The 57,671-nt window shown below is 60.4% G+C and carries 52 protein-coding genes and 1 pseudogene (1 of these 53 running past the window's edge); 16 read left to right on the forward strand and 37 right to left on the reverse strand.

Features of this window, described 5'->3' with window-relative positions; translation table 11 throughout:
• Nucleotides 1–92: 92 nt before the first annotated feature.
• The 4 genes and pseudogenes from ACSSV4_RS15110 to ACSSV4_RS15125 all read left to right on the forward strand — a co-directional run.
• Nucleotides 93–2,195 (forward strand): annotated as a pseudogene (locus ACSSV4_RS15110) (strawberry notch C-terminal domain-containing protein); the annotation flags it as partial.
• Nucleotides 2,196–2,198: 3 nt separating this feature from the next.
• Entirely contained in the window at nt 2,199–3,230 is a 1,032-nt protein-coding gene (locus ACSSV4_RS15115; RefSeq protein ID WP_038069164.1) for a DUF7146 domain-containing protein, read from the forward strand.
• Between the two features lie 364 nt (nt 3,231–3,594).
• Nucleotides 3,595–4,527: a DUF2493 domain-containing protein gene (locus ACSSV4_RS15120; protein ID WP_454275967.1), complete on the forward strand. Its 933-nt coding sequence runs from the start codon at nt 3,595–3,597 to the stop codon at nt 4,525–4,527.
• Between the two features lie 84 nt (nt 4,528–4,611).
• Nucleotides 4,612–4,884, forward strand: a complete 273-nt coding sequence (locus ACSSV4_RS15125) for a WGR domain-containing protein (protein WP_454275968.1) — start codon at nt 4,612–4,614, stop codon at nt 4,882–4,884.
• Nucleotides 4,885–4,893: 9 nt separating this feature from the next.
• Here ACSSV4_RS15125 and ACSSV4_RS15130 read toward each other — a convergent pair whose 3' ends face one another.
• Nucleotides 4,894–6,585 (reverse strand): hypothetical protein, encoded by a 1,692-nt coding sequence (locus ACSSV4_RS15130; RefSeq protein ID WP_454275969.1) that lies wholly within the window; start codon nt 6,583–6,585, stop codon nt 4,894–4,896.
• Between the two features lie 234 nt (nt 6,586–6,819).
• Between ACSSV4_RS15130 and ACSSV4_RS15135 the strand changes: the two genes are divergently transcribed.
• Complete coding sequence (locus ACSSV4_RS15135) at nt 6,820–8,076, forward strand: IS110 family transposase (RefSeq protein ID WP_454275970.1); 1,257 nt, start codon at nt 6,820–6,822, stop codon at nt 8,074–8,076.
• A 206-nt stretch (nt 8,077–8,282) separates the two neighbouring features.
• Here ACSSV4_RS15135 and ACSSV4_RS15140 read toward each other — a convergent pair whose 3' ends face one another.
• The 6 genes from ACSSV4_RS15140 to ACSSV4_RS15165 form a co-directional block, all read right to left on the reverse strand.
• Nucleotides 8,283–8,525, reverse strand: coding sequence for a hypothetical protein (locus ACSSV4_RS15140; protein ID WP_454275971.1), 243 nt, complete (start codon nt 8,523–8,525; stop codon nt 8,283–8,285).
• On the reverse strand, nt 8,522–12,607 hold the full coding sequence (locus ACSSV4_RS15145) for an Eco57I restriction-modification methylase domain-containing protein (RefSeq protein ID WP_454275972.1): 4,086 nt from the start codon (nt 12,605–12,607) through the stop codon (nt 8,522–8,524). Before ACSSV4_RS15145 ends, ACSSV4_RS15140 begins: the two co-directional genes overlap by 4 nt.
• Nucleotides 12,608–12,727: 120 nt before the next feature.
• Entirely contained in the window at nt 12,728–13,849 is a 1,122-nt protein-coding gene (locus ACSSV4_RS15150; protein WP_454275973.1) for a DUF4172 domain-containing protein, read from the reverse strand.
• A 120-nt stretch (nt 13,850–13,969) separates the two neighbouring features.
• Nucleotides 13,970–14,209: a hypothetical protein gene (locus ACSSV4_RS15155; protein ID WP_454275974.1), complete on the reverse strand. Its 240-nt coding sequence runs from the start codon at nt 14,207–14,209 to the stop codon at nt 13,970–13,972.
• 160 nt (nt 14,210–14,369) lie between these two features.
• The gene (locus ACSSV4_RS15160) at nt 14,370–15,011 is read right to left on the reverse strand and encodes a hypothetical protein (protein WP_454275975.1); all 642 of its coding nucleotides are present in this window, start codon (nt 15,009–15,011) and stop codon (nt 14,370–14,372) included.
• Between the two features lie 10 nt (nt 15,012–15,021).
• Nucleotides 15,022–15,741, reverse strand: coding sequence for a nucleotide-binding protein (locus tag ACSSV4_RS15165; protein WP_096807329.1), 720 nt, complete (start codon nt 15,739–15,741; stop codon nt 15,022–15,024).
• Between the two features lie 552 nt (nt 15,742–16,293).
• Between ACSSV4_RS15165 and mobC the strand changes: the two genes are divergently transcribed.
• From mobC to ACSSV4_RS15200, 7 genes are all read left to right on the forward strand, one after another.
• Complete coding sequence (gene mobC / locus ACSSV4_RS15170) at nt 16,294–16,881, forward strand: plasmid mobilization relaxosome protein MobC (RefSeq protein ID WP_454275976.1); 588 nt, start codon at nt 16,294–16,296, stop codon at nt 16,879–16,881.
• Between the two features lie 88 nt (nt 16,882–16,969).
• Nucleotides 16,970–19,216 carry a relaxase/mobilization nuclease domain-containing protein gene (locus ACSSV4_RS15175; RefSeq protein ID WP_454275977.1) on the forward strand — a complete coding sequence of 749 codons (2,247 nt, stop codon included), beginning with the start codon at nt 16,970–16,972 and terminating at the stop codon, nt 19,214–19,216.
• The gene (locus tag ACSSV4_RS15180; RefSeq protein WP_454275978.1) at nt 19,209–21,191 is read left to right on the forward strand and encodes a type IV secretory system conjugative DNA transfer family protein; all 1,983 of its coding nucleotides are present in this window, start codon (nt 19,209–19,211) and stop codon (nt 21,189–21,191) included. Before ACSSV4_RS15175 ends, ACSSV4_RS15180 begins: the two co-directional genes overlap by 8 nt.
• 364 nt (nt 21,192–21,555) lie before the next feature.
• Nucleotides 21,556–22,719, forward strand: a complete 1,164-nt coding sequence (locus ACSSV4_RS15185) for a helix-turn-helix domain-containing protein (protein WP_454275979.1) — start codon at nt 21,556–21,558, stop codon at nt 22,717–22,719.
• Between the two features lie 431 nt (nt 22,720–23,150).
• Complete coding sequence (locus ACSSV4_RS15190) at nt 23,151–23,648, forward strand: hypothetical protein (protein ID WP_127109579.1); 498 nt, start codon at nt 23,151–23,153, stop codon at nt 23,646–23,648.
• A gap of 240 nt (nt 23,649–23,888) precedes the next feature.
• Nucleotides 23,889–26,612: an AAA family ATPase gene (locus ACSSV4_RS15195; protein ID WP_454275980.1), complete on the forward strand. Its 2,724-nt coding sequence runs from the start codon at nt 23,889–23,891 to the stop codon at nt 26,610–26,612.
• A complete protein-coding gene (locus tag ACSSV4_RS15200; RefSeq protein WP_454275981.1) occupies nt 26,609–28,624 on the forward strand; it encodes a DUF7017 domain-containing protein in 2,016 nt (671 codons plus the stop codon). Before ACSSV4_RS15195 ends, ACSSV4_RS15200 begins: the two co-directional genes overlap by 4 nt.
• 39 nt (nt 28,625–28,663) lie before the next feature.
• Here ACSSV4_RS15200 and ACSSV4_RS15205 read toward each other — a convergent pair whose 3' ends face one another.
• Genes ACSSV4_RS15205 through ACSSV4_RS15270 form a run of 14 tightly spaced genes read right to left on the reverse strand, consistent with a single transcriptional unit; the run spans nt 28,664 to nt 39,958 of the window.
• Complete coding sequence (locus ACSSV4_RS15205; protein ID WP_454275982.1) at nt 28,664–29,689, reverse strand: type IV secretion system protein; 1,026 nt, start codon at nt 29,687–29,689, stop codon at nt 28,664–28,666.
• Nucleotides 29,689–30,108, reverse strand: a complete 420-nt coding sequence (locus ACSSV4_RS15210; protein ID WP_090062948.1) for a hypothetical protein — start codon at nt 30,106–30,108, stop codon at nt 29,689–29,691. The genes ACSSV4_RS15205 and ACSSV4_RS15210 overlap by 1 nt, the downstream gene beginning before the upstream one ends.
• 15 nt (nt 30,109–30,123) lie before the next feature.
• On the reverse strand, nt 30,124–31,158 hold the full coding sequence (locus ACSSV4_RS15215) for an ATPase, T2SS/T4P/T4SS family (RefSeq protein ID WP_454275983.1): 1,035 nt from the start codon (nt 31,156–31,158) through the stop codon (nt 30,124–30,126).
• Nucleotide 31,159: 1 nt separating this feature from the next.
• Nucleotides 31,160–32,485, reverse strand: coding sequence for a TrbI/VirB10 family protein (locus tag ACSSV4_RS15220; RefSeq protein WP_454275984.1), 1,326 nt, complete (start codon nt 32,483–32,485; stop codon nt 31,160–31,162).
• Entirely contained in the window at nt 32,482–33,183 is a 702-nt protein-coding gene (locus ACSSV4_RS15225) for a TrbG/VirB9 family P-type conjugative transfer protein (RefSeq protein ID WP_454275985.1), read from the reverse strand. The genes ACSSV4_RS15220 and ACSSV4_RS15225 overlap by 4 nt, the downstream gene beginning before the upstream one ends.
• Nucleotides 33,180–33,827: a virB8 family protein gene (locus ACSSV4_RS15230; RefSeq protein ID WP_454275986.1), complete on the reverse strand. Its 648-nt coding sequence runs from the start codon at nt 33,825–33,827 to the stop codon at nt 33,180–33,182. Before ACSSV4_RS15230 ends, ACSSV4_RS15225 begins: the two co-directional genes overlap by 4 nt.
• A 14-nt stretch (nt 33,828–33,841) precedes the next feature.
• Nucleotides 33,842–34,639: a type IV secretion system protein gene (locus ACSSV4_RS15235; protein WP_437161048.1), complete on the reverse strand. Its 798-nt coding sequence runs from the start codon at nt 34,637–34,639 to the stop codon at nt 33,842–33,844.
• Nucleotides 34,636–35,802: a lytic transglycosylase domain-containing protein gene (locus tag ACSSV4_RS15240; RefSeq protein ID WP_454275987.1), complete on the reverse strand. Its 1,167-nt coding sequence runs from the start codon at nt 35,800–35,802 to the stop codon at nt 34,636–34,638. Before ACSSV4_RS15240 ends, ACSSV4_RS15235 begins: the two co-directional genes overlap by 4 nt.
• A 4-nt stretch (nt 35,803–35,806) precedes the next feature.
• Complete coding sequence (locus ACSSV4_RS15245; RefSeq protein ID WP_437161050.1) at nt 35,807–36,022, reverse strand: hypothetical protein; 216 nt, start codon at nt 36,020–36,022, stop codon at nt 35,807–35,809.
• Nucleotides 36,019–38,403: a VirB4 family type IV secretion/conjugal transfer ATPase gene (locus ACSSV4_RS15250; protein WP_454275988.1), complete on the reverse strand. Its 2,385-nt coding sequence runs from the start codon at nt 38,401–38,403 to the stop codon at nt 36,019–36,021. Before ACSSV4_RS15250 ends, ACSSV4_RS15245 begins: the two co-directional genes overlap by 4 nt.
• Nucleotides 38,393–38,671, reverse strand: a complete 279-nt coding sequence (locus tag ACSSV4_RS15255) for a type IV secretion system protein VirB3 (protein WP_009574151.1) — start codon at nt 38,669–38,671, stop codon at nt 38,393–38,395. The genes ACSSV4_RS15250 and ACSSV4_RS15255 overlap by 11 nt, the downstream gene beginning before the upstream one ends.
• Nucleotides 38,672–38,680: 9 nt before the next feature.
• Entirely contained in the window at nt 38,681–38,995 is a 315-nt protein-coding gene (locus tag ACSSV4_RS15260) for a TrbC/VirB2 family protein (RefSeq protein ID WP_009574150.1), read from the reverse strand.
• A complete protein-coding gene (locus ACSSV4_RS15265; protein ID WP_043872336.1) occupies nt 38,992–39,675 on the reverse strand; it encodes a lytic transglycosylase domain-containing protein in 684 nt (227 codons plus the stop codon). The genes ACSSV4_RS15260 and ACSSV4_RS15265 overlap by 4 nt, the downstream gene beginning before the upstream one ends.
• Nucleotides 39,632–39,958 carry a hypothetical protein gene (locus tag ACSSV4_RS15270; protein WP_010138156.1) on the reverse strand — a complete coding sequence of 109 codons (327 nt, stop codon included), beginning with the start codon at nt 39,956–39,958 and terminating at the stop codon, nt 39,632–39,634. Before ACSSV4_RS15270 ends, ACSSV4_RS15265 begins: the two co-directional genes overlap by 44 nt.
• Nucleotides 39,959–40,203: 245 nt before the next feature.
• On the opposite strand from ACSSV4_RS15270, the gene ACSSV4_RS15275 reads away from it, so the two are divergent.
• Nucleotides 40,204–40,431, forward strand: coding sequence for a hypothetical protein (locus ACSSV4_RS15275; protein ID WP_057821041.1), 228 nt, complete (start codon nt 40,204–40,206; stop codon nt 40,429–40,431).
• Between the two features lie 14 nt (nt 40,432–40,445).
• Here ACSSV4_RS15275 and ACSSV4_RS15280 read toward each other — a convergent pair whose 3' ends face one another.
• Both ACSSV4_RS15280 and ACSSV4_RS15285 read right to left on the reverse strand, forming a co-directional pair.
• Complete coding sequence (locus ACSSV4_RS15280; RefSeq protein ID WP_017468227.1) at nt 40,446–40,766, reverse strand: type II toxin-antitoxin system RelE/ParE family toxin; 321 nt, start codon at nt 40,764–40,766, stop codon at nt 40,446–40,448.
• Nucleotides 40,767–40,771: 5 nt separating this feature from the next.
• Nucleotides 40,772–41,014 (reverse strand): type II toxin-antitoxin system ParD family antitoxin, encoded by a 243-nt coding sequence (locus ACSSV4_RS15285; protein ID WP_008336111.1) that lies wholly within the window; start codon nt 41,012–41,014, stop codon nt 40,772–40,774.
• A 473-nt stretch (nt 41,015–41,487) separates the two neighbouring features.
• Between ACSSV4_RS15285 and ACSSV4_RS15290 the strand changes: the two genes are divergently transcribed.
• Together ACSSV4_RS15290 and ACSSV4_RS15295 are read left to right on the forward strand one after the other, a co-directional pair.
• On the forward strand, nt 41,488–42,141 hold the full coding sequence (locus ACSSV4_RS15290; RefSeq protein ID WP_074940749.1) for a hypothetical protein: 654 nt from the start codon (nt 41,488–41,490) through the stop codon (nt 42,139–42,141).
• A gap of 236 nt (nt 42,142–42,377) precedes the next feature.
• Complete coding sequence (locus ACSSV4_RS15295; protein ID WP_007803482.1) at nt 42,378–43,220, forward strand: hypothetical protein; 843 nt, start codon at nt 42,378–42,380, stop codon at nt 43,218–43,220.
• 135 nt (nt 43,221–43,355) lie between these two features.
• Here ACSSV4_RS15295 and ACSSV4_RS15300 read toward each other — a convergent pair whose 3' ends face one another.
• Entirely contained in the window at nt 43,356–44,717 is a 1,362-nt protein-coding gene (locus tag ACSSV4_RS15300; RefSeq protein ID WP_454275989.1) for an ISNCY family transposase, read from the reverse strand.
• 208 nt (nt 44,718–44,925) lie between these two features.
• The gene (locus ACSSV4_RS15305; RefSeq protein ID WP_271690383.1) at nt 44,926–45,123 is read right to left on the reverse strand and encodes a hypothetical protein; all 198 of its coding nucleotides are present in this window, start codon (nt 45,121–45,123) and stop codon (nt 44,926–44,928) included.
• A gap of 112 nt (nt 45,124–45,235) precedes the next feature.
• Here ACSSV4_RS15305 and ACSSV4_RS15310 point away from each other — a divergent pair, with 112 nt between their 5' ends.
• On the forward strand, nt 45,236–45,556 hold the full coding sequence (locus ACSSV4_RS15310) for an ion channel (RefSeq protein ID WP_454275990.1): 321 nt from the start codon (nt 45,236–45,238) through the stop codon (nt 45,554–45,556).
• A 26-nt stretch (nt 45,557–45,582) separates the two neighbouring features.
• Here the strand turns inward: ACSSV4_RS15310 and nhaA are convergent, their stop codons facing one another.
• The 12 genes from nhaA to ACSSV4_RS15370 form a co-directional block, all read right to left on the reverse strand.
• A complete protein-coding gene (gene nhaA / locus ACSSV4_RS15315) occupies nt 45,583–46,725 on the reverse strand; it encodes a Na+/H+ antiporter NhaA (RefSeq protein ID WP_454275992.1) in 1,143 nt (380 codons plus the stop codon).
• Entirely contained in the window at nt 46,722–48,056 is a 1,335-nt protein-coding gene (locus ACSSV4_RS15320) for an APC family permease (RefSeq protein WP_454275993.1), read from the reverse strand. The genes nhaA and ACSSV4_RS15320 overlap by 4 nt, the downstream gene beginning before the upstream one ends.
• Before the next feature lie 24 nt (nt 48,057–48,080).
• Nucleotides 48,081–49,133 carry an NAD-dependent epimerase/dehydratase family protein gene (locus tag ACSSV4_RS15325; protein WP_380718140.1) on the reverse strand — a complete coding sequence of 351 codons (1,053 nt, stop codon included), beginning with the start codon at nt 49,131–49,133 and terminating at the stop codon, nt 48,081–48,083.
• Nucleotides 49,134–49,313: 180 nt separating this feature from the next.
• Nucleotides 49,314–49,961: a methyltransferase family protein gene (locus ACSSV4_RS15330; protein ID WP_454275994.1), complete on the reverse strand. Its 648-nt coding sequence runs from the start codon at nt 49,959–49,961 to the stop codon at nt 49,314–49,316.
• Nucleotides 49,958–50,227, reverse strand: a complete 270-nt coding sequence (locus ACSSV4_RS15335; protein ID WP_454275995.1) for a DUF2933 domain-containing protein — start codon at nt 50,225–50,227, stop codon at nt 49,958–49,960. Before ACSSV4_RS15335 ends, ACSSV4_RS15330 begins: the two co-directional genes overlap by 4 nt.
• A 107-nt stretch (nt 50,228–50,334) precedes the next feature.
• Nucleotides 50,335–52,815 (reverse strand): phosphoketolase family protein, encoded by a 2,481-nt coding sequence (locus ACSSV4_RS15340; RefSeq protein WP_454275996.1) that lies wholly within the window; start codon nt 52,813–52,815, stop codon nt 50,335–50,337.
• A gap of 18 nt (nt 52,816–52,833) precedes the next feature.
• Entirely contained in the window at nt 52,834–53,736 is a 903-nt protein-coding gene (locus ACSSV4_RS15345; RefSeq protein WP_454275997.1) for a ribose-phosphate diphosphokinase, read from the reverse strand.
• A complete protein-coding gene (locus ACSSV4_RS15350) occupies nt 53,733–55,241 on the reverse strand; it encodes a thymidine phosphorylase family protein (protein ID WP_043847457.1) in 1,509 nt (502 codons plus the stop codon). The genes ACSSV4_RS15345 and ACSSV4_RS15350 overlap by 4 nt, the downstream gene beginning before the upstream one ends.
• Nucleotides 55,238–56,620: an MBL fold metallo-hydrolase gene (locus ACSSV4_RS15355; RefSeq protein ID WP_043847458.1), complete on the reverse strand. Its 1,383-nt coding sequence runs from the start codon at nt 56,618–56,620 to the stop codon at nt 55,238–55,240. The genes ACSSV4_RS15350 and ACSSV4_RS15355 overlap by 4 nt, the downstream gene beginning before the upstream one ends.
• A 2-nt stretch (nt 56,621–56,622) precedes the next feature.
• Nucleotides 56,623–56,982: a DUF5676 family membrane protein gene (locus ACSSV4_RS15360; protein ID WP_043847459.1), complete on the reverse strand. Its 360-nt coding sequence runs from the start codon at nt 56,980–56,982 to the stop codon at nt 56,623–56,625.
• Between the two features lie 109 nt (nt 56,983–57,091).
• Complete coding sequence (locus ACSSV4_RS15365; protein WP_157835932.1) at nt 57,092–57,256, reverse strand: hypothetical protein; 165 nt, start codon at nt 57,254–57,256, stop codon at nt 57,092–57,094.
• Nucleotides 57,257–57,439: 183 nt separating this feature from the next.
• On the reverse strand, nt 57,440–57,671 hold the 3' portion of the coding sequence (locus ACSSV4_RS15370; RefSeq protein ID WP_223228152.1) for a phospholipase D-like domain-containing protein. It continues 965 nt past the right edge of the window; 232 of the gene's 1,197 nt are visible here — the last part of the coding sequence; its start codon lies beyond the right edge, outside the window — the gene reads right to left on this strand; it ends in the stop codon at nt 57,440–57,442.

Below are 57,671 nucleotides of genomic sequence, written 5' to 3' on the forward strand. Positions count from 1 at the left end.
TAATGCGCAGCAAAGGCCGCGCGGACATCCAGAAACCAAGGAAAACAAAGATGAACCTCGGATACCTTCGCATTATCGCGTCCTCGCGATTAGCCATCATTCACAACAACCTGACCGCGGCGTTGGATGCGGCGAACATTTCTGGCGAGAGCGGCACGTTGAACCGTCAGGCGAAATCCGCCGCGCGGTCCGCCTTCGAGTCCGCCAAGCAGCGATTCTTCGGCCATTTGCTCACCTCGATGAAGACCCCCACGCTAATAGCATCCATCGATACAGATCTGGCTGCGGGTCACGCGGCAGTCATCCAGATCGTCTCGACGGGTGAGGCGCTGATGGAACGCCGCCTGTCGGAGATCCCAACCGACGAATGGAATGATATCCGTTGTGACATCACACCCAGGGAATATGTTCTGGACTACCTCGCCCATTCCTTCCCGGTGCAGCTCTACGAGCCTTTCACCGACAGCGAGGGCAACCTCTCGTCGCGCCCCGTCATGCGCGACGGCCAACCGGTGGAGTGCCGCGAAGCCGTCCGGCGTCGTGGCGCGCTGATCGAGAAACTGGCTTCGCTTCCGCCCGTGCCGGGTGCACTCGACCAGATCGTCCAGCGCTTCGGCACCGATCTCGTGGCCGAAGTCACAGGGCGCTCGCGGCGCATCGTGCGGAAGGGCGGAGGGCATTCGGCACGGCTCGTGGTGGAGAACCGGGCTGGAGCCGCGAACCTCGCGGAAACCCAAGCCTTCATGGATGACGAAAAGCGTATCCTGATCTTCTCGGATGCCGGCGGCACCGGGCGCAGCTATCACGCCGATCTCGGGGCGAAGAACCAGCGCCTGCGGGTCCACTACCTCTTGGAACCCGGCTGGAAGGCAGACGCGGCGATTCAGGGCCTCGGACGCACCAACCGGACCAACCAGGCGCAGCCGCCGCTGTTCCGGCCGGTGGCCACCGATGTCAAAGCGGAGAAGCGGTTCCTGTCGACCATTGCGCGACGTCTCGACACGCTTGGCGCTATAACGCGCGGCCAGCGCCAGACCGGCGGGCAGGGGCTGTTCCGACCCGAGGACAACCTCGAAAGCCCATACGCCCGTGATGCTTTGCGCCAACTCTACCGTCGTATCTATCGCGGCGATGTCGCGGGCTGCTCGCTCGGCGCTTTCGAGGATGCCACCGGTCTCAGCCTTACCGATGACAATGGTCTGAAGGACGAGTTGCCGCCGATCACGACCTTCCTCAATCGTCTGCTCGCGTTGACGATCAACATGCAGGCCGTGCTCTTCTCGGCTTTCGAGGAATTGCTCGATCAACGGATCGAGGGGGCCATCGCCGCCGGGGTCTATGACCTCGGCCTCGAGACGCTGCGCGCCGAGAGCTTCCGCGTAACCGATGCAAGGGTCATCTACACCCATCCCGGTTCTGGCGCAGAAACCCAGCTTTTGACCATCGCGGAAAAGCGGCGCAATGCTCCGACGTCCCTCGCAGATGCGCTCGACTGGCTCGATGACCCGAAGGCGCGGCTTCTGGTCAACAGCCGCTCGGGCCGGGCCGCGGTGCAGGTGCCCGCCACCAGCCTAATGCTGGATGATGGCACCATCGAGCCACGCCTCAGGCTGATCCGGCCGACCGAGGCCAGCACTGTCCCGGCCAAGCTGATGGAGGACACCCATTGGCTCGAGGCCGACCGCGCGGCCTTCACCGCCGCATGGAATTCCGAACTGGCTGAAGTGCCCGAGTTCTCGGAATCCACGCTGCACATCGTGGCGGGCCTGCTGCTGCCGATCTGGAAGCAGCTCCCCCAGGACGAAACCCGCGTCTACCGGCTGCAGACCGATGACGGTCAGCGCATCATCGGCCGCCGTGTCTCGCCCGCCTGGGTCGCGATCACGCTTGCGAGTGACGCGCCGACTCTGTCGGCGGCGCAGGTCCATGCCCTCGTTCTGGAGGGCAAGACCGTGGTGCGGCTGGCCGAGGGGATGGAGCTCCATCGGTCCCGCGTTATGGGCGTGAACCGGATCGAGCTCTCCGGGTTCACCGAGGCCGCCAAGGACCGGCTCAAGGCCGATGGCTTCTTCTCGGAGATTATTAGTTGGAAGCTTCGGCTGTTTTGCCCGACCGACGCCGATGGCGTCGCGATACTGGATCGTCTGCTTGCACGTTGTCCTGTCGCAAGGCTACATGATCGCGGAGGTTGTTGACCCATGTATTCCAAGACCGAAGACCTCGTGCGCGATCTGGCAGAAAATGCCGAAGGCGTCTGTCGTGCCTACCTTCCCGCCGGACGGCGGGAAGGATCCTACTGGATCGTCGGCGATCTGCAGAACAACCCCGGCCGGTCGCTCTTCGTGCGGTTGACGGGTCCTGCGTCGGGACCAGGGGCAGCGGGCAAGTTTACGGATGGGGCCACAGGCGAGCATGGCGATCTCCTGGACATCATCCGCGCCCGGACGGGGATCACGCGCTTCCCCGACCTTCTCGCCGAGGCCCGAGCGCATCTTGGCCGTCCGCAGCCGGTCGTCCCGGATAAGCAAGAGCCGAGGAAGGCCAAGGCGCCCGGTGACACTCCCGCGGCAGCGGCGCGATTGTTTGCTGCCTCGAACCCGATCACAGGCACGCTTGCTGAGACCTACCTCCGTTCCCGAGGCATCACCCAATTCGGGGCGAACGGCGCCTTACGCTTCCACCCGAAGTGCTGGCATCGGGAAGAGGGGCAGACCCGGAGCATCCCCAGACCGGCGATGATCGCCGCGGTTACCGATGGGGCAGGGGCCGTGCAGGGCGTGCATCGCACCTGGCTGGCGCCTGACGGACAGGGGAAGGCGGCAGTGAATCCAGAGCGTCGGGCTATGGGTCACCTCCTCGGCAATGCTGTCAGGCTCACCCCGCAGGATGACATCCTCGTCGTCGGCGAGGGCATCGAGACCATGCTGTCCCTGTCCGAGGCGGCCCCGAGCCTTCCCGTCTGGGCGGCGCTCTCGTCGGGACACCTCGGGGCGGTCCTGCTGCCGGAGGGGCTCCAGCGCCTCTACATCGCCATCGACCGCGATCCGGCCGGGCAACGTGCGGCAGGGAGGTTGAGCGCCAGAGCCTCCGAGGTCGGGGTGCGTGTGCGGGTGCTGGAACCGCGGCTCGGGGATTTCAACGATGATCTTCGGGCGAACGGCAAGGACGCGCTGCGCCAGCATCTGGCAGGTCAGATCGGGCCAGAGGATCGGCATCGCCTGCCCAGCTGAGCTACATCGCGCAGGGGGGGCTGGGAGTGCGGGGCAGGGGGCTGTATCCCAGTCGTGGCTCTGGATCGTCGTCCTCACCCCATCCCGGGCCTTGCGCATCCACCCGTCAGCCCTGCGCGGCCTTCAAGAGATGGGCAGGCCGTCAATGCGGTTGCCCCTGCAAGGTCGGCAGGGAACCTATTTCCGCCGGCGGCAAAGCCGCCTTTGCATCGCGAGACAAATAGCTTCCCTGCCGACCTCCTCCACGCTGTTCCGGCCCCGGTGAAGCCGGGGTGAAGGGGCAACCGCCCCGCCGGCTCGGGTCTGCCCATGAAGGCCGCGCGGGATGACGTGCGGACGAGACAGGCCCGGAGGCAAGAAACCGATGACGATCCATACCCACGACGACGCGTATGAACCCGCCCATAGCGCATCCCAGACCGCCCATGCGCTCGACGAGCTCCAGCTCTATGGCTACCGCCCCTTTGACGAGCCCGATCCGCGCCCGATGCCCGATGGGCAGCGCCTCGCCGTCGCCGTCGCCGACATCTTCGACGCCCTCGTCGCGACCCTGGAAGACACCCGAATGGAACCCGACCTCGAAGAGGTGCTCTGGGGCCAGGTCAACCTCTTCCACCGCGCCACGGCCCGGATCGAGCGGACGCTCGATGAGAACGAGCAGGCGCAGCGCCGCCTCCAGCGTGAGCAGGACGGCTCCGAAGTGAAGTCCGTCGAACTCGAGCGCCTGACGGCCGAAGGCCTGACTCTCGTTGAACGGCGCAACTGCATGGACATGATGCGCGATCACGCCGCCACCGAGTTCGTCCATCACACGGGATCGACCTGGCGCCCCCGCACCGGCTCGATGGTGAACCGCCAGCACATGACCGCCGCCCTGATCGACAGCCGCGACTTCCTGGCCGCCAAGCGCCGCGCCGAGACCGAGGTAATGCTTCCCGCAGGCCCCAAGGTCGCCCTCACCGGCGGGACCGATTTCAACGATCACCGCCTGATCTGGGGCAAGCTCGACCAGGTCCGGGCCAAGTATCCCGACATGGTCCTCCTGCACGGTGGCAGCCCGAAGGGCGCAGAGCTCATCGCCGCCAAATGGGCCGAAGCCCGGGGCGTGACGCAGGTGGCCTTCAAGCCCGACTGGACCAAACACGCCAAGGCCGCGCCCTTCAAGCGCAACGACGCGATGCTGGATGTGCTCCCGGTCGGGGTCCTTGTCTTCCCCGGAACCGGTATCCAGGAAAACCTCGCCGACAAGGCCAAGAAGCTTGGCATCCCGGTCATGAAGTTCGAGAAGGGGGCGTGAGCCCCCGACTTCAATCCGGGACAGAACATTGTGGAAACGTCGAAGAGCGCTTGATATTGTGGTCTGGAGAGAGGCGCCAACAACATGTTCGACATATCGCAGCAAATGGAAGTGTTCCCGACAGCGGTCGATCTCAAGCGGATCGACCCGTCTCTCAACATGCGGCGCTTCTATCGAATGAGCGTTCAGCCGGACCTGTTTGGCGGCGCATGCCTTGTGCGGGAATGGGGCCGTATCGGGTTTCGAGGGCAGATGCTAGTCGAACAGCACCCGGACGAGGGTAGAGCGGTCACGGCGCTCATGAAGCTAACGGCGACGAAGAAGCGCCGCGGATACGAGGCGCGGTCAAACGGCTAGATCTGCCATTCAATCGATACCCAGTTTGTGGAAAAACACGCGGTTCCGCATCTCGGCATCCCGCAGGACTTTGTCCCAACTCAAAACCTCCATGTAGAGATTGTTGTTGCCGAACCATTTGAACCATCCCCCGCCGTCCGGCATGGGAGTGAAGTCTTTCTCCATTTTTAGCCATTCTTTGACCTTCTCTGTGATTTCACACATAACGTAGCCATAAAATGGGGTGTTTTCAGCGACTTGAATTGGGCGTCCTTTCGGAGTCTTGAACTTCCCTTTCTTAATGCTGTTCACGTATCGAACGATCTGCTGGACCGGGTCTTCTTTCGACGACGGGTTCGCGAAATCATCGCGCCCAGGCTTTTTGAACTCGAAAACGGTGATCGGATTGCTCGCCTCATTATCGCCCCGGAACAATACCGGCTTGTCGAATACGAGGATGTCAGGACGCTCAGACGTTCCTCCGTCCAAGGGTTTGTCTGAGTGCACAAAAAACGTGAAATTAAGGCGCTCATCTATGATCCAGAGGTTGTGATCATCGTAGGCCGTGGCCGCGGAATCGCCTTTTCGAGGGAAGATGATGTCATGGACGGTGCCTTCGGACGGGTACTTTAGGTCATCCGTGAGCTCAAAGCTTTTTCCGAAGAGAGTGAGCACATGCTTTCGTAGTGCAATATAGTGGATCAGGTCGTTTCGGCTGGTCCTTGATATCTGATCCAGTATCTTGGGCAGGCCATCTTTAAGTCCAGCTGCGTCCGTTTCACTGAGCATCTTATCAACTTGCTGCCTGATGGCGACTTCCTGAGAGAACTTCTCCCTCTGGAATACTGTCTCAATCTGTTCAGGCGTGGGATTGTAGGGCATGGACGACAGGTCGATGTCTTCCGCGATTGTCCGGTGCCAAGGCGCAGAATCTTCGACGTAGCTGCGCACCTGTGTGCGTTTCTTCTCCTGTCTCGCGGTGATTGTATCACCAAGGGCGTCGCGTGCGATGTACGCTGCTGCCTGCTCGATTTCGGCTTGTGAGATAGGATGAAGCAGGTCTTCGCCCTTTGGGAAATCGAAACCACCACGCTCGAGCGATACGTTGGCATCGAGATATGGGCCGAAGACATACGCCTTGACGATGTAGTTGCGATCCCGTTCTTCGCCTTCGGATGACCCCTCTTCAAAAAATTCGTCAACGAATTCTGGCACGAAGCTATGGATTGCCGTGTCTGTGACCTCTCGGCGGTCTGCAACCAAGCTGATCTTGCTCTTCTGATTTCGCGGTGAGTAGAGCTTGAATACTCGAACTTGGAATGTCTGCTCTTTGTCCCCAGATCCCAGAACGATTCTACCATCTTGAAGCGGGATCTCCTTGATCATCGCAGCCAGCTGGTTGCTGACAAAATCGTTAAGGATGATCCGACCTGTTCCGTCTTCCTCGGAAATCCCGATCTCTGGACACTGATAGTCGGCGTCGATGAAGTACGGCAGAAGCCGCTCCACCAGTGTGCGAGCTATCGTCTTGACCTTCTTGTCCGGAAACGCTCGCTTGACCTTGCGCATGGTGACACGCGACCCGATGTCGCCGTCAGGACATTCTTCAATGCTTTCATTGACGATGATGTCGGTTTGCTTGCCCATTTTGAAGGCGCGCTTTTTCCGTCCCTCTTCGTATTGGAAAACACTCTCGATAAGCAAGTCGTCGAAGTATTTCAAACAGGTGAAGCGCCCAAATCCCTTCCCGCCCTGGGCAATCTTGTGGTCGGAGTACAGGGTGTCGAATGAATCCCTGTTCTCGTCATTGAAGCCGATACCGTAGCACGTTGGGAATCAGCGCTGTTTTAAGGTTATGGCCACGCGCGCAGCCCCTAAATAGCGCAGCGTGTGGCCATAACCGGTCTCAGGTCTCAACAGTGGTTTTGCATAACCACACTGCTGAGGAGACCGGCTATGACCGCCACCGATACTAACGCTTCGACCTTGCTGGTCGCTATCGATATTTCCAAGCATCGCCATGAGGTGCTGATCAGCGTCCCCGGCAAAAAGCGCCGTCGCCGATTGACAATCCTGAACACGCTTGCCGACTTCCAGCGTCTGTCTGCATCCCTTGCCAGCTACGACCTGCCGGTACGGATTGGGTTCGAAGCGACCGGCAACTACCACCGCACGTTGGCGCACCATCTCGGGCAGGCCGGGTTCGAGCTGAAGCTCGTCTCTTCCGTCGGCTTGGCTCGGACACGGGAGGCCCTGCATAACAGTTGGGACAAGAATGACCCGAAAGACGCTCAGGTCATTTTGCACATGCTGGAGATCGGCGCCGTGCAATTCTTTCATGATCCGATGGTGGTCGGGACCTCCGATATCCAGGAGCTGTCAAAAACGCACGAGATCGTCTCTCGATCGAAGACCGAGCTGTGGCACCGCATTCTCACCCACTACCTGCCCCTGTATTTTCCCGAGGCCGAACGATTTCATCGAAGCTCACGGACGGATTGGTTCCTGGCATTCCTTGAGAAGTACCCATCGCCACATATGATCTCGGCCATAAGCCGAGAGGCCTTCATCGCTGATGCTTGGGATGTCGTTGGCCGCAAGGTGTCCAAAGAGCAATTACTTTCAGATATTTACGCTACTGCCGTCGACTCTGTCGGATTGCCAGTTCATGCGGATTCTGACGCTGTGCGCATGTTCCGCCTCGTTCTTGCAGAGGGGCGCAGCCTGGTCCGGCAGCGCGATATTATCGAGGCACGGGCCGTCGAGCTGTTGTCGGACCTGCCAGACTATCAGCTGCTGACCACCATTCCCGGCATCGGCCCAATCAACGCCATGACAATCCTCGCGGAGGCCGGCGACCTTCGCCGTTTCCGCCATCACCGCCAGTTCCTGAAGTTCTGTGGCATGGACCTCGCCACCATCCAGTCCGGCATGTTCCGCGGTCAGAGCCGGATCTCGAAATATGGCAATGCCCGGTTGCGCCGCACGCTTTGGATGGCGGGTCAAACCGCGGTGCTGAAGCGGACAAACAGCTTCCGCGACAAGTTCGAGCGCTACATTTCCAAGGATCGACACAATGCCCATCTGCGCCGCAAGGCCTACACCGCGATCGCGGCCAAGATGGCGCGCACCGTACATGCCGTGGTCAATCACGGCGAACCCTATCGCCCCTTCTTCGAGGGGGTGAGCCCAGGCGGAAGGACCTCTCTCTGACATGAGCCGTGGAGGCAGACATCTGACCTCGTAGATAATGTTCGGGCCTTCTGCTTGGGATTTGGGATCTCGTATTAAGGACGGTGAGGGCCGCCGAAGCGCGTACCCTGTGTTTGCTATGGAAGAGATCATTTCTTGACGGCAGAGCCCGTCTGGGCAACTTTAACAGGGCATCCGGGACACCAGATGCCCAACGACCTGCTGACCTAAGCGGCCAGATTTTCCCGACATAGGACGTTGTCGATGACTGTGAAACTCTCAACGGGCGGCTGGCCGCCTTCAAGTTCCTGTTGGTTCGACCGTCTCACGAGGATATCGATGCGGCCTTTCTCGATGGATGCGGCTTCGATGGCCTGGATCGCGTTCACGATGGTTTCGACTAGCGGGGTGTAGACGTTTGTTCCGGATCGGATGTTCTCGACGGCGCGTTTGACGTTGACGTTGCTCATAGCCTGATCTCCGCGTCGGGGTTTCCGGCGGCGAGCGCGTTCATCCAGGCAAGGCAAAGCTCGCGGCTTCGAAACTCACCGAAGGCGTCTTCCTCTTGTCGTTCAACGATTGGGAAGGTCGAGAAGACATAGCGGACATCGTCACGATCGGTGAGGCCGTATAGAATGAAGAACAGCGCGTCGAGCTTGGCGCGCAGCATTGCACGTCTGTTTTCATCCCAAACAAACGGGGGGCGGACTGCCCCTGCGTCATCGATGTAACCCAGATCGCGCGCAAACGGTGCCATGTCGTGGGAGGTGTAGGTCAGCTCCAATACGGTTTCGCACACGATCTGCGACGCGGACTTGCTGCCAAATCGTGTCGATTGAAACTCTGCGGGTGGGATCATCGGAAGCTGTTCCAGAATGTACCAGCTTGCGTGGTTGCTCAGGATCTTGGTCCTGGCAACGAAGTCGACCATGGTGCTGTTGAGCGATGCGGCCAGTATGGCTTGGGCTTCTGCACGTTTTTTTGCGTCTTCGATTTCGATCCGCAAGATTGGAAGGGTGTGTCCGGCACCGAACGGCGGGATGATGCAGGAAATCAGGGACCGGGCATTCGTCGTGGATGTGACATCCTTGATCGCCAACTCAACGCGCAGATCGCCGGGATCGAGTACAAAGTAGCGCGGTGCAATAACATGGTTCGGATCATGCCTTTGCTCGTCTGTGGTTGCGGCTCCCTGACCGCTGCGGTGGAGATTTGCATCAACGGTCGTAATACCGGACGCGCGATGATCGAACGCTTGGACCATCTTGCCTTCATAGAGCGGCACCCACGTTCCCTGCGAGCTGCCCCAGACCCCGCCGCTTTCTGGCCAAGCGCCTTCCTTTTCGTGCAACTCCTTGGCAGTCCGAAACTGGTCCGAAGAGTTGGCCATGTGATAGAGAGTGGCGTACTGGACTGGCCAGGCTTTGACTTCATCGCCCGACGAGCGATCTACGAGCACGGGAAACCTGTCATAGATCTCAGTCGAGATTTCCCGGTCTCGGGTAGCTCGATAAACCGGTGCGGTCTTCGAGTTCGGATTGACGTGTTTGAAGTGATCGACACCCATGCTGAACACTTTGCGGGAGTCCTTCAGTTCGGCAATATCCCGAACAAAAGTGGCAAAGCGGCATTGGTCGAAAGTCTTGTCCCCTCCTGAGAAGACAAGGACGCTGAACTTGAAACGGTAGTAGACGTCTGGGAAGAAGAGGGGTCCGGCGGCCCGCTTGTTGAAGAAGTCGAAATAGCAAGACGCGGCATGACCTTCGATCAGCTGCGAAAAGAACTCCTGCGAGCTGGTTTCAGTGGCGATACCAGATGGGATCAGCAGCCCGACGATGCCGCCAGGGGCGACTATCTTTCGCGCCCTTTCAACAAACAGTGAGTTGAAATTCGTGTCGCCACCAGAAAGTAGAGGGTAATCTCCTCCCCTTCTCGCCATCCGGCTGGTCGTTTCTGCGCGGGCATTCGCTTTTTCGAACTCCGCTGCGAGCGGGTCGCCAGCCTTCTGCAGATCGGCGATCAGATCTTTCCGGTCCGAGGCACGTTGAACCCTTGCTATCTCCGGACGGCGCGCGGCGAACCACTCGACTTGCTGAAGCTTGATCCTGTCCCAAGGCGGGTTGCCGACAATTGCGTCGAACCCACCATTCAGCAGGTCATCTTCCCAATCGGACCAGATACCAGGGAAAGCGACCTGCCAATTGAGGAAGTTTTCTTCGGCAATCAAAGTTCGTGCTTCTTCGAGTATTTCAGCAAACCGTTTGTCGGCGTCACGTTTGATCCGGGGATCGCGTTTACCCATGGCAATGGCCAAAGGATCACCAAACTGACCGTCGAAAAAGACTTTCAACGCGGCTTTTCCTGCCTTGTCTTTGACGCCGATCCATTCCAGCGCGTGGATAAATTTCAATAGAGCGTCGAGGGGCGCGGTCATCTCCTGCACCTCGGCAAACACGTCGGCCGAACGATGCGCCTCGGCGATCTCAGCGTCTGTCAGACCTTCGACAATCTGCATCTTTGAGGCTGCCCGGAGCGCTCGTCTCATGGGCTCGTGCAGAAGGAGCGGTGTGCCGTATGTCGCGGCCTTGTCGATACCGCTCTTGACCCATGATCCAAAAAGGCTGTCCCCGCACCGCAAGTGGTGATCCAGGAAAGACAGTGGTGCACCCACGGTGAAGGTGTGGAGCCACAGAGCTACCTTCGCGAGTTCGACTGCCATCGGGTTCTTATCGACGCCGTAGATGCAGCGCTTTAGGACCATCCGGCGAATGATGTGCCGATCGTCGAGTTGCTCCTCGTCGATCGTCCAGCTCCGTTCGTCAGCGTTAGCAAGGATGGTGTTGCGGATCGTATCGATCCTCTCGCCAAGCGGAGAAATATAGTCCCCCCACTCCTCGGGCGCATCGAGCTCGGCCTCTGCCATGGCTGCAATCACCTGATCGGCCATGAAGTCCACCAGACTTACGAGAAAATGGCCGGAGCCCATAGCCGGGTCACAAATTTTGAGGTCAAGAAGCGCGGTCGCGGGATCGAGGCGCTTAAGCTGCCCGATCTTGCGATGATCTGGCAGATCCCCTTGCCCTAGCTCTTCGATCTTGTCTTTGAACGCACGTTTTCGCTCTTCCACAAGCGGCTCAAGGGTCTCTGTAAGAATGAGCTGCACCAAGTCATCGGGCGTATAATAGCTGCCCGACCCCTTGCGCGCGAAGATGTTGGGCTGAACGGTGATATCTTCGCCGTCGCGCGTCACCTCGTATTCGAGGAGCCGCTCATAGATCGAACCAAGCTGCTGCACCGAGAGGTTGCGGTAGTTGATATATTTGCGCCCCACCGGCGTCAGCTCAAAGGAAAGTGCGTCGATCACACGCGCCATGACTGCATCGGGGATGCGGATATTGGTTAGGATCGCATGGCGCCCCTGGTCAAACAGACCGCCATTGTAGGGCGGCAAGCCTATCGACGCGTCGCCTTGATCGATCGCCAGGAAAAGGTCGGCCATCGCTCCCCAATAGCGCGCGGCCGTATCCGAGAAGACGTCGTCATTGTCTTTGCGTTCTTTGACATCAAGGCGCACCTTGTTGCGCAGCCCATAATCGTCATAGCGCGTATCCTTGACCGGCAAGAGGTCGCGGTCTTCGGCATAGAGGATGAACAAGAGGCGATAGAGCAGGATCAGGGCGGCTTCGCGCACCTCTTGAAGATCAGCCTCGGGCGCGGCCTTGACGATGGCGCGGACCAGATCGGGGAACACCTCCCCGAAAACCTTGTTTGAGAGGTCTTCGGCAACGCGCTCTTCGTAGAACTTGCCTTCTTCGAGGGCTTTTTCATGGAAGGTGCGCGGATCAGCCCCCGCAGGCTCGAATGCCTCGCGGCAGAACACAAGGTAGAAGACCTTCAGCCAGTGGCGGCGATCAGCCTCATTGAGCGCAAAAAGCCCCTCATTGTGCCCTGGCAAGTCCAGGATCGCGGCGATGTCGAGCTCGAAGAATTGCTCGGATACCGATCGCGCACCCGAGAAATACAGCCGCCACTTCGAGCCGTTGGTCAGAATGCCCCAACGTAGTGCGCCATTGGTGATATCGTCGATGCGGCGCAAGTAGCGGAGCATCTGGGTTGATGGGGCGGTTTCTTCCCCGCGCCGGCCGGAGCGGCGATCAAGGGGGCGTGCCCATCTCTTGGATTCGACCACGGCGCGGCCGAACTCGTATCGCTTCCACTCTTCGGGAAAGCCGTTCGCCTTGGCCTTTGTCTCGGCGCTCTCAAAAAGCAAACCATCGGGCACGTCTTCGCGCCCGCGCGGCGATAGATTTTGTTGGCGAAGGGATTGTGTCCAGCCAAGCGCTTCTAGGATTGGCCAGATCAGATCGTCTTCGGTCTGACTTTCGTTGGGTGTCTGGGAAATCGGGAAGTTTTCAAAGATCGATCGAAGAGATGTTTCGAAACGGTCGAGATCAGCATTCCCGAGGGTGTTCCACTCCGAAACGCCTTGAATGGTTTCGGTCAGAAAGTCAGATGTGAATAGGCTTCCCTGGCTTGCGATCTCACTGCTCAAATCGTAACTTCCTTATTGCTTTTTGTAGATTTAGCAGGTGCCCCAGATCCGTGCACTTGGAAAAATCCCAGACGGGCGGCCCGCCAAGGGAAGGGTGTCGTTTGATCGGACGCACTTCTGTCAATGCGATCGCCTCCGCTCATTCAGGTTCAACCAGTACCTCGTATGGCGTCGCTCACCGGTTCGGCTGAGCGCACCTTTCTCGACCAGATCCTGCAGGTCGCGGGTTGCGGTTGCGCGTGAAGTTCCGGTGATCTTGAGATAGTTGTCGGCGCTGAGGCCGCCTTTGAAACCGCCAGGGCCTTCCCGAAACATTCGAGCGATGGCCTTGGCCTGGCGTTCGTTCAACTGGTCCCTGTGACGATCGTAGAAGTGTGCCTTGCTGATGAAGAAGCCGACGCGGTCGAGTGTTGCCTGTTGGGCCTTCAAGACAACTTCTGCGAACCAGACGAGCCAATCGGTCACGTCGAGCGTTTTTTGATGCTGCTCGAGCTGGTCGTAGTAAGCCTTGCGCTCCTTCTCGATGGTGAAGGCGAGCGAGATGAGGGTCGGCTGGCCAATGTTCTGCGCCAGAGACTTTTCAGCGAGGGCGCGACCCAGGCGGCCGTTGCCGTCTTCGAATGGGTGGATGCTCTCGAAATAGAGGTGGCTTAGCCCTGCGCGCGTCAGCGCTGGAAGCGGCTCTGCTCCCCCCGGCCCGGTCTTGTTGAACCAATCCGCGTATCGCTCCATCTCAGGCATGACCCGCTCCGAGGGCGGCGCTTCGAAATGGATCGTCGGCCGGTCAAGGCGGCCGGAAACGATTTGCATCGCCTCGGCATGTTGTCGGTAGGCCCCGATGATTTCCAACCGACGGTCATGGGACAGTAGCATCCGATGCCAGCGGTACAGTGTCTCATGGGTCAGCGGCTCTGCAAAATTGGAATAGACGTCGACCATCATTTCCGCGACGCCCTGTTCGCGCGGTTTGGCAGGGTAGCTGTCCGGATCGAGGCCCAGATGGCGGCGCAGCGAAGACTGGACACTGAGCCGATCGAGGATTTCACCCTCGATGGCGCTCGTCTGCATCGCTTCCTCGCTGAGAAGTTCGATGCGGAGTTGCTCGCGCTCCGGCTGGCTGACATGATGGACCGCGCCGAGGATTTCTCCGGACGACAGCAGAAACTTCTGCTCGAACGACTCCAGAGCGGAGGCGTCATACCGGAAATCCGGCCAATCGGGCAGCGTCCAGTTCCAAGCCATGAGTTATAGACATCCTTTCTATAACTCATATCTAGATCACTTTTGAGGCATAGAAGTCAACTCTATCGCTCAAAGGACCTGCGGGATGGGATGACCCACAAACCGACGCGATGCCTTGAGCTAGGCCTTTTCAAGGTGCGTCAGGTCTTGCTGACGCGATCTGGGGGTCTTCGGATCGACAGGGTTTTGTTCCGGCGCTTGAATGAATGGTTCATAGCGAACGTCCACCATGGCGTCGTCGAACCAAGCAGGCTGCACGTCACCATTGTTCCATTGGTAAAGGTAGCCAACCAGATTTTCAGATGTCTTGCAGAGGATGCGCATGATCGGTTCGCCAGTCAGGCGGGGCTTCGTATTCATAATGCGTTCCTCCTAAATGGACCTCGCAACTCGGCACTACTGAGGTCTGAAATTCCTGTTAGCTGGTGTTAGGACTAGGTTTCTGCAACTGCAAGATGAACCGTCCCGGGTGGGCGAAAATCCACCGCCAAAATGCAAGTTATCTTTTCAGATAGGTATCTTACGGTGCGTGCGGTTCATGCGGCGATGCAGCACGAACAGCAACTTCTTCCAAGATCTTGTCGATCTCGCCCCATATGCGTGGTTCCACCTGGCCGCGGATCAGAGCCCATTTACTCAAGACGTCGAGGGGGTCGTGGTCCCGTAGGAGGACACCCAGGCTGGCCGCATCTACTGCCAGAGATGTACGGGCCTGCCACTGCGTGTTTCGAGTGCGTCGCTCCTCCGCGACTGGGGCGAAGACCGGCGACAGTTGCCAGCCTTTGACTGCACGGCGCAGGGCGGCACGCACCACATGTGCTGGCTCAACACCACAAGTCTCCAGCGCTGCTTCCTGTCGTTCGAGTGCGTTGACCCTGATGTCGATCTTCCGGGTCGGGTTCAAAGCTCGCGCCGATACGGGAGCTCTCAGGCTGGTATGCAGGGCAGAGCTTTCCGCGGTGACTTGGTGCGGCGCCACGGCACCTTCCGGCGTACGCTCTGACTCGTGCCGATCAGCGTCAACGTCAGCGGCTGGGGTGCCTGTATTTGTTGCTGTGACCTGTGCCTCATCTTCCTTCCCGGGAATCTCGCGGTCACCCTGTCGCAGGGTGGCGGCGTAGGCTGGGTCGGGCCTGGTGATGGTCGGGATCTTCTTGCGCAATCGACTGTCCTCACGCAGCAAGAATGTTGTTGAGGATGTCCGTCGCCTCCTCGAGCGCCTCGACGACATGACGTACATGTGGACGCATCAGAGGGTTTGGATCAGATTGCTTTTCCAGCGCCAAGGCGTGGAGAAGCCCCTTCTGGTCCATCTCCTTGTAAGTGTTTCGTCGCATCATGACGGTCTCAATCACCGGAAAACGGGTGAGCGCTTCTTCAATCAGGGCGGCGTCAGCACGGGTTGTTTTCGGGTCGACCATGTTGAGGACGACGTGGTGGCGCGGAAGGCTGGAGGGGTCGTCAACACGGGATTTCAGCTTCTCAAACCAATCAGCCGTCTGCGCGCCGACATCGAAATCAGACGTCGACAGCATGACGGGCGTCACAATGTGGTCCGCAAGCACCGCAATGCCGTCTGACCATTCGGCACCGACCCCTGCGGTATCGATGAAGATGAAGTCTGCTGTGCCTGCCATGTAGACCTGATCGATCTGATCCTCGACACCCGCCACGCTTTCGACGGTGGCCGAGCAGAGAAGCGGCGAACTCAACCCACCGGCTTGCGCCCGAGCATGCCAGGCCCCGAGTACTCTCGTGCTGTCCGTGTCGATCAACATCACTCTGCGTCCGGCGGCGATCGCGGCGCTGATCAAGGCGCGCGAAAGCGTCGTTTTTCCACTGCCCCCTTTCCGGGCCATCGCTGCGATCACCACAAGATTTTCGTTCGGCATTCCGATCCTCCGCAAAAATAGTGAAACGCAACGATAATACCAAAATGTCGCTAAACGCATGAGACTGAGGGGTCAAGCAGAAGTCGGGATGCGACCCGCGTTTGGCATGCAGCGGGCGGCGTTGTGCGATGACCGTGCGACGTCTGCCGTGGCGCCTTCAGCATTCGTCGCGGGGCACCACACACCCTCCAAATGTCGGGATGCGCTCGGCGATGTACAGCGGACGGAATGCAGGTGACGGATAGCGCGCTCCAGACGACGGGAGGCAGTCTCGCGTATGTCGTTCCGCGGGTGACGCGAGACGGTTGGCACGCGGCAAAACCCGTCTTGCGGGGTGCAAGAGACGGGGCGCAAAGGACGCGATGCGCGATGCGGAGACCGCATCGCGTGGTGCAATGAGCGCGAAGCGCGATCCATTTGACAAAGGACGGGAAATCGCCCTTGTAGGGCGATTTTCTACATTGAGTACAAGCCCTTATGGCCGACTCCACTTGCGTTGGGAGTCGGCGGGCTTGTACGAAGTTGGCAAGAAATAGGAACGTTAACTTCAAAATGCCCCGCCGTCGCAGACTGTCAGAGATCGAGCGATCGACCATCGCCCAGGAGCGCCGGAACGGCGTCTCCGTGGCGTTGTTGGCCGCGCGCTACGATGTCAGCCTGAAGACGATCTACAATGTGGTGAACCACTGGGGTGAGCGTCAGACAGCGAACGGCAGCCGATCGCGGGTTGTAGGGATCCGGGTCTCGGACGACGACCTGCGCCGGTTCGACGCGGCGCTGTCGCGGCGCGGGATTGCGCACCGCTCGGATGCCATGCGCCGCCTGATGCTGGCGGCCGAAGGTGTCTTCATGCCCGACGACGAGTTGTGCGACGAGCTGCGCAGCCTCGGCGCCGCGCTCAACCGGGTTGGCAACAACGTGAACCAGATCGCGCGACGTCTGAACGAGGCCAAGGTGCGGGGCGAGAGACTGTCCTACCCGGCCTCAAGTCACCGTGACGTCCGCGCCCTTGCGGGTCTGGTCTTCGATTTGGCCGACCAGGTCCAGGAGATGTCGCGTGCGCGTCGCAGCCTGCTGGACCTTGAGATCAGCTCAGCCCTGGCGGGCCTCGCCGGGAGGGATGAGAATGGCGCGGAGTGACCCGGTCCGTGGCATCGACCCGGCGCTCTTTGACCGCGGCTGGAGCCGAGTTTCGGGATCCTGGCAGGGGCTTTCCAAGGGCGCGCAGATGGTTCGGGCCGCACGCGGCTATTCGCCAGCGATCTTCAAGGCCATTTCGAAAGGGGGCTGCCACACCGGGGCGCAGCTACGGGCGCAGCTCACATATCTCACTACAAAGTCGACCCATATCCTTGACAGCCGCGGCACCCATGACGGGAAGAAGCAGCTCTCGGAAGCCGAGATCAACCGAGTGGCGCGGCGGTTCGAGAACCAGTGGAACGAGCGCTATAGCCCCAAGCTTGGCCATACGTCGCATCTGCTAATGGCATTCCCGGTTGGGACCAGGGGTGAAGAGGTGCGCGATATCACCCAGGCGGTCTGCGAGAAGTTCTTTCAAGGTGAGGGCTCGCAATTCGACTATATTGCTGCAATACACCAAGATCGCGCGCATCCACATGCGCATATCGTTCTGAACCGCCGCAGCAAGGATGGCGAAATGTTCTTTCTCGGGAAGGATCATCACTTCAACTACGACGCCTTTCGCGAGGCGATGGTCGAGGCGGCCCACGTTCATGGGATCCGCCTTGAAGCGACGCGTCGTCTGGATCGCGGCGTCACGACCTACCGCGCCGAGATCGATGAAATCTACAAGGCCCGCGACGAAGGCCGCCCCCCAGTCGAGCGCCAGAGAACCGGCGCTGACCTGGCGGCCGCTTTGGAAACTGTCCGACAGAATGCCCTGATCTATCGCGGGCTCGCGGCGGAGGCGTCACGCTCGAATTTCGAAGACGTGGCCGAAGCGCTCGAGAGGGCCAGCACCATCCTTGCCAGTGGCGGTCAGATGCAAGCTGACGGAGCCATCTACATGTCCCAAGACGAAGCAGCGCTCGACACGCTGATCACCGAGTTTTCTCAGAACATTCGCCAGATCGAGGCGGCGATCGACAGAGCGCCGGCGGCCGAGAGGCCGGTGATCGAGCGCAAGCTGACCGACGTTCTGGCCTCGGTCGCGCATTTGAACCCGCTCGGGGATCGCTCCGCCGCCCTGATCGATGCCCCGTCCCGGGACGGCATCTATGCAAGGCCGAACTTAAGTGAAGATCACCTCGCGCGTCTTGACGATGGAGAGGTGGCACCAAAGCTGGCCGAGGCGTTGCAAGGCACAGGCATCGATGCCGAGGCTGTGGCCGCGCGCCTGCGGGAAGGGGCAGGCAATGCCGCATTGGAACGCCAGTGGCTGGCACAGGACCTACAAGCGATTGCCAAAGCAAGCGACCTCGATCTGGAGAAAGCTGCGGACCGGGGAGACGCGCTCGACCGGCTGGAAGCCGTGCATGTTCGGTTGGGCGATGTTCTGACCGATGTACGCGTCCTGCGCGCGCCAACCGAGGTCGACGAGGTGGATGACGCTGAGGCAGCGCTTGGTGAGCGGTTGACGACACCTGGGAGTGATCTCGCGCAAGACGGGTCCGACATTTTTGCCCCATCGGAGCGGCAGGCGTTCAGGGCGCTGGTGGCGCAGTTCCGCCGGACGGATTTCGATCATCCGTTCTCCGACGACCCGTCGGTGCGGCGGGTAGGCGCCGTGGAGGTGGAAGAGGCCCGCGCCGCGTTCGATGCCTACGCGCAGAAATCGCCGCAACATGCCGAACTGGCGTCGATGGCCTGGGACCAGATGACTGACAGCCAAAAGCCGCCGCAATACGCGGTATCGGAACAGGACCGCACGCTTCATGCTGGCGACATGGATCTCGCGTTGCGGGATCCTTCGGATCATCTCGGTCCGATCACCGAAGAGCTCCGCACCCTCGCCCGCTATCGCACGGAGATGCCGGATGATGAATTCGGGCAGGCCGTCCAGGACGAAATCAACCACCTTCGTTCGCTCGGCGCGTCGCGTGCCTATATCAGCGAGCGCAGTTTCGAGATCGAGGACAAGGCGCGAGAAGACTACGCCGAGCGCCGCTATCTGGAAGAGACCGCGCCAACAGTCATGGCCTTTGTGCGAAACAACGACATCGAGGGCCCGCTCTCCGAGTCAGTGCAGCAGGACATCGTCCGGCAGGTCAACGAACGTCTAAGCCCCGACGCAATCGACGCGCTGCGGGCTGGCAACGCAGAAGTCTTCGACCAGTTCACCGAGGATCCGCTGCGCCAGCTGGAGCTCGCCAGGACCTATCTCCAGAGCAGCGAGGTCACTGCGCACGGCCCGGCGATGGAGCGCGTTCTCGATGCATTGGCCGAAGAGCAGATCGAGGCGCAGCGCGCGCGCCACGCCGCGGCCCATGGCGAGAAGGGGATCACCCATGGATAAAGGCAAGATCGCCCTTGGTGTGCTGAGCCTCGTGCTGGTCGGCCTCGCCATGGGCTATGTCGTGGCGACCGGGTTCGTCATGTTCCGCTATGGGCTTTCGCCCACGCGCTTCGACGTCACCCTACTTGCCCGCGAATATCGGGGTCTGTCTCAGTTTGCGCCGAAGGACTTCCTCTGGGTGAACCTCATCCTTGGCGGCTTCGGCCTGACATCGCTGATGCTGAGCGTCACGCTTCTGGGGGATGCATTGACTCGCTTCGGGACGACGCATTGGCAGACCCGTAGCGAGATCAAGAGGAACGGTTTCTTTGCCAAGCCCGGCGGCGGCTTCCTTCTGGGCAAGCTTGGCTCCCCGAAATCCAGGCGCCCGTTCCTTGTCTCAAGAACCTTCCCCCACGCGCTGATCGTGGCGCCTACAGGCCGCGGCAAGGGCGTGGGCTTCGTGATCCCGAACCTTCTGACCTATAAGGGCTCGGCTGTGGTGCTCGACGTGAAAGGTGAGAACTTCCGCGAGACCTCGCGCTTCCGCGCCAGCATGGGCGACAAGGTTTTCCGCTTCGCGCCGACGGACTGGGACCGACCGACGCATCGCTACAACCCGCTGGCGCGCATCGCCGCCATGACCAACTCCGACCGCCAGCAGATGGAGCTGAAACTCACCGCGAAGCTCTTCCTGCAAACCGACAACGAAAAGCTGAGCGGGCTTTTGGCCGGGGGTATCGACCTCTTCGTGGCGGCCGGCCTTCTGGCCTTCGAGCGCGGCGTGCCGACCATCGGCGAGATCTATCGCATCACAGCCTCGGGGGGCGACAAGCAGAAGGAATACCTGAAGCGTTCGCAGGAGGTGAAGAACAAGTCGGCCAAACTGATCTTCGAGCGTATGGCATCGACCAACAACGACACCCTCACTTCCTACCTCTCCCTCCTGATGACATCGGGTCTCGACACTTGGGACAACCGCGCGATCGACGCGGCCACCGCGACCTCTGACTTCTCATTCCGGGACATCCGCCGCCGCCCACATGCGATCTATCTTGTGGTCGAATCCGAGATGATCCGCCCGCTTGCCCCGCTGATCCGGCTCTTCTTCTCGGACCTGATTGCCTCGCTGCAGGCGCAGGAGCCGGGGGACGACGAACCTTGGCCGGTCATGATCATGCTCGACGAATTCGACCGGCTCGGGAAAATGCCGATCGTCGCCGAGAGCATCAAGACGCTGCGCTCCTTCGGCGGCAACCTCGCCATTGTGACCCAGACCATCCCCGCGCTGGACGAGATCTATGGTGAAAACACCCGCCGGTCGCTGCAGGGCGGCGCCGGCGTGAAACTCTACCTCACCCCCTCCGAGCAGAAGACCATCGAGGAGCTCAGCCAGGCTGTCGGCAAGACCACCAAACGCGTGGTGACCCGCTCCCGCGCGGTTGGGCGCAATCCGTTTGAGGGGCGCAGCGTCTCGGAGAGGACCGAGGACACCCCGCTCCTGACCGAAGATCAGGCCCGGCGCATGGATCTCGACGAGGTCATCCTTGTGATCGACGCGCAGATGCCAATCCGCGCAAAAAGGGTGAAGTATTTCGAGGACCCGGTGTTGAAGGTTCTGCACGCCGGTCAATCGGGAAGCTTCCCATATCCGGACGAGGACGGCCTTCGGCGGGACCGACAGATGTCCGAGACTCGCGAGACGGTCGAGAAGCTGAAGCAGGAGCTGCAGGAAGTGCGGGCGGCCGCAGGCGCAAATGGTTCTGGGATAGCGACCACACCGGCAACGGCGGAGATGCCCGCATCGAATACGCAGAGTTCCACGCCTTCGCGGCCAAATCGTGCGCGGGGTCGAGCAGCTCGCGCGGGAGCTAGTGGAGGTGGGCCAGTGCAGTTGTCATTTGATCCGGTGGGGCTGGGGCTCAAGGAGCCGGATAGAGCAGAACTGGCAGCTGCGGTCCAGACGACACGGGCCATCATTGCAGAATATGCGTGATGCGAGGACATTGTTCTTGCGGTTCAGGGGATAGGACGGAACACGCATTCGACAGTGTTGTTATCGCTTACGACATGGCCATCGGTGTGAAAGCGACCGAAGCCGCCACCGTATTTTGTGAGGAAGGCAAGCGGCCCGCCAAGGTACAATCTAAGCGAATGCTGACGTACATTGCTTGATTTGGTCGCGCCGACTTGAGCATTCATCCCGGCAAAAATGGCACTTATTTTGTCATATCAAAACAAACTTAGTCGAAAATGAGGGCATTCACAGCCAACTTTCCCCGATTTGTGACAGAAAATGCCAAATTTACATAGGATAAAATGGCACCTACCTTGATGTCATGGACACAAGGGAGGCATCGATGGCGTTCAAGGCAGAACTTCTCAAGAAGAAGCTGAAAGCAGAAGGGAAATCGCGCGACGAACTCGCCGCAGCGATCAAGAAGCATAAGCGCACAGTAAGTCGCTGGCTGGCGGGAACCAATCCGCCCAAGCCCAAGGATCTGGAGGCGATTGCCCGCGTTCTGAACTGCAAGCCTCAGGATTTCGATCCGTTCTTTGCCGACGTGGACTTGGGAGAAGTGTCCATCCAGGCCCATGTTTCTGCTGCGTCCCACAATGCCTACGAACTCATGCGTTGGCGTTATGGGGTCAGCCAGAAGCAGATCATGGAACTGGCACCAGTTCTCTTTTCCATTGTGGCCGGACATGCACTGAGAGTGCCGGTGCAGGACGACGAAGTAGCTCGCCTTGCCTTTGAAAACGGCCTCTCCGATCCGCGTCTACAAGGGGGGCACCTTGAGGATCAGGCCAGCAAGCTCAAAAAATGTTTCGGAATCGAGACGTCACACCCTGGCACAGAAACGTCGCGGAATCTGTTCAGCGAGGCAATCATTCGGCTGTCGGCGCAGATTTCAGACCATGTCGATACAAAGTGGTTCGTGGGGGCAGCGGCCGAAGAGGCCCCGAATGCGGCCGGATTTATATCGGACATTGAGCTCGTAGAGGCTCTCTCTGGGGGGCAACCGCAACTGGCTGAGGCCATCGCGAAAGGACGTATTCGGCTGTCCTCGGTTTTGCATCAGGCCAAGGAAGCCAAGGGCGGTGGCCTCTCGATTGAAGAGTTTGCTAAGGCCATTCGGGAAGCGCATGAGCAGGACATGGAGGATCAGCGGAAGGCAGGTCTCAAGAAGCTGAAGGCCTGGCGCGCGTTCTATGCCGAACGCCATCCGGAACTGGCCGCGGAGTACGATGCCCTCGTGGCGAAGCATTGCCATGAAGAAGGTTGGTACCCTGAGCGGTATACGGATGATGACCGTGTTCAAAGCTGGGTGAACCCGTTCCAGGAAGATCTGCATCTCAACGAAGATACGCTTTCTGAGTATCAGAGCCGCAAAGCTGCGGCTTCTGAAGGCGGCAAAATTGCCTTGGTTTTCCCGTTCGAAGATCCGATCTATCGCCGCTTTGAAGAACTCCAGCGTCACCGCTCCAAGCTTAAAAAACAGTTCGAGGGGGAGTGGGCATGATGGCTGTGTGTGCAGACGCGTCTTTCGTCCTCAGCAACCATGCGGCAACGCGTATGGCCCAACGGAGTATTCGGCAAGACAGTCTCGAACTTGTCCTTCTGCATGGGACACGGGTCAAGGCGCGGCATGATTGCGAGGAGTACATCTTGTCAGGACGGACCGTCCGGCACCTCACAGCCGCGGGCCTCGATGGGGAGATGATTGCAGCTGCGACCAAGGTGAGGGCGATTGTCGACGCCGCAGGTAATGTCGTGACCTGTTATCACCAGCGCAAAGGCCGATCACGACCGTTCCGCAGCAATTCCTGCCTTCGGAACACCAGGTACATCTGATTTTTCAAGGGACCGCAGAATGCGCTTCGTGTGGGTGGTACGCCCACGAACGATACCGCTGCGCGCTTATCTCAAGACCATGCAAGCGAAGGATGCAACATGTCCGCTATTATCTATCAATCCACAAAATTCTACCATGCGCGCGAACAGTATTTTGCCGTAGCAGGAGAGCACACGTTGCTCCGCTTGACCATTGGCAGCATCGGTGGCCACCAAGGCGGGGCCATCAAGACGGCCACCGCTAGCGATTTTGGCGCCCCGCCGATCTACCGGGACCGCGAAGCGTTGATCAACGCCCTGCAGGTCGGGATCCAGAACCTTGCCGGGGGCGAGGTGGACCTTTGCATCGACAGCGATGGCAAAGGCCGCAGGTTCGCCGAGATCTGCCTGTCCGGCACGAGGGATCAGTTGTTCGAAGCCCTTACTCTACTGGCCGATGAAATGGCCCGATATCTGGGGCAGCCGACAGAGGTCGACCACACCGCCGGCTGCAGCGATCTTCGCGATCTATATGACGACCTGTGCATTGCCGAGGGCGCGCCGATTTATTTGTCGGATGGCATGTATTTGGGATCTGACGGGCGGCTGCTCCAATGATGCAGGTAACGCAGTTCACATCCCAGCAGCCCGCATGCCGCGCGGCAAGTCCCGCTCTTCGACGATCGAGAGGTTGCCCTCACAGCGAGGCTTGTCTAGCCTCCAATTCAGTTGGTGGAATGTCATGCTTACCCCCTATTTCGGCCCGATTTCAAAGGCATACGATTCCAGGGTGATCTAGCGCAGAAGCCTGGAGACTATTTCCGCAAGAGATGCCGTTTGCCAGTAAAGGGGGACACCATGGATATGACGGGAAATCCAGAGCGCTTTGGCGTGTTGCTGCCTCTCTGGCCGGACCTGCATACCCTGGCAACCGAAGCAGAGCAGAATGCCGACAAGCTCCCTGATTTTTCGACCATCCGCCTACGCAGCTTTTCGGAGGCATTGGTTTGCCACCTTTTTCGCCACCATGGTTTGCAATTGAACGATGAAGAGAAGCAGTTCGACCGCCTGCAACTGCTTCAGCATAATGATCTTCTGGATCGGCGGATTCTGGGGCTTTTGCACACTATCCGGAAACTCGGAAACATCGCCGCACACGGAAAGCGTCCTGTATCGGTGGCTGAAGCCCGCGATCTGCTCGATGACGCCCTCTCGCTGACCGCTTGGTTCTGCCTTGAAATGCGCCCGGATATCGACTGGCAAGCGCGGGGACGTGCCGCGTCCATAACGCCGTCAGCATGTCATGAGACCTCGCAGGACATGTGCCCAGCCGACGCGAGGGAGAACATTGTCCAAAACCGCGACGCTGGCCTAGAGACCCTGGTCAGGCCACCGCAGACGCGGATCTCGTTGCGGGACATGTTCGAAGAGGAGCTCACGGCCGACCAGCAGAGGGGCATTTCGGCGCTCGATGGATTCCTCGCAGACGACACCCAGCGGGTGTTTCTGCTGAAAGGCTATGCGGGAACGGGGAAAACCTTCCTTGCGGGTGGTCTGACCGAGTTCTTGCTTGCCCAAGGGAGGATGTTCTCGCTTGCGGCCCCGACAGGGCGGGCAGCCAAAGTCATCACAAAGAAAACTGGGCAGTCAGCGCGAACGATCCACAGCCTGATCTACGACTATAGCGAGATGACCGAGCAGACCGAAGATTACGGCGATGGGTCGGCCACCTTCAAGATGATTGCCAAGGTCCGGAACAATGATGACCCGGTCGATGCCGTTGCCATCATCGACGAGGCGTCGCTCGTATCGAACGTGTATTCCGAAAGTGAATTCTTCCGGTCTGGCAGCGGACATCTGTTGCGGGATCTGATCGAGCACGTGGGTTCAACGCATTCAGGCAACGCCCGAAAGATCATCTTCATCGGCGATCCTGCGCAGCTGCCTCCGGTCGGCATGTCGACCTCTCCTGCCCTGGACGCGGATTACCTGCGTGAGACTTTCGGGCTTGATGCAACCAGCTACGAGTTGACTGAAATCGTCCGCCAGAAAGCTGAAAGCGCGGTAATCCGCAATGTCATGCCCCTGCGCGAAGGCGTCACCAGTGGACGCTTCAGCAGCCTGACTTTCTCTTTTGACGATGACGTCATCCAACTGCCCAAGGACAGTGTCACCCCTCTCTATATGAAGATCCGCGAAGGACGCGGCCCCCAGGCGCCGATCATCGTTACCCACTCGAATACCGAAGCCGCCAATTTCAACCGCGCGATCCGGGCAGTACTGTTTCCGGGCAAGGCGACAGTGGCGGCCGGTGACAGCGTGATCGTTGCGGCCAATGGCTTTTGCGGTCCTCATTACGTCGCCAATGGTGAAATCCTGCAGATCGACGCGGCTGAAGCGACGGTCGAGCGACGGTCTGTGCAGTTGCTTCAGAAGATCGGCAATAGCGACGTATCGGAACCCATTAATGTCGCGCTGAATTTTCGAGACGTCATGGTTGCGCTGCCGCAATCGGAAGGTGACGATCTCATCCTGAAGGCAAAGATACTCGACGATTTTCTGCACGGCGACGATGCTAGCTTGGCATCTGCGCAGCAGCGCGCCCTCTACGTCGATTTCCTCAAGCGCCACAAGCATATCGACCGGAACAAAGATCGTGATGCATTCCAGTTGGCCCTGCGTTCGGATCCGTATTTCAACGCTCTTCGCCTCAGGTTTGGCTATGCCATTACCTGCCACAAGGCGCAGGGCGGCGAGTGGAGCCATGTGATCGTCAGTTGCGCAACCCGGCAGAACCCGCGGTCATCGGACTATTTTCGCTGGCTCTACACGGCCCTGACCCGGACCAGCAGCAAGCTGTATCTTGTCGATCCGCCGGAGATCAGGCTGAAAGCGGCGGGAACCGGATGGGTTACGCCGTCTACCACAGAACCCGGCCCACAAAGCCCGGAGACCGGCCCTCCCGACCAGCGAACGATGGCCCCTGAACCAGATGGAGGGGCCCCCGCCCCGGCTTTGTCGCCGCAATCCCTGTTCCGCACCTGGCTTCAAACGGAAATCCGCAACAGGCTGGCCGACACTGGGGTCGAGATCGAGGACGTCGCTCACCACCAGTATCGAGAGGCGTATTTCTTCAAGCGAGGTGCTGACGCTGTTCGGATCGACATTGGCTACAAGGGAAACTGGAGTGTCTCTAGCGTGACCTGCCCGAGGCCTGACGGCTTCGCGGAGGAAATCATAGCTCGCATCGCTGGATTGTCGGGCCAGAAACCAGGAACCAGCAGTTCGAGCTCGGCCAGCGTGGGCGCGCCTGACCGCCCGTTCCTGCGGGATTTCCATGACCGGTTGATTGCTGCGCTGTCGAAGAAGGGCATCACGGTCGCCAACTTCAAGGAGCAGCAATGGAGCCAGCGCTACGTTCTTGCGCGCGGCCCGGATTCGGTGACAGTCGACATCTTCTACAATGGCAGGAACCAGCTGACACGGTTCATGCCAATCAATCCAGCTCCTAACCCGACAGCATCACTCGTTGACCTGCAGGATGACGTGAGAACAGTTATCACTGTTGAGGTTCACCCATGAGGTTCACCATTGCAACTCGGAGGGTAAATCGCTCAGGTGCCGCTTGGAACCATCGCTCCAAAGAGGTCACCGAACTTAGGAAAGGTGGCCAGCTTGCTGCTGCACATGCTCTCTCACTGGAGCGCATCGCTGATTCCGAGGCCGATGACTACGACCGCGCCGCCTATGCATGGTGTTTGATTGCGCTCGTGAAACAACATTCAGCCGATGGTAATCACAAGGCGCTGTCCGACTATCTGGACCAGTTGCGGCGCTTCGAAGTCCCGGCCTCAGACGCAATGCTGGCGGAGCATCGCGCGAAGGCTCTGGACCTCGCGGACCCCGACCGCCGTGCCATGCAGTCAGCTCGCATTCTGAGCAAGCAGGGAAAGCACGAGGAGGCCGCAAGGATCTACGCCGACCTTGATGCGAACGGAAACCTGGCACCAGAGGATCGGAAGGCGTGGGGGTGGGAACTCTACCGCCTAATCAAAGTCGAACTCGAACAGACGCAGGACGAGAAACTGTCTCCGCCAGTTGTTCAGCGCGTGAAGAGGAACCTGAACACCTATCTGAAGCTAGCGATTGGCGGCCCCGACCTTCTGCACAGCCTCATGCTGCGGCAAGCGTTGCGCCTGACAAAGGGCGAACAGCTCAAGCTTCTTCCTTTTCTTCGCCTCTGGAACCCGGATCAGTTCAACGACGAGGACTTCGACCGGCAGACGGGAAAGGACGGAAAGACCTACCCGTCCCTCGTCGAGCAGGTGATCCAGGCCGCGTCGGCCGAGGCAGCCCAGAGCGATCGCGTGGATGACTGCCAATTCATTTTGCCGCATGTGCAGGCCGCGATGAAACGCTTCCCGGATAACATCTGGCTCAAGTTCAATCTCACGAAACTACTGCGGGGTATTGGGCGTATTGATGAAGCGCTCAAGCTGGCCGTCGAATTTGCGCGCGAGAAGGCTTCTGAGTATTGGGCTTGGGAACTGATCGGTGACCTGGTGCCAAACGATATCGATCTGCGGCGCTCGTGCTATGCCAAGGCCCTGAGCTGTTCACAGGACGATAACTTCGTAGGGAAGGTCCGCCTCAAGTTCGCCGCTCTGTTGGAAGAAAGCCACCCTGCCGAAGCCCGCTTCGAGGCAGAGCGAATGATTGCACACCGCGCCCGCGCCGGATACGCGATACCCCGCGAAGCACAGAGTCTTGTTGAAAGACTTTCTGCGGTGACGCCAAACACGACTGATCGCGCCTTCTATGGCAGCCTGAGCGATGCGGCGGAAGCTTTGCTTTTCTCACACCTCCCGTGGACCGATGCGTGCCTCGGGGACGTTTTCACTATCGAGGGGCGAGATGGTCAGAAGCCTCGAAGGCGCCGCAGAATCTATGTGAAGGGGAATCCGTTCGCACTCGAGCTGAGCCTGCCCGACAGTCATCCGGACATCCGCAGGTTGGCCGAAGGAACGCCGATCAAGTTGCAATTAGAGACATCAAAGGCCGAACCAAAGCGCACAATAATTCACCGGATCAGCCGCCGGGAAGACGGCACACCCATGGACATCATGCCCTTTCGGGTTGGTGTCATCGACCACATCAACCATGGAAAGTCTCTGCTTCACGTCATCGTAGCACGCGGCGTGGATGGAACTTGCCCAATCTCACTTTGCCCGGGGCAGGTGGAGATTGGAACCACCGTCGCGGTTCGTCTTTCCCAGCACTTTTCGAAGAACGGCCTTCGCACGCGTATTCTCGAAATTGAACCCACCGAACAATCACCTTCTCCTGATGTCTGTCGCCCATTCCGCGAGGCAACGAACGTGACGCCGAGCGGGTTGGGGTTCACACGTGGGGATATCTTCATTCCTCCTCACATCATCACTGCTGAAGGGGTACAGGCGGGCGATCTAGTGGAAGGCGTGGCCGTTGCAAGTTTCGATAAGAAGCGTGGGAAATGGGGAATGAAGGCGATCCAGGCGAAAGTTGTCGCACGAAATCACTTCGACTTTGGAGGTGAAAACGATGACTGGGAATAGCCGTCGCAAAGCACAGAACTAGAGCAATTCTCTCTATGCTTATCTTCCCAATCGCTTTGCCCTCTCGGCCATCCTGACCACCTGCGCGCTCGCCGTCGCCGCGGCGCTCTTTACCGCAGCAGGAGCGTGTACAGTTCCACGTCCAATCGCCTCACCCGTCGTGAGCGCCCCTATCCGCGCCCTGCCCTGGACACCAGATGTGTTAGCCAGCCCTCGCAGTACCCCTGCGGACCCGCTGACGATCGCCGGTGGCGCCGCCACCATTAGGTTTCCCGAGATGCCGCGAACGATCAGGGGTGTTGCTGCTACAAATCCTTTGGCCAGGAAAACCATGACGAAGAACGGCACGAGCGATCCGATGTTGGTTGCCGAGTTCGGATCACCGAGCTGGGCTAGCAGCGAATTCGCCATGCCGACGACGGTAGAGAACATTGCTGCGATTACGATGGGGTAGAAGGCATAGCTGACTGTCGTCGAGACCCATCTGTGGAAGAAATCCTTGGTTGCATCGAAGAGCGACAGCGCGATCATGATCGGTGCGAGGCCCAGCATCAGGGTCAGCATCATCTTGGCGAAGATGAGGACGATCCCGGTCATGAAGCCAAGGAGGCTGAGGAGCACCAGGCCGATCCCACCCAGGATCGCGCCTGTCATCCAGTTCAGATTGCTGCCGATCGCGTTCAGATATGTCGCGAAGCGCTCGATCAGGTTGTCGAACTCTCCTGCGAAATGGGTTGCGCCTGCGCCACCCCCGCCAACGGACGACACCAGCGCGCCCGCCACATAGTCGAGGCCCCCGATCACAGCGTTGGATACCGCGTTGAAATTGGCCCAGTTGAAGGCGAAGAGGCCTATCAGTGTCAGCTTGATGAGATACCAGAAGAAGCTGGCCCCATCCATGCTGCGGAACTGGAATGCCATGTTGATGCAGACGCCAATCAGAGAGAGGGTAACCATCAGCAGGACGATCGTGCCGGTATTGCTTGCCACTGCCCCGAACTGGGACTCGGCCGCATCGACAAGGAACGCGTCTGCGGTTCCGACCATCCAGCTGACGACGCCCATTACCAGTTGCCCTGAGCTTCGCAGATTTCCTGAACTGCCAACCGTAGATCATTCCGCTGCCTTCTGATGTCCCGCTGCGCGGTTGTGTGTTCCGCAGCCGAGTCCAGAAGGTACTTTTCATCGAATTCCTCAGAGGCATCTTCCCAGGACGGGAAGCGGACATCGCAAGCACAGTTGCCTGTCTCGACAATCTGTTCCCATGCCCGAAGTTCATAAAGGTCCATCAACGTCAGCGCCTTGTAGGCTTCACGCGGATTGATTTCGTCCATCCAGGTCGGGCGCGCCGGACGATCGTTGCAGATCCGGTACTGTTGAGGCGACATATCGACCGTGAGATCGCTTGAGACCTGAGGCGAAGTCTGCGCCACAAGGGGGCCCGCCAAGGCGGCAAGCATGAGTGCGAGAATTGGTTTTCGCATCTGGGGTGTTCCTTTCTACTCAGCGGCGACGGAGGGGCTCTTGTTGCCTCTGCCGTCGACCGTGTCGAGGTTCGAATCTGTTGTTTGTCCGGGGAGGAAGAACTCGGTGATTCCGCGCGCGCCTTCATGGCGGCCTGCCTGAATGATCACGTCGATCGAGCCCTCAATATAATCGATCATGTCGGCATAGGTCATTGGCACATCGGTTTTCAGGGCGGCGATGGCGAGGCGACGAACGGCAAGTTGTGGGGTCTCGGCATGCAGCGTGGTCAGCGATCCACCGTGGCCGGTGTTGATTGCCTCGAGAAACGTCATCGCCTCGCGCCCGCGGACTTCACCCAGGACGATCCGGTCGGGTCGCATGCGAAGCGTTGAGGCCAAGAGCACATCGGCACTGCGGGCATCCGTGTCCCGGTCAGCGATCAACGTCACTACATTGGGCTGCTCGGGGCGCAGCTCGGCCGCCTCCTCGATGGTGATGATCCGCTCTTCGGGCGGGATCAGCGAAAGGATCTTGCGCGCCGCGACCGTCTTTCCGGTCGATGTGCCGCCCGAGACGATCATGTTGAGCTTGTTCTCGACGCAGAAGTGCAGGGCGGCGTTGATGTCGCCGGATGTCACCACATCGCGCAGCGCGGCGTTACGTTCGCGGCGCAGGCCTTCGAGGCTGCGCTCCTTGCCGAAAAGGAATCCGAGTTTGATCTTCTCAAGCGGCAGGGAGGAAAAGAACCTAAGAGAAATCGAGAAACCGCCCTCGACTGCCGGCGGCTGGATCACCTGCGCACGGATCGGGCGATCTCGATACAGGATCGAGACAGAGACGATGGGCTTCTTGGTGCTGAGCGTGGTCGAGGCTGCTGAGGCGATCTGGTTGCCGAGGTCCTTGATCTCGGTCTGGCTCAGCGGGCTGCCGAGACCTCGCATGAAGTGATCGCCCTGGAATTCGCCCCAGACTTGTCCGTCGGGATTGATGCAGATCTCGATCGTGTCGTCGCGCAGGACCTCGGGGCCGAAACGGTCGAGCGACGCTTCCAGATAACTTGCAGCCATGTCAGAAAATCTCGAGGTCACGATCAACCATGACCGTGATCCGTGTACCCTGATCGACATGTATCACGGGCCGGATCACCAGATAGTCCTGCATCACGCTTTGCGTACTATCGCGCAGGTCCGTGCCGACATCGCTTGCAACATCGGCCGCCGCCTCGCTGTCGATTTGGCCCGCTGCAGCCGCAGGCAGGGCGCCGATCAAGGAGATCAGCGCGGCGGAGCCGAAGCGTTGCGCGAAACGGGTGTCGACAAACCCGGTGGTGCCAGTACGGCCGAGTTCGTCTCCACCGAAGGCGCTGATCTGCACGGTCTGATTATCGGGCAAGATGATCCGGTCCCATGCCACCATGACGCGCGATTGGGCGAGTGCGACATCGGAGCGGTAGCGCCCGATCAGCCGCGCGCCGCGCGGAATCAGGATACGCGTTCCATCGAAAGAATGGACGTCTTCCGAGACGATGGCGCGGATCGCGCCGGGCAGTGTGCTGTCGAGGGCCGTCTCTGTCACAGCCTGAATCATGGTGCCCTGAACAACCGTGTTCGATGGGTTCGCGATCACTTCGGCACGTGTCACCTGCGCAGGTTGTGCGCCCGAACGAACAAAGGCTTCATCTGCATTCAGACGTGCGGCTTCCAGCGTATTCTCCCTGTCCGCATCCGCGCCCATCCCGGAGAACGCGATCATAGGAGACGCTATACGCTCTGCGCGGGCCTCAGCTTCAGCAGCGCGCCGCCTTTCGAGTTCGGCCAGCCGCAATTCTTCTTCACTTGGTCCCAATGAGGTCGGCTCTGGTGGTGCAAGCCGAGCAAGTTCCAAGTCCATGCGGAGCTGATCCAATTCGCGATCCCGCTCGGTCAGCTGCCGCTCGAGGGCACGCTGCGCCTCGGCGGATGCTTCCTGTAGGGTGGCAATTTGCGCCGTCAGGTCCGCAATAGCCTGCTCCGCCCCGCTGTCCGCGGCCTCGGCCGGTCTTGCGCGCAGTTCCTCGAGTTCCGCTCTCAATGTCGCAAGACTTTCCATCAGCGCGAGTTCCGACTCGCTCGGACCTGTGTCCGCAGGCGGGGCTTGGCTGGGCTCCGGGGCAGAAATCGGCGCCAGATCTCCGAATCCGGGGCCGCTGCTCTGGAACTCTTCCGGCGCGGCTGTCGCCATTGGTGCTTCTGCCGACGGCTGTAGGGCAGCCCACGCCAGACCACCTACTGCCGCGATGCCGACGACTCCAAGGATCGCGGCAAGCGGTGCAGGTCGCTTGTTTGCCTTCGCTTTGCCTGTCGAACCTTCGAGAGCCGCGAGGCGCGCGGCGAGGTCTTCCGTACCTTCGGTCATGATGTGGCCTGCCCTGCGTTCTGGACGCAAACCACATCTTCGCCAAGGCGAAGGACCCATTGTCGGTTGACGCCAGACACGCGGATGACGCCGTCACTAGAGGTGTGGCTGTTCACCGCGCGTTCCCTTCCGTTCGAATATCGGAAGATGGCGGGCACCGGCGCGTTCCGTGCAAACCGGAAATACGTGAAGGTACCATCATCCCAGATGGCCGTCGGCGTGAACTCTTCTCGGGCGCTGACCGCATAATTTGCGTTCGGCGCATCGGCCGCAACCGCCCTGGTGGGTTGCACGCGGTTTTCAGGATAGCGGAACTGCACGACATAATGCGGCGTCTCCCGGGCTTCGACGACATGGAAGTAGTAGGAGCGGCGGTTGGTGTAGACGGTGATGTTGGTGGCGACGCCAGATGCTGTCGGTTTGATGGCGAAGGCACGGCCACCCGGGACACCGTCGAATTGAAACCCGACCGTATCGCCGGCGATGATCGAGCGGATGGTTTCGCCCTCACCGAATTCGACTGTGGTGACACGGGTCAGAGTCGTGACGACACGGTAAACCTGGCCCTCAGTCCAGGTCGCCACGCGCACGCGATTGTCGTGCGAGCCTGGGCGGGGGGTGGTCTCGGCCAAGGCAGTTGTTCCCGCGAACGCGAGAATGCTGGCGGCTAACAGCGTAGAGATTGGAGTGCGAGTCATTCGGAACGGTCCGATCGGATGGCATATTGGGTAACAGTGAAGCCGAAAGGGTTTTGCCAGACATCGTCGATCGCGCGGGTCCGCTCGGGCCGGAATTCGAACATCAACGTGGCAGTGAACGATCCATCCTGTACCCCTTGCGGGCTTGTCAGGCGCTTTCTGAGCCGCACCTGGGCGCGGTTATCGCCAATAAGGGTGATCGATGCGATCTCAACGGCCATCTCGGCCGCAGCCCCGTAACGCGTCGGCGGATAGCTGTCCTGCCCCGATGTCCACATCGCGCGCATGTTGGCCTCGGCCGATCCGGAAGACTGTGCGAGGACACGGCGGACACGAAGATCGTTGTCGAGCTGGTTGTAGGTCTCGCGGTCGAGAATGTAGCGGTAGATTTGCGCTTCGATCACGGCAGGCCGTTCGGCGAGCGACACGGTTTCAACCATGGCATTGGGGAGCGCCATCCCGGTCGCCGGATCGTAGGGCACAACCACGGGAGGCGGCGTCTCGACCATCAGAGCGACAGCCGCAGCCGTCAAACAGCCGAATACGCCAAAGCCGGCCCCGGAAATGCCGATCATCCGCCAAAGCTGTTCCCGGCGCAGGGCACCGTAGACAAGTTCCTCTTCCACGAGTTCGCGCGCACTCATCACCCCTGCCCCACTCATGGCTCAAGATCCGGCAAGGTGAAGTCCATGTAGCGGCGTTCTTCGGCAACGGTGGCGGCGTCGACCACGCCTGCATTGCCTGCGCCGAGGGTTTGGATCGCTTCCAGCTCCCACATCCGGGTCATGGCGATGGCAAGTTCCGCCGTGACGCGTGTGTTATGATCCATCGAGGCTTTGAGATCTTCCATGTCCGGGATCATCTCGACCAGACGTTCCACCCGTTCGAGCGACTGTTCCGCCTCTGCGTGGCTGTTCTGCGCCGCTGCCGACATCACAGCACCAGTGGTTGCCCGGGTGGCCACGCCTTCAGCTCCCGGATTGCCGCTGGTGGCGATCTCGCGGAGAGAATCTTCGTCGAACCCTGCACTTGCCAGCGCCTGTTCCATCTGCGTGCGCATGGGCCCGGCATTGGGCCCGATGAGCGCGCTCCAATCGCCCGCCTGGATGCCTCGGATCAGGCCGGGGATGTCTTCGAAGTTGGCCTCAAGCAAGGTGTCGAGGTCCCCGCCCATGGCAAGCCCGAGGATGCTGCGCGGCCCGGTGAGCGAGGCATACATCTCGTTCAGCTGATCGAGTTGGCTTTGCAGCATGTCCAGTTGCTGCAACGCATTGTCCAGAAGATCCGTCTGGATCCCGAAATCCTGCAGCATCTGTTGAAGCTGGCGGATTTCCTGAGCAATGTTCTGAGTGTCCACCGTGGGCACACCCTGTGCCGCGACAGGTCCGGTGACATTGAGGGCAAGCGCGAGAGCGATGCTACCGGCGAAAAGGGAACGGGGCAGGCGCAGGTTCAACGCAAATCCTCCTGACTAAAATCCATGTATTGCCGCTCGGCAGCTTGCGCTGCCGCCAAGGCGATCTGTTCGGCGCTGAGTGGCTCGGTTCGGGCGGCCTTGATCCGGGTCCGGATTGCGACCAGCCGGGCCAGTTCGGCCCGGGCATAGGTGTTGAGCGCGATGGCCTCGTGGAGATCCTCGGTCTCACCAATGCGGGTGATGATGTCCTGAACCCGCAGGGCGGCGGCACGGACCGAGACCAGCGAATAGTCGCCATAGACCCCTGCGCCGTGGGCCGAGAGGCTGAAACTCGCGTTGGCGAGGAGCACAGGGTTGATGGTGCCGAGCGCGTCGATGCCGCCTACGGCCGCGAGGTAGCTGTTGTACTGCTGCGGGATCACCACGACATAATGCTGGGTTTCCGCGAAGGGTGGCACACCGCCATAATCCTGCACATTGCCCGGCCCGGCGTTATAGGCGGCGAGCGCATGGATAATGTTGCCATCGAACATGTTCAGCATTTGTGCGAGGTATCGCGCACCGCCGGTGACCTGCAGATAGGGGTCGTCGTAGTAGGCCGGGTAGATCCCGAGATCGCCCGCGGTACCGGGCATGATCTGGGTAAGTCCGAAGGCCCCCACGGGTGAGCGTGCCCCGATCTGGAAACGGCTTTCCTGCCAGATCAGCGCCTGCAAGAGACAGCGCCATTGCAGGAGCGTAAGACCTGCGCGGCCGACCCCGGACAGACTATGGGTGTCGCGTGCTGCGCGGATGATCAGCTCCTCGATCCCCTCCCTGGCATCGCCGAACATCCGCGCTGCCGCTGGATTGGTGTCCTCGGGCGCATAAAGACTGGCGGCCGCGCTTTCGACGTCGTCAATCGCCCCCTGCCCCGCCTCGAGCCCCGCCACGGTTCCGGCCACGTCTCCAGCGCCAAGCGACATGGCATCCATCAGCCCTTCGAGGGAGGCGAGTTGCTGGCGCTCGATTTCGGCCAGTTCCTCCTCGCGGCTTAGCCGGTCCTGCTGCAGTGCCAGGTCCCGATCGGTCTGCTCAAGGATGGCCTGCCGCTCTGCGAAGAGGCGCAGATCGAAGGTCGGCACGCCTTGGGCGACCGCTGGCCCCGCCGTGGGACCTGCCAGTGCAAAGCCGATCATCGATAGAGGAAGCCAGGTCCGCATTGGCTCAGCCGCCCGCCCCCAATAGGACGAAATCGCAGGCCGTGTCGCGGCGCGTAACCTCCGCCCCCATGGTCGAGATCGTGGCGGTGGCGGTTCCTGCCTGCGCAGGAGCCTCGCGAAAATTGAAGCAGTTGGCTTGCGGGGGGTTATGCTGCGCACAGGCTGTCAGGGTCAGGCCGAGCCCGAGCAGCACGACGCCGCGAATGATGGTACAGGTCATGTCACTCTCCAGAAATCAGGACGTTCGCGATAATCGGCGCCGACAAGCGCTTCGCCCTTCTCCATTCCGCCAAGGATGGTCACGAGCGGGCCAAGCGCGCTGAGATCGGCATCGATCACGACGGAACCACGGTCGTCGCGTACAAGCGCGAGCCGCGAGGCCGAGCCGACGCCCAGAAGCACGTCGAGCTCTTTCTCGGTCAGGCCGAGCATCGCGTAGTCAGCGGCGGAAGCACGAATGTTGGGCAAGAGCACCTGCGTCGGCACCGCTTCCACGATGGTCTTGCCGGTGCGCGTGCGCTCGAGCTGGCTGGCATATTGCGTCATCATCACGACGACGGCGTTCTGTTTGCGGGCGGTCACCAGCCAGTTGCTGAGTCGCTCCGCAAAGTAGGCGTTGTCGAGGGCTTTCCATGCCTCGTCGATGACGATGATGGTGGGCTTGCGGTCCTCGATCACCCGCTCGACCCGGCGGAAGAGGTAGGACAGGACCGCCATGCGTTCCCGCTCGCTCTCGGAATCGAGGATGCCGGTGAGGTCAAAGCCCGCGACGTCTCCATCGATGCTGAAACTGTCCTCGGCATTGGCCCCGAAGATCCAGCCGTAGCGACCATCGGCCGTCCATTCCTGCATACGCTCGAAGAGATCGCCCTCGTCATCGGTCGAGACCAGCAGCGAGGCAAAATCCGACCAGTTTCGTAGGCCCGCATGTCCTGCGCTCGCGTTCTGGCGCACGACTTCCTGCAATCGGTTGGTCTGAACCGGGGTTAGCGGTCGATCGCGCCGCTCCAAGAGGCTCGCGAGCCAATCAGCAAGCCATGCCTGGCCCCGCACGTCGATCTCGGTCTGGAGCGGATTGAGGCCCGTGGGGCGCCCCGCCCGCACGGTCGAATAGCTGCCGCCGAGCGCGCGGACGGCCATCTCCATGCCCGCGCGATAGTCGAATACGAAGACCCGCGCACCTGCCCGCCGTGCCATGGTCATCAGGAAAGCCGCCAGGACGGATTTGCCAGAGCCGGGACGGCCGAGGATCAGCGTGTGGCCTCCCGTGGGCTCGCGATCCGGCGCGCCCTGTTCGTGGAAGTTGAAGCGAAAACCGCTGCGCTCGGGCGTCGGGAAGAGTGTGATCGGCACGCCCCACGGCACTTCCCTACCAGTCTTGCCAAGCGGTGTGCGGTGAAAGGTGGCGAGATCGGCGAAGTTGTGGTTCGTGATCGCTGCCTTGCGGCTGCGCGCCCCGGTATTGCCGGGATGTTGCGCCATGAAATGCGCCCGCGCCCCGAAGGCTTCCGAGATCAGGTTGATCCCGGAAGTGGCGGAGATGTTGCGGATTTCGGCCGCGATGTCGTCAAGCGTCGTCTGGGTGCGGGCATAGACGGCCACGGTCATGTGGTGCTCGCCAAATATCAGACGTTTGGATTCCAGATCGTCCTGCGCGAGTTCCAGTTCCTGCGCGAGGCTGACGGCTCCGTCATTAGCGGCCTGCATAAGCCGCAGCTGCCGCTTGATCCGGCCCGCCATGATGTTGGCGTTGATCGGCACAAAAGAGTGCGTGACCACCATGTCGACGGGCAGATTCAGCTCGTCGAGCATCAGGCTGTCCGTCTTGGCCGGGTAGTTCTTCACCGCAAAGATCGCCCCGAGCTTGTCGCCGACGGCACCGTCTGAGAGTGCGATGGTCGTGCCGCGGAAGGTGACGCGCGTATTGGCTACGTCCTCGGCAATCACACCTAGGCGCGACAGGGGGAAGAGCGGGTGCTCCTCGCCCGTGTTGAGTGAACCGAGGAAGCCCAGAAGCTCGCCGGTGCTTGCAGCCAGCAGGCGAGGCTTCAGCTCATCGAAGGAGGACAGCAGAAACCCCACAACCTCGTCGAGCTTGCGCAAGCGGCGGGTGGTGTCGGCCGCATGTCGCGAGCGAGACGCCCCAAGTCCGAACGGCAAGCGGCTGCCGGTCTCAGGTCGCTTCAGCACCGTCAGGGTCAGCGTCTTGTCGCGCAAACCCGCGCGGCCGAGATGCGCGTGCCATCGTTCGTCGACGGCAGCCGCAAACCCTTCGCCCGGAACGGGCGGCAGGGTCACATCGACCGCTTTCGAGACCTTGTGCAGGTAGAAAGAGAACTCGGTCCCGACTTGCGCCACGATGCCAGCCAGCAACGCTCCGATCCGGTCGAGATGCCCGTCCTCGCTCGTGGTGCTGTTCACCCCTTCGAGGCGGATGCACTGCATCAGTTCGTTGCCGCGTGTCCGGATCGTTCGGTCGTTCACGAGGCTCACATAGGGCAGCATCATTGAGAGCCGCTTCTCGCCCTTGACCCATGCGGGTAGCGCGGTCAGCGGATCGATGGCGTTCTCAACCTCATCGGCAATTCCATCACGGGGCATAGCTGTCGCCTCCGTGCAGCTTGCGGTTCGTCGTGGGCGGGGTTTCCTGCAGGGTGATCACCAGGACATCGAGGAAGTTCGGATCCCAGTCCGCGGCCTTCCAGAGCGCCGGCCAGGCCAACCCCGCGAACACAGCCACCACCCAGCTCTGCACCCAGAGGAACAGAAGCGTCGAGCCGAAGAGCCAGACCATGGCGTACATGATCGGCAAGCCCATCAGCTTGGGTGGCCTGAGAAGACCGATGAATACGCGGGACTGGTCAGCCATGGATGGAGCTCAGGTGGTCCAGATGGCGGCGACGATGGTGGGTGCTGCGGCGATGCCGGCGATTGCAACCACGACCCAGAGCGCCTGACGAAAGTCGAGGATGCCAAAGAGCCAGGAAAGGAACACCCCGATCAGCGCGAGCGTGCCAATCACGATCCCCAAGGGACCGGTGATCGCATCGACAATGCCTTGAAGCAGGGTCTGTACCGGCGAGAGGTCGATGCTCTGCGCGAGCGCTGGACCTGCCAGCACGATAAGGGCCATCGCGCCGAACGCGGTGATCGCCCGCGTGCGGAGCACGCTTTGACGTTTCCTCGATGTCATGAAAGATCTCCTCTGAGCCGCTCAAACACGGCAGTCACACGGGCCACATGCCCTTGGGTTTCGCGAAAAGGGGGAATGCCGCCGTGGCGTGTGACCGCCTCAGGGCCAGCGTTGTACGCCGCAAGGGCCAGAGAGCCCTCGCCGAACTGGTCGAGCATCATCAGCAGGTAGCGGGCTGATCCGTCGAGGTTTTGCGCAATGTCATGTGGGTCCACGCCGAGGTCGCGGGCGGTATCCGGCATAAGCTGCCCGAGGCCTATAGCCCCGACAGGGCTACGTGCAGCCGGATTGTATGCGCTCTCGACTTCGATATTGGCCCGGTAAAGGAGCGCCCAATCAGTGACGGAAAGCCCTGCGCGACGCAGCGCACCATGCCCGGCATACCGCAGAGCCGTGGTCTCGATCGCATGGAGGATTTCTGGGGTGGCGCGGGCGGCGGATCGAGCCGGGATCGCTGTCTCGCTCGTTGCGTCAGGAACGCGAGGTTCTGCGAAGAGAAAAAGACGCCCGTTTGCCTCTTGAGAAGAGGAAATCAATTGGCCGTCAGGACCAACCGAGAAGATGAAACCGTCGGCCAGGGCCGGGGGCGCGGAACAAACGCCTGTACCCAAAGCAACGACGAGCGCAGTCGCGCGGTCAGCTGCCTTTGACCGGAGGCGCGGCGTGGCGCTCGCGGCCACCTTCTTCAAGTGGGATGCTAGCGGTCGTACAGCCCATGTCGGCCAGGAAACTGACAAGGCCAACGATGGTTTTGAAGTCGCGGAGCTTGAGGACGCTTCGGCTGGTGACGAGCATCTTATCGTCACGCCCATCAGTGGCGACGGCGCGGATGACCCACGAGCCGTACCAGCTGTTATGGCGCTTCTCTGCTCTCTCCTTGCAGACCACCTCAATGAGGTAGCCCTCGGCGAGCAAGCCGCGCAGTCCGTCTTCTGTAACCACATTCGGGGCTTCTTCTATCATGGCCTTCCCTTGGGTCCTTGTTCTGCCTGGGTGCAGTATCAGGCCCACGGGGTCGCAACACCGTGAGCGATACAAAACAACATTAATGATAGCAAGACAATAATAACGTGTTGACGAAGTTCGCCTTGCTCCGATAACGGTGATAGCCGACAGAATGATAATCTTAAAGGCGGCAAAGGAGTTTTGCCCTGCGGTTGTTTATTGCGCGCAACGCACCGTTGCTGTTCGCGTTCCTGCTTGGAAGCATGCCGATAGCCGCGGCAGCAGATTGCGTACCTCCCGAACGACCGTTCTTGCCTCAGTCGCGAGAAGACATTCGTGCCTATGCCGATCTGCTGCGTTCTGATTTCGAGGACTACATTGCCGACATTCAGGAATACTTCCGCTGTCTTGATGCCGAGCGCCAACGGGCGTTTCAGGAGGCGCGCGAGGTCAGTGAAGACTATGGAAAACTGATCGAGCTATTGGACTGAGCAACCGCATGGGCTTAACCGCCGTCGAGATCCTCGTAGTAGACGAGTGCGGGCATGTTGCGGCGCTGATGCACGATGCGCAGGATGACTGCCGCGCCATCCGCCGCATCGAGCCGCTTGTAGAAGATCACGTGTCGCTGGCAATTGACGGACCGCATCCCCGGGACAAAGAGACTCCTGTCCCGGCCCGCGTCGGGATCCCCAGTGATCCGCTCGAAGGCGGTGACCAACTGGCGGTAATAGACGAGCCATTGGTCCCTGCCCCATGTTTCGACGGTGTAGGTGCGTATCTCTTCAAGGTCGGACTTGGCCTGTCCGGAAAGCCGAATCGTCATTCGGGTCAGCGATCAAACGCATCCGGTTCGAAGGCTTGGGCATCGAACTCGGCGAAATCCCCATTCTCGGCCAGGGTGGCTGCCATCTCGAGATCGGCCTTGAGGGCATAGAACTGCCGCGCGCCATCCTTCTCCATCAGCATCCTTACGCCGGCGCGCACGACTTCGCTCAGATTGGCGTAGGCGCCGGACTCGATCTGCGCCTGCACATATTTCTGCATCGGTTCGGTCAGGTGGACGTTTGGCATCAGACTCTCCTATCCATGCTCAATCGTATCAGATACTGCCATAAGTCTTCAAGCGCATGTTCGATCCCAACATAGGCCACAACACAGGATCGTTGCTCCACCCGCCCTTCCGTTCCCGGATTCCAGCCGGAGAACCGGGCTCGACAGTTTTCCGACACTGCCCTTCCCGGGACCATGGGCGCTGCGACACGCCGTTTGACGGGCTCATGCGGTCTGTTCTTCCGTGACCGGTTTCGTGGCCGTATTGGAACGCCATATTTTCTTTTTGTAACAGTTGTTTGTTTGGCAATGGACGTGAAAGGAGGCCGCAATTTTGGCCGCTTCCAGGACGCCTCAAGAGCTCAAACCGTCATCAGATCTTGGAAGCCGTCACGCGACACAAGCGAACAATCGCAAGTCGCCATCAATCAAATCGCCTTGCTATCGGTAATGTTGTTTCGTATCGCTGCACCATTATAGATGGAGTCGGCATCATGAAGCACGTGATCCACGGCGTGGCAACAGCCACGGCAATAAGCATATCCGGACTAATGGCCTCGTCAGGTCCGGCTCAGGCCTATCAAGTGGACTGTGCGATCCTCCTGTGCCTTGCGGGCGGCTGGCCTGCCTCCGCGCCCTGCGCCCATGCCAGAGCGGTCTTTATTCGGCGGATCACGCCATGGCCGATCGAGCCGCCCCTACAAATCTGGCGGTGTCCGATGGGTGTGTCGTTCAACGAACCAAGTCCGTTGTCGCCTATGGAACGCCTTTATGACATCACGTTTCGCGATCCGCCCGAACCGCAGGTATCGACTCCGATACCCCTTGTTCGCGTCCAGGCGGATGAACAAGCCGACATCGACATCTCAGGCGACGCCTTTGATTTCGTGCGCAGCATTCGCGTCTATCACATTCAGTACCGCCAGCATGAAAACCGAGATGGCGACTGCAATCGCACCGATTCCACGCGATTGGGGTCCTACGGAGTGCAGGGCGACTACCGATGGACAAGATCCAACGTGGGCCAAGTGCCGGCTGCATCTGGCCTGAGCATCCCGAATGGATGCGGCAGCTACTTCTACCGCTCCGTCTTCGTCGACTGGCGTGATCACGCCGGGAACTATGGTTCTGAAGAAGTTCGCTACTGACAAAATCTGCACGCGGTCTTGCCGCGCGCGTCATCACAACCCCGCACGAAAGGCTGTGCAAAGCCCCCAAAAAGGAGACGACGCCAGACCGTGAAGCCTGACGCCGTGCTAGAAAACTCCGTGAACAAGAGTTTCCTAGCGCACCGCCAAAACACCTGCAACCAGCAAAGTTGTTTTGCTGGCAAGAATGTTGTTGTCTCACGACATGGCGTCGGATCTCCAAGGAGACCTCGACCATGGAACCTACGACCGGCCTGATCCTGCGACGGATCACGCAGACAAATCTCTCTGTTGCAGCGCACAAGCTTGCCACCCTCATCCTCGATGCCATCGCCTGGAAGGATGGCTACAACGGTTTGTCGCGCGGAACGGCAGCCTTCACCCTCTCTGCCCTGGCAGAGAGGATGGGTGTCTCACGACAATATCTTTCGGTTCTTTTGAGCGAACTTGAGACGTCGGAGTTGCAGCTCGAGCGGGCGAAGCCGAATGGCAAGTTCGCGCCCTGGATCTTTCGGTTTTCCGCCTTCGACGAGGAGAGTGAAACCCATGATCTCGTGTCAGGTGAAGGTGACACATCACTATCTAGAGATAATAATAACAAAACTATCTTCGCAGGACTGATCGACATCACAGCGAGTTCGAATGTTTTTCAGACCAGTTGGGCAGAGCTCATCAAAGCAGCGAAGGCCACGTTGCCCTGCTGGAACGTCGACACCCAGGTCATTTGGGACCGCTTCCTCGCCTTCAATCGGTCCCGAGGCAACGGCAGGGTGCCGGCCGGCTTCCTGCTTGGCTTCATGCGCCGATGGCGGAATTCGTCGGGGACTCGGCCTCGTCCCGAGGTGAAACCATCGCAGAAGCGGGTAGCAGACCCCAAAGAGCGCGAATTGCTGAGACAGATGCAAGCCGCCCCGACTGCGAACCGCCAGTTCCACGCGTCCGACCTGTGTCGTTTGATCGGTCACGCTGCCTACGAAGCGCGCGTACTGGATGTAATCCGCAAGTTTGGGTGCCAGAGGTTTTCAGCAACCTTGGCGGTGCACGGACGAGCGGTGTTAGCAGGGGAAATTTCCAGGTAGGTTCGCTTGCCAAGCTTTGGAGCCGAGAAACACGGCGCGATTCATGTTGCAACCAAGTAGAAATGTCACCTGGTTTGCAAAGTAGAAGTGTCACCAAATGCGCTGAGGGGAGCAAAGCCTGACAGGGCGGAGACCTCAGCTATCGCAGCCCTGACTGGCTTTGCGTTCAGCGATGCGCTTTTGGTCTGCAAGGCTGTTCCAGCCATCGTTTCGGCGACCGGTCGGCTCATAGCGAGAACGCTGTTTTCCCGCTCGGCGTTTCTTTGGCGGAGCCTTGTCCTGTTCCGCTTTGATGTGCTCCAACACTGCGCTCAGGTGCTTGTTCTCGGTGATTGCCGCATGGGTGACACGCTGGTCCTTGTCGAAGACGGAGTAGGGGAGCGAGACGCCCTTCCAGCGGAATTCCAGACGACCGTCAGCGAACTCGTAGCTATCGACATACTTGCCGGGCAGGCCACGGGTGATCTCGTTCTCTTGCAGGATGATCCGCAGCCGCTGGTAGGAAAAGGCCAGTTGCTGGCCGACATAGCGTTCATCACGAAAGCACAGAATATCCGCCAGCCGATCCGGCTCCACATTCAGCGCGCGATGCAGATCGTCCGGCCGGCGCGGGGCCTTGGCAAATCTTGCATTGTACCGTTCCATGAACACCGGAAGGAAGGCGTTGGCGGATTGCATGTCCGAGATGCCCGCCAGGCGCAACTCTTTCACCAGCCGGTCCTGAAGCGTCCGGTTGGCGCGTTCGACACGACCCTTGGCTTGGCTGCTGTTCGCGCAGAGGATCTCGATGTTGAGCTCGTTCAAAACACGGCCGAACTGGGTCATACCATGGCCTGACTTCGCGCCTTGGCTCGCGACGCGGAACACCGTGTGTTTGTCGCTGTAGAACGCCACCGGGCGTCCATGCGCATGCAGATAAGCCTCCAGCGCGCCGAAGTAGCTGAACGTGCTCTCAGACGTCACGAACTCCAGATGCATCAACGTGCTGGTCGCATCGTCAATGAAGACAAGCAAGGTGCAGGCAGGGCCGCGATCTTCAAACCAGTGGTGATCCGATCCATCTATCTGGATCAATTCACCATAGCATTCCCGACGTAATCGTGGCTGATGAAACGTCCTGCGGTGTTTACGCGACAACCAGATCCCGGCATCCTGCATCCACTTGCGCAGCGTTTCCCGCGAAACCTTGAGCCCGTGATCTTCCTCGAGCTTCTCCGCCGCCAAGGTCGGTCCAAAATCGATGTAGGTCTCCCGAACCAGCGTCACCGCAAAATCACGGATCGCCGGGTCGATCCGATTGTTCGAAGCCCGGCCGCGCGCCTTGTGCCGGATCGCCGCCGGACCATCAGCCTGAAATGTCTTTAGAAGACGGTGAACTTGTCTGCGGCTCAATCCAAGCACATTGGCGGCCGTCACAGCCGTCATCCGGCCTTGGCTCACTTGGCTCAGTACTTCTATGCGGTTCAGTTCGCGCTCGCTCATGATCACCAATCCCACAGACACACTCCAATCCTGTTAGATCAACAGGGAAGTGTGACACTTCTACTTTGCAAATGTGGGACATTCTAACTTTGCGCGTACAATTCAATATCCGATAGTGAAGTTTATGTTAATTATGGTGGTGAACGCCCAGATATCTGAGAGTCGTTCTTTTATTAATTTTTGGAGAGTTTCTGTCGCCGAAACTTCCAGAAAGCGACCAATTTCAACATTGGCTTTCCCGCGAAGCAGGATCGGTCAACAGGCGCTGCAATAACGCGCAATACAATGCCTCCCACATCGCCCAATAGCCCGAGCCTCCAAAAATGGCTGATCCTAGTTTATCTTGACGCATTGGGTCATAACCCATTCTCGTGCCGACAAGATCAAGAGAGAGATCACAGTTGTTAGTTTCGATAGCCATATCTGTCGCACTCTTTGTCGCAACAGCCTATCTGCATTTGGTATCCCTGCGCTTCTGCTCCGGCCACATGGCATCCATTCCGATGTGGCCGCATACGCGCGTTCTGTCTATCGTGAGTCTGTTGTTTGTCACCCATCTGTTCCAGATCGGGCTCTTCGCAGGCGGCTTCTGGATTGCGGGGGCGTGGTTCGGGATCGGTGGCTTTGAGGGACCCGACATGGCACACCCGCTCGACTATCTATATTTCTCGGCTGTCATGTACACATCGCTCGGGATTGGCGATATCGTCCCAACCGGACATATGAGGTTTATCGCCGGTGTCGAGGCCCTCAACGGGTTCCTGCTGATTGCCTGGTCCGCATCCTTCCTGTTTGCGATGATGAACCGCCTGTGGGACTGGGAGCCTTGTGTCGAGCCCAAAGACGAGGAGTGAGGCATCCGTTCTAGGGGCTCAACCAATCAGCGCATCTTGAACGCAATGATGCCGAGCAATGCGGCGAAAGCTGAACTGCTCACAACGGCGAGTTTTGCCATTGCGGCGATCGGAGTTGCATCGAATGCCGCACCGACGATGAACAAGCTCATGGTGAAACCGACGCCAGCCAGCAGTGAGACCCTAATGACGTCCCGCATCGAGGTGCCGGGCGGGAGTGTTCCGATGCCGAGGCGAAGCGCTAGAAGTGTTCCGCCGAGAATTCCCAAAGGCTTACCGACAATCAAAGCAATCGCAATGCCGATTGCGACAGACCATGCCTGTGGGTCAGCAGGAGGAAAATCCATCATGACGCCGCCGTTGAAGAATGTGAAGATTGGCACAACAAAGAACAGAGCAACTGGCGAAACGCGCCGCTCGGCGCGCGCTGTCGCTCTTGGCGGAAACGACGACAGCGGCAATGAAATTCCGACAATTGCCCCTGCAATGGCTCCTTCGAGACCGGTCAGTATAAGTCCTGCCCAGAGAACGCAGCCGAAGGCGAGATAAGGCAAGAGAGATGCCCTTCGGGTTCGATTGAGCAGAAATAGACCTGCTAAGCCGCCAACCACCACCCAAAGCGGCCAAAACTGATCGAAGGCTCCGTAGAACAATGCGATGACAATTACTGCGCCAAGGTCGTCGAAAATCGCTGCGGCTGTGGCAAAGGCGATGACCGCAGGGTCAACCCGGCCCGAAAACAGCGAGAGGACGCCAAGGACCAAGACGATGTCTGTCGCAATCGGGATTGCCCAGCCACGCAGGGCGACGGCATCTCCGGCATTGAGCCCGAAGTAGATCGCTGCCGGCACAATCATGCCCCCAAGCGCCGCACTTGCCGGAAGCATGGCCGCACCGGGTTCGGTCAGCGCCCCACGGGTCAGCTCAAGATTTGTGTGAAGACCGATGAGAAAGAAGAAGACCGTCAGAAGGCCCTGATTGATCCACTCGATCAGAGGGGCTTCGATTGCCCAGTCGCCCGCCCCAACCCGCAGAGGCAGGTGATGCACAATCGCGTAGATGTCCGCCAGCGGCGAGTTCGCGGCCACTATACCCAGAGCAAGACCGACGAGCATGGCGAACCCCGCGCGCCGCCCGTCGCGAACCGATTGCGTGGCAACATCCGTCAACTGTGGGCGGGCTCATCTTGCGGCGCCAGCCAGCGCGACAGGTAGGCGCGTTCGAACAGAAAGACTCCCGCGATCGTAAGGGCCGCGTAGGCGACAATCGCGGGATCGCTTTGTAATTTCATGGCAGTGAACGCGACCAGAACGATCGCATCAAACCCGAGTGCTGCAAGAATGATGACACCCGAGGCACCGATCTCTGCCCTGCGGTAGCGCCAGACACCCCAATGCACGGCCATATCCATCATCAGATAGAAGAACGCACCCAACGACGCGATGCGGCTCAGATCGAAAAACACAGCAAGGAAGGATGCGATCACCACGGTGTAAACCAGCGTATGCCGCTGGATCGGACCGGACATGCCGAAGTGACTATGCGGGATCATCTTCATATCCGTCAGCATCGCAAGCATCCGCGAGACCGCAAAGACACTCGCCAGAACCGCCGAGGCCGTCGCCACAACGGCCAGCAGGACCGTTAGCAGGAAGCCTACCTGCCCCAATGCCGGTTCCGCCGCCTCGGCCAGCGAATAGTCCTTGGCGGCAATGATCTCGTCTATGGTCAGGCTGGACCCGACACCGAAGGCCACGAGCAGATAGACGACGACGCACAGCGCAATCGAAATCATGATCGCGCGCCCCACGTTGCGGTTGGGATCGGTGATCTCGGCGCCGCTGTTGGTGATCGTCGTGAACCCCTTGAACGCAAGAATGGCAAGCGCGACCGAGGCGACGAAACCCATCGGGCCGAAATCCACAGCGTCCCGCGACGCGGCTGCGAATTCAAACCCGCTCGACCACAGGGCCGCGATCCCGAAGAGCGCGATGCCCCCGATCTTGATTGCGGCCATGACCATCGAGAACAGCCCAATTGACCGGTTGCCCGCGATGTTTACGACGAAGGCGAAAAGGATTACCCCAACGGCCAGGATGGGCACCAGCGGCCCGCCCTCGATATCGAACGGACGCAAAAGATAGGTGGCAAAGGTCCTTGCGACGAGGCTTTCCGCGATCACCATGCTGAGCGCCATCAAAAGCGCCGCCCCCGCGGCAATCCCGCCGGGTCCGTAGCATTTTTGCAGGATCATCCCGATCCCCCCTGCCGAAGGCCAGGCGTTGGACATCTTGATGTAGCTGTAGGAACTGAACCCGGTCACGATCGCACCGATGATGAACGCAATGGGAAAGAGCGGCCCGGCCAGTTCGGCAATCTGCCCTGTCAGGGCAAAGATCCCTGCCCCGATCATCACGCCCGTGCCCATGGCAACCGCGCCGCCCAAAGTGATGGAGTTCTTCTTGTAGCCGTCGCCGCCGTGGCCGTGCTCGTGATTCATGATTTGCCCCGTCTTTCCCGTTTCTTAATTTGGCCTTTGCCAAGCGTTCGTGTGTATGGCCGCTCCGCCTGCCAAGTGGCGACGCAGACCGCTCAGCGCCTGCTCCAGATCAAGGTGGTCAACAATCGAATTGGCCCCTGCCTGTCGCGCATCGCCGAACCGCATTGCATCAAGTGTCACCAATATCATCGCAGCCGTCAAATCAGCCTGATCGCCACCTTCGAACAGGTTCGCGGCAATCTCTTTGCCGTCGCGATCGAACGCAACCGCCGCGATCCGTGTTCTAAATTGCCCGAATTGCGGCAGCCACTCTGAAAGCTTTGTCAATCGCCGGGAATGCTCTGACATCCAGCGTCCGAGCCAAAGCCGTTGTGCCACTGCAAACAGGCGTGTGACAAATGGCGGATCGACGGCCAGGTAATGGTGAACACGGACTTCGCGTCCGCCAGGATGAATTCCCTCATCGGGAAACGCCACATCGAGCGCCAGTCTCGGCGCCTCGTTCTGTGCGAAACTAAACCACCAGGGGTGCGTGCCAGGAAATACAGACCGGCCCGTCACCGGGTCGTCATAAGGCTGTCCAAGCGTCCGAAAGAACCACTCAGACGCTGCCTTCCCGTAGTGACGGCCCATGCCAAGCTCGACTCCGATACGCAGCGTCTCTACCCGTTTGTCGCTTGCCAGAGCTGCCGCCATCAATGTGCTGAGACCCGGAGCAGTTCCAACACCCGTCACAAGACACCCGTTTGTCCCGTCCGCCGCCCGGATCAGGGCGTGGACATAGCTCGGCGTCGCCGATGTATCGAGCACCGTACCGCCTCTTGCGAGAATTTCAGCGACCAGCCCCGGCGGTGTCGCTTCGGTCAGATTTACGACCATGGCGTCGTCGGGAAGTGAATGGGCCGCGTCGGGGCGCGCCACGTCGAGGGCTGTGTAAACCACGTTTTCATGCGCCGTTTCAACCGCACGGTTTCGCCTGGAAACCGCCCAAACCTTCCATTCCTGATGGTCGGAAAGGAGGCGAACAAGCCGCGACCCGACATCACCGGATCCTCCGAGGATCACCAGATTGCTCACTCCGTTCACCCTCTTGGTCTCGGCGCTTCTAAATCGCAAATCCGTCTTGCATTTCCGATATCAAACTCAATCTTCGATCAATTCGCAGGCGAGCGCTCGATCGTCGGCAAAAACTGACGCCGCTCCGGTTTCCCGATAGCCAGCTTGCGCTCTGCAAAAAACGGAACAGAACGCTTGCGTTCATTGCGCGGCAACTTCCCGGAATCGAGGCAGAAACGCGGGAACATCCTCTGCATATCTCTCCCATGCCTCGCCAAACCGGGCCCGGCTGTCGGCCTCCTCGCTCTTGGCAAGTCGCGCATACATCCAGACCAGAACCGGGAACATGGCGAGCGTGAGGATCGTCGGCCATTGCACAAGGAACCCGGCCATAATGAGAACGAATCCCACATACTGCGGATGCCGTATCCGGGCGTAGGGGCCTGTGATGGCCAGTCGCCCGGCCCGCTGAGCGGCCCAGAGATGGTGCCAGGCCACCGAGATCAGCCAGAAGCCCCCACCGATGAATGCAAAGCTGAGGAAATGGAACGGCCCGAAATGCGGGTTCGAACTCCAGCCAAACATCATTTCCGGCAGGTGCCCGCTGTCATGGGCAAACCAGTCAATCCCCGGCCAGTTGGATTGGAGCCAACCCGACAGGAAGAAGATCGTCAGCGGAAACCCGTACATTTCGACAAAAAGCGCGACGATGAAGGCACTGAAGGCTCCGAAGCTGCGCCAGTCGCGCGATGTTTGCGGCTTGAAGAAGCTGAAAGCGAATAGGATGAAGACCGCTGAATTGATGAACACGAGCAGCCAAAGGCCGTAAGATGATCCCGGGTCGGTCATGTTTTGTCATCTCCCGACCCGTGACCACCATGCCCGCCGTGGCCACCATGCCCGCCATGCATGAAGAAGTGCATGCCAACACAAAGCAGCAAAGGGAGCCAGATCAGCAATCCACTGCTCAGAATGTGCACACGGTGCTCGTAACCCAGCAGAAGTCCGCCAAGGATGAGCGCAAAGATCAGGTAGATGCCCGCGCGTGATTTCCAGAACGAGGGCGGCCGCGGCGGATTGTCATTATCCAAATGTTTTTCGTGATGTCTTGTCATAACACATTCCCGTAGTCAGTTGTGGATCGAGGATACATGAAACCAGCCCCCACCCGTCGGAGCCATTCGCGCGGTCTCTGCAAGGTTCTGGCCAGTCGTTTTTCGCGTCATACGTCATGTCCCTTGAAAAGAACTCCTGCGGGCGCGCGACGTCCCTGAACCGCATCGAATTCGGCTTCTGTCAGAAAATCCAGCGCCCGCCGCCCCGTGACATCCGCCGCAGCCGCAAGAACATGCGCCCAGGTTGATCGGTTGGCGAACAGCATTCCGTCTGCATCGAGTGTGCCACCGCGACCGCAGAACCCGAGGAATCTCGACTTCCGCGATCCGGTATCGAGGCGGCGGAGGAGACCGCCGAGCGGCTCCGGCCTGGTATGCGAGACAAAGACCCGGGCGCCTGCCGTTTCGGGAAAGAACATTTCGAGCGTCGCGTCGGAGGCGGTCATCTTCGCCTCATGATCGTCGCGGGGGCTGCGGAACCGTCCCGGCTCGACCATCACGATGACACGGTGCCGCACGCTCTTTTCTTTCAGGCGATCCGACGCCGTGAGAGTTTCGGCCAGTTGGTAGGCGCCGACGGCGACCAGGATCAATTCCGGGTCATCGCCACCGACATCGCGCAGGCAGACCGCGCCGTCGGCCAGCACCCGTTGCGCCAGTTCGGGAGATAGCACGTCTGGAACTTCGCGCTTGGGAACCACCATCGTCCAGATCGCCCCGTGTGATCGAAAGACATCCCGCAGGCATGCGACGGCACTGTTCCAGTCCACAGGAAACACGACGCGAGAGAGATCGGACATCTCCGCCCACATCGTTTCGGCAGCGGTCGTGTCCTGATGCGACAGCTCGTTCTTGCCGTTCTCCCACGTGTGCGAGGTGAGGACGACCGGCAAGCCAAGCCAATAGGGCTGGCGACCTGCGACGGTCAATTGCCGCGTGAAGATCAGATCCTGACGCAAGGCTCCAAGCATTTTCGTGGCGAAGGCTTCGTAGGAGACTGCCAGATTGAGACCGCCCTTGTTTGCCAGAACGGCGCATATGACGGCTTCTTCGTTAAGGGCTGTTATGACGCCACCGGTCTCGGATTCCGGCATCCCGGGCTCAGGGGCGGTCACACGATGCTTCAGCAGATCTAGTGTCGCGTTCATCCTGTTGCTGCGCATTTCATCAGGGTTGCCGACGCGGGCGCGCAGGCCGGGATTGGCCAGGACAAGCGCTTCGAAGTATCGGTCGAGACCTTCCATCGGCGAGACGTTTCTGCGACCCTCAGAGGCGTGCCACGGCGGTTCGGGCAGGCTGGGCGTCACCGCCGGGCGCGAGATCAGGGGATGGGCCCGCTCCTTGGGACGTCCCGAGGCGTCGTGGTTGTTGAGCGCAAGCACCGCATCCGACAGGTCTTTTGGCGGCACCCAGAGATTCGCGGCACCCTCGTTGAAGTCACGGCGGGCGGCCGCGTCGGTTCGCGGATTGCCCTCGAGCGGCAGGTTATGCGCACGGTTCGTGCCGGCGCCGGGAAATCCAAAACCTTTGACCGTCTCCGCGATGCCGTAGTGCAGACGGACCGCAGGTGCTTCGTCCTTTTCCCGGACGGCCAGGGCATCGGCGGCGAGACGTTCCTCGATCTCAAAGATCGCCCAAGCGAAGGCTGCCGGATCGCGCCCGTCCAGATCGATCGGATCGAAACCGTTCAGCCGCAGGTGCCGACGGAACCAGTCCACGCCGCCGGATTGCGCCATTGTCGTGCGCTGGTCGATCCGTCGACCGTTCGCGATCATGATCGGGGCGACCGGCCCGGTGTCTTTCGAACGCCACCAGCGCGGTGCCCAGTCGCTTCCGCGCTGTTCTTCGAAAGCACCGTCACTCATGAACGCCACAAGATGTTCACCGGGCTGAGGCATGTGCCCGTAGAGCAGCCCGGCAAAGCCGAGATAGCCGCCTTCGATGAGACCGCCGGCGGTATGCGCGTTCACATGGCTGCCAAGCGCAGATGCGGGGCGTCCCTCGACGGTGATCTCGTAGGAATAGAAATCCCGAACGAAGCGCGTCAGGCCGGGATCGGAAAACGAGTATCGGTTCTCCTGTTCGGACGACATGTTGTCGACGATGAGGTTCACCGCGTCGATCGCGGCAACGCAATGCCCCTGTCCCATCAGCCAGGATCGTGTCATGCTGCCAAGCGCGTTTGCAGCCAGATAGCCGACATAGGCAGGGACCATGTTGAGCGACCCGCCGGTATGACCATCGGGACCGGCTTTGAAATCCTCGGCGTCAAGCGGTGTCCCGTCCGTGCGCACGTTTCGCGCATAGGTCATATGCACAACGAGCCACATTGCCGCCTTCGTGATCCGGTCTGCTGCGGCGAGGATACGCCAGGCTTCGGCCCTGTCGCGCACACGCCCGCGACGCTCGAGAATATCCACCATGTCGTGGACCCGCACCTGTGTCAGGTCGTCATGGGCCGCAAGACCCGCGCCAAGCGCCCAATCCGCAAAGGCCGGTTCGTTGTCACGATAGAGAGCGGCCCGATCCCTTGTCCGCACTTGCCCGGCGGCGGGCGTCTCCAAATGCCTGTTGTGGTTTTCGGACATCCTGATTTCCCTGCTTCTCTAGTCGATGCTTGTGCCCGCTCGCACCCCAAGCGACCCGAATGCTTCAGCCAGAACGCTGGCGATTCGGATCGCATTCGATGGATGCGGTATGGTGTCGGTGGTGATGATCCTTGCGGCACCGGCTGCCAGAATGTCATCATGCGCGGAACCGGCGAAAACCGCGTGGATCACGAGGCACACCGGCGCGCGGATGCCCGCCGCAACGAGCCGTTCAATGGTGCGCACCAAGGTCCGCCCCGAAGAGGCGATATCGTCCAGGATCACGGGCGTGCCATTGCGCAACGCGGCATTGTCCGGCACGCTGACCTCGACCTGACGGTCGCCGGTCCGGACCTTGCGCAGCACTTCATAGGGCCGTCCGGCCAGCCGGGCTACCTCGGCCACCCATTGCTGGCTTTCGCTGTCGGGCCCCAAAAGAACGGCGTCGGGCAGGTTTGTCTTGATCCAGTTCGCAAGCAGTGGGGCGGAAACGGCGCGCACCGCTGGGATCGGGAAAACTTCCTCCAGCCGCGCGATCCGGTGCAGATGCGGATCGACCGTCACCAGCCAGTCGAAACTTTCCCCCAGGAATTGCGCGAACAGCCGCGCGCTGACCGCCTGCCCGGCCTCGAAACGGCGGTCCTGCCGCATGTAGCCTAGATAAGGTGCGATCAGACCGACGCGCCGCGCGCCCATCTCGCGGGCCGTCGCCGCGGCGAAACGCAGGGGCAGCGCAAGACGGTCGGGATCGCGCAATGTCGCCAGGAGCGCCACGTCGGCCCCGTCCAGATCGCCCGGCAAGGTCATCAGGCTTTCGCCATCGGGGAAATGGTGCCAGTCGAGCGTGCGCAATTCCGCCCCCATCGCGAGTGCCAGAGTTTCGGTCAGTAGCTTCATTTCGGGAAACGGTATGAGGATCATGGGCCCTCCTCGGACAGCGTGAGAACCCCGGTTTGGGATTCGGCATAGGCCAGGGCATAGGCCAGTTCGCCCGCTGTCTCGGCATGGAGTTCATAGAGCGGCTGGCCCTCGTCCACCCGGTCGCCCAACCGCACCAGCAAGCGAATGCCTGCGCATTTCTGACGCGGCGCGCCTGCCAGCTTGGCGATGCGGGCGATCCGGCGGTTATCCACGGATGTCAAAAGGCCCGCGTGGGGGGCGTGTATCTCGATCCGCTGCGCCGCCGTTCCGGGTTCCCGGAACCCGCCCTGCGCCTCACAGATCGCCATGAACCTGGCCTCAGCCGCGCCGCTATCCAGCAGAGCCCGGGCCCGGTCTCGTCCCTGCCCCGCCACGCCGTCGGGAGCGAGGTCCAGAAGATGCCCGGCCAGATCCAGCGCCCTTTCGCGCAGGTCCGCAGGCGCATCCGGCGCGCGTCGCAGGACCGCCAGCACGTCGATGGCTTCCAGCGTCGGGCCGATGCCGCGCCCGACCGGAGCGATGCCGTCGCTGATATGCAGCGCCAGGTTCAGACCCAACGCATTGCTGACCGCTGACACACGGACGCCGAGTGCCTCGGCAGCCTTCTCAGAGCGCACCTTGGCCGTGGGTCCGACCGGCATGTCGATCAGGACATGCGTGGCACCCGCCGCGGCCTTCTTCGACAGTACGCTTGCCACCAACTGACCGGTCGAGTCGAAATCAAGCGGGCGTTCGACACGAATGAAATGATCGTCGGCGGGGCTGAGGGCGAGCCCGCCACCCCAGACGATGCACCCGCCTTCTGCTTCGACTACCCTGCGCAGCGCGGCGGCGTCGAGCGCAACGGGTGCCATGGCCTCCATCGTGTCGGCCGTCCCTGCCGGCGACGTGATCGCACGGCTGGACGTCTTGGGAATCAGGTGCCCCGCTGCGGCGATGATAGCAACCACGATCGGCGTCGTTCGATTGCCCGGCAAACCGCCGACGCAATGCTTGTCGAGAATGGTCCGCCCTCCCCAGTCGAGCGTCTGCCCGGCGCCCTGCATGGCGCGGGTCAGTGCCACGGTCTCGGGCTCATCCAGCCGCTCACCCGCACAGGCGGTGACGAAAGCGGCAAGCTCGAGATCGGACAGCCGGCTGTCGAGCGTGTCGCTCACGATTGCCGCGAACCCAGCCTGATCCAGCCTGTCGCCATAGGCTTTCGACCGGATCATCGACGCGGAAACGGGCGGTTCGGGATGAGAAAACGCTCCCTTGTCCCCTGCTCGCGCACCAAGCGCCGCCCAAGCCGAGGCGGACAGCGCCGCCTGATCCACGTCAAGCCACGCTCCGCGGCCAACGACATTCAGGGTTGCGATGATCCAACGGTCCTCCAGGTCGATCCGCACACGGGTCTGGGCCGCGAACCCCTCGGAGCGACAGATGTGGCAGTCTTCGTTCATATAGACGACCGGTTGCCGGTAGGTGTCGATCCCGGCGGGGACAAGAGCAAGCGTATCGGTCATCGCGGCCGGTCCAGATAGACGGATTCGAGGTGCTCCGGGACGCGCACGGATCGTCCAAGCTCGTGTTTGACGCGAAATCTCAGGGTGTCCGCAGCCGAAGGTTCCCCGTGGGTCAGATAGGTCATCGTGGGTGCGGGACCGGCGGACATCCAGCGCAGGATTTCGTCGGCATCGGCATGCCCGGAAAAGGACTGGAGCTGAACCACTTCGGCCTCGATCGGGAACTCTCGTCCGAACATGCGCAAGGTTCGCGCGCCATCGGCCAGCACCGCGCCACGTGTTCCGCCGGCCTGAAAGCCGGACAGCAGGATCGTGTTCCGCCTGTCGCCGCCAAAGCTTGCCAGATGGTGCAGGATGCGCCCGCCGGTCAGCATTCCGCTGGCGGAGACGATGATCATCGGGCCCTGGCGCGTGTTCAGATCCTTCGATTGCTCGACCGTGTTGACGCGCTTGGCAATCTCGAACATCGCGACGCAGTCTTCGCGGCTGACGTGATGCTCTGCGTGGTGGCGGTGATAGATATCGGTCGCATCCACGGCCATCGGGCTGTTGAGGAACACCGGTACATAGGGAATGTCCCCCCGCGCCATGAGCCGCGCGATATGCAGCATCACCCCCTGCGCCCGTCCGACCGCAAATGACGGGATCAGTACCGTGCCGCCACGGGCAAACGTGCGCTTCAGGACTGGGGCCAGTTCGGCCTCGGGGTCGGTATCGGGATGGGAGCGATTGCCGTAGGTGGATTCGCAGACCAGCACATCGGCTCCACCGAACGGTTTCGGCGGCCGCATCAGCGGATCGGGATCATGGCCCAGATCGCCGCTGAAATGGACGACCCTGTCGCCGATCTCGAAACGGATCTGGGCGGCGCCCAGAAGGTGCCCGGCCGGGATGAAACGGGCGGCGACCCCGTCGCCGAGGTCGATCCTCTGATCGAAGCCATGCGGCCGAAGGCGTTCCAGCGCCGCCTCTGCATCCTTGAGCGTATAGAGCGGTTTGGGGTTCTTGTGTTTGGAAAACCCCCTCCGGGCGGCAAAGCGCGCCTCTTCTTCCTGAATGTGTCCGCTGTCGGGCAGGATAAGCCCGCAAAGGTCTGCTGTCGCCTCGGTGCAGTGGACCCGGCCGCCGAACCCCGCCCGGATCAGCGCCGGCAGGTATCCCGAATGGTCGAGATGTGCATGTGTGAGCAGCACAGTGTCGATCGTGTTCGGACGCACGGGAAACGTTTTGCGGTTGCGTTCTCGCAGGTTCTTGAACCCCTGGAACAGGCCGCAATCCACGAGAATGCGCCGTCCCATGGCCTCGATCAGATAACGCGATCCCGTCACGGTCCCGGCGGCACCCAGAAAGCGTAGTTTCGGACGTGTGATTTGTGTCATGCCTAAGTCTCCCTATTCGCGATGGCGTTGAAGAGCCCGCCGAAGATCAACGCGGCATACCAGCCATAGAGAAAGCTCTCGACCAGACCGACGATGAAGCCAAGCGGTGTCAGCCAGACGAACCCTGGCAGCAGGCCGGACCAGGTCTGGTACATCGCATAGCCGGGAAAGATCAGATCGAACGCGATGCAGACCAGATAGGTCACCGCCAGAAACAGGCTCAGCGCCCAGCCCAGCGGCACAAGTGGCAGGCGCGCGCGCCCCGTCGCGGTATCCGCGCCCATGACACATGCCCCGCACGTCATGCGCAGGGCCAGGAAAAGGATCGCCGCGACTGCGGTGAAATAGATGATAGGCATCATGGCTTGTTCCCTCCTCGCCGCCGGTGGGACCGGTCCGCAAGAGCCTTGCTATCCGGCGCCGCCGTGCCGTGGCTCGCGCGGGACGCAGATCCCGCGCGGGGGTGTCGTGTCAGTGGCCGCAGCAGCAGCCGGATTTGGCCGGCGTCTCCTTGGCGGATTCCGTGACGCGCGGCTCGGGCTTGGCTTGGCCCTGCGCGTCGGATTTGCCGCCGCAACATCCGGTCGATTTCTCGGCGGCGCTGGCTTGCTTCGGGGTATTGGAAAGACTGTCCATCTGGACCTCCTCTTGTTGCCTTCGTTCTATAGACGCGGCTCGACGGACAGCATTACAGGAATTCGGACATTGGCGCGTTTGCAGTGTGAGGATGCGGGCGGTCTCGCAGGCCGGAGGCAGTCGTTTGGCAGCTCCGACCGGGACGCCCGATCCGGGCTGGCATGGGTCGAGCGGTTCTGACAGCTACAGCAGTCGTCGCGCGGCCCAGCCAATCGCCTCCAGGCCACGCGCGCGCAAGCCGCGGCGGTGCCACGCCGGCTGGGTGATTTCAGCGGCCTCTGCGAGGTCGCCCAGATACTGCGCCTGCAGTTGCTCGGCCAGGGTCCGATCCCGAGCGATCAACACGAGCTCCTGGTTGATGAACAGGCTTCGGTAGTCGAGGTTTGCCGAGCCCACGATCGACCAAGCCGCGTCG

It is taken from the genome of Roseovarius sp. MBR-154, from assembly GCF_053628595.1.

Coding starts and splice junctions, on each gene's coding strand:
- ACSSV4_RS15260 (WP_009574150.1), bottom strand. CDS start 38,995: ATGACATCGAGGAAACGTCAAAGCGTGCTCCGCACGCGGGCGATCACC.
- ACSSV4_RS15285 (WP_008336111.1), bottom strand. CDS start 41,014: ATGCCAAACGTCCACCTGACCGAACCGATGCAGAAATATGTGCAGGCG.
- ACSSV4_RS15335 (WP_454275995.1), bottom strand. CDS start 50,227: ATGACAAGACATCACGAAAAACATTTGGATAATGACAATCCGCCGCGG.
- ACSSV4_RS15270 (WP_010138156.1), bottom strand. CDS start 39,958: ATGATAGAAGAAGCCCCGAATGTGGTTACAGAAGACGGACTGCGCGGC.
- ACSSV4_RS15185 (WP_454275979.1), top strand. CDS start 21,556: ATGGCGTTCAAGGCAGAACTTCTCAAGAAGAAGCTGAAAGCAGAAGGG.
- ACSSV4_RS15275 (WP_057821041.1), top strand. CDS start 40,204: ATGCCGATAGCCGCGGCAGCAGATTGCGTACCTCCCGAACGACCGTTC.
- ACSSV4_RS15125 (WP_454275968.1), top strand. CDS start 4,612: ATGTTCGACATATCGCAGCAAATGGAAGTGTTCCCGACAGCGGTCGAT.
- ACSSV4_RS15320 (WP_454275993.1), bottom strand. CDS start 48,056: ATGAATCACGAGCACGGCCACGGCGGCGACGGCTACAAGAAGAACTCC.
- ACSSV4_RS15230 (WP_454275986.1), bottom strand. CDS start 33,827: ATGAGTGCGCGCGAACTCGTGGAAGAGGAACTTGTCTACGGTGCCCTG.
- ACSSV4_RS15200 (WP_454275981.1), top strand. CDS start 26,609: ATGAGGTTCACCATTGCAACTCGGAGGGTAAATCGCTCAGGTGCCGCT.
- ACSSV4_RS15360 (WP_043847459.1), bottom strand. CDS start 56,982: ATGATGCCTATCATCTATTTCACCGCAGTCGCGGCGATCCTTTTCCTG.
- ACSSV4_RS15120 (WP_454275967.1), top strand. CDS start 3,595: ATGACGATCCATACCCACGACGACGCGTATGAACCCGCCCATAGCGCA.
- ACSSV4_RS15155 (WP_454275974.1), bottom strand. CDS start 14,209: ATGAATACGAAGCCCCGCCTGACTGGCGAACCGATCATGCGCATCCTC.
- ACSSV4_RS15330 (WP_454275994.1), bottom strand. CDS start 49,961: ATGACCGACCCGGGATCATCTTACGGCCTTTGGCTGCTCGTGTTCATC.
- ACSSV4_RS15340 (WP_454275996.1), bottom strand. CDS start 52,815: ATGTCCGAAAACCACAACAGGCATTTGGAGACGCCCGCCGCCGGGCAA.
- ACSSV4_RS15280 (WP_017468227.1), bottom strand. CDS start 40,766: ATGACGATTCGGCTTTCCGGACAGGCCAAGTCCGACCTTGAAGAGATA.
- ACSSV4_RS15295 (WP_007803482.1), top strand. CDS start 42,378: ATGGAACCTACGACCGGCCTGATCCTGCGACGGATCACGCAGACAAAT.
- ACSSV4_RS15210 (WP_090062948.1), bottom strand. CDS start 30,108: ATGCGAAAACCAATTCTCGCACTCATGCTTGCCGCCTTGGCGGGCCCC.
- ACSSV4_RS15140 (WP_454275971.1), bottom strand. CDS start 8,525: ATGAGCAACGTCAACGTCAAACGCGCCGTCGAGAACATCCGATCCGGA.
- ACSSV4_RS15115 (WP_038069164.1), top strand. CDS start 2,199: ATGTATTCCAAGACCGAAGACCTCGTGCGCGATCTGGCAGAAAATGCC.
- mobC (WP_454275976.1), top strand. CDS start 16,294: ATGCCCCGCCGTCGCAGACTGTCAGAGATCGAGCGATCGACCATCGCC.
- ACSSV4_RS15305 (WP_271690383.1), bottom strand. CDS start 45,123: ATGGCTATCGAAACTAACAACTGTGATCTCTCTCTTGATCTTGTCGGC.
- ACSSV4_RS15240 (WP_454275987.1), bottom strand. CDS start 35,802: ATGCGGACCTGGCTTCCTCTATCGATGATCGGCTTTGCACTGGCAGGT.
- ACSSV4_RS15220 (WP_454275984.1), bottom strand. CDS start 32,485: ATGACCGAAGGTACGGAAGACCTCGCCGCGCGCCTCGCGGCTCTCGAA.
- ACSSV4_RS15245 (WP_437161050.1), bottom strand. CDS start 36,022: ATGACCTGTACCATCATTCGCGGCGTCGTGCTGCTCGGGCTCGGCCTG.
- ACSSV4_RS15290 (WP_074940749.1), top strand. CDS start 41,488: ATGAAGCACGTGATCCACGGCGTGGCAACAGCCACGGCAATAAGCATA.
- ACSSV4_RS15135 (WP_454275970.1), top strand. CDS start 6,820: ATGACCGCCACCGATACTAACGCTTCGACCTTGCTGGTCGCTATCGAT.
- ACSSV4_RS15190 (WP_127109579.1), top strand. CDS start 23,151: ATGTCCGCTATTATCTATCAATCCACAAAATTCTACCATGCGCGCGAA.
- ACSSV4_RS15225 (WP_454275985.1), bottom strand. CDS start 33,183: ATGACTCGCACTCCAATCTCTACGCTGTTAGCCGCCAGCATTCTCGCG.
- ACSSV4_RS15195 (WP_454275980.1), top strand. CDS start 23,889: ATGGATATGACGGGAAATCCAGAGCGCTTTGGCGTGTTGCTGCCTCTC.
- ACSSV4_RS15205 (WP_454275982.1), bottom strand. CDS start 29,689: ATGGGCGTCGTCAGCTGGATGGTCGGAACCGCAGACGCGTTCCTTGTC.
- ACSSV4_RS15165 (WP_096807329.1), bottom strand. CDS start 15,741: ATGCCGAACGAAAATCTTGTGGTGATCGCAGCGATGGCCCGGAAAGGG.
- ACSSV4_RS15350 (WP_043847457.1), bottom strand. CDS start 55,241: ATGACCGATACGCTTGCTCTTGTCCCCGCCGGGATCGACACCTACCGG.
- ACSSV4_RS15255 (WP_009574151.1), bottom strand. CDS start 38,671: ATGGCTGACCAGTCCCGCGTATTCATCGGTCTTCTCAGGCCACCCAAG.
- ACSSV4_RS15345 (WP_454275997.1), bottom strand. CDS start 53,736: ATGATCCTCATACCGTTTCCCGAAATGAAGCTACTGACCGAAACTCTG.
- ACSSV4_RS15150 (WP_454275973.1), bottom strand. CDS start 13,849: ATGGCTTGGAACTGGACGCTGCCCGATTGGCCGGATTTCCGGTATGAC.
- ACSSV4_RS15355 (WP_043847458.1), bottom strand. CDS start 56,620: ATGACACAAATCACACGTCCGAAACTACGCTTTCTGGGTGCCGCCGGG.
- ACSSV4_RS15175 (WP_454275977.1), top strand. CDS start 16,970: ATGGTTCGGGCCGCACGCGGCTATTCGCCAGCGATCTTCAAGGCCATT.
- ACSSV4_RS15365 (WP_157835932.1), bottom strand. CDS start 57,256: ATGGACAGTCTTTCCAATACCCCGAAGCAAGCCAGCGCCGCCGAGAAA.
- ACSSV4_RS15250 (WP_454275988.1), bottom strand. CDS start 38,403: ATGCCCCGTGATGGAATTGCCGATGAGGTTGAGAACGCCATCGATCCG.
- ACSSV4_RS15180 (WP_454275978.1), top strand. CDS start 19,209: ATGGATAAAGGCAAGATCGCCCTTGGTGTGCTGAGCCTCGTGCTGGTC.
- ACSSV4_RS15215 (WP_454275983.1), bottom strand. CDS start 31,158: ATGGCTGCAAGTTATCTGGAAGCGTCGCTCGACCGTTTCGGCCCCGAG.